Source organism: Shewanella cutis, assembly GCF_022410515.1.
In the GTDB taxonomy this organism is placed as follows: domain Bacteria; phylum Pseudomonadota; class Gammaproteobacteria; order Enterobacterales; family Shewanellaceae; genus Shewanella; species Shewanella cutis.
This window is the reverse complement of record NZ_JACSDI010000011.1, coordinates 1-57,671: the sequence shown is the minus strand read 5'-3', so window position 1 is coordinate 57,671 and position 57,671 is coordinate 1. Positions and strand designations below refer to the sequence as shown.

The following is a 57,671-nucleotide window of genomic DNA, read 5'->3' as shown; positions in this document are numbered from 1 at the left end:
TGAACTGACGCTGGCGCTGCTATCATGGCAACTGGCGCCACTTCAGTCACATCAAATTGATATTCCTGCTTTAAGATTTCAGCGCTACTGTTATTCACTTTGTTAGTTAAGATCAATTGGTTCTCTTGACTTGCCTTACGTGGCACAAGCTCAAAAGTAATATCTTGAGCGGCTGCCGCAGAAGCCATATCAATTGTCCAGCTAATCTTATTCGCCTGATGTACACCTTTATGGCTTATATTGGCCACTTCATGGCCTTCAGGGATCTGTGCTTCAAGGGTGTAAACCCGCGTCTCAGGTGTGCTATTGGCAGCAATCCGAGTCTTTATCACCTTAGGTACACCAGGTGTTAATTCACTGGATATCGTACTTCCCAATGGTGGCAGCACGTCATCTATGGTGCGCTCAAACAACAACGGAATCGCAACTGGTGCCACTTTCTCGTCGCTGCTGGTTAATGTTAATTGAGCCAAACCATCGCTGCCGACTAACATAGCTTGCTTCCAAGCGAGGTTGATACTGAAATCCTTGCTGTCCCCCGAAAGGGCCGCCGTCAAGTTATCACCCACCCCATTGTACAGTGTCACCTGTTTGAGACTAAAAGTATCCTCAGCATTGGCGGCTGAAGCCTCATAGTTTTGCACGATAACAATATATTGTCCCTTGACAGGATTTTTAATGGAGACACGTTCCTTAGACCCATTTAAAGCAGAAGAGCCAACCCGTGACAACTTACTGCCATCTTTCTTGTCTAGAAACACAAACATATCTAAGTCAGGAGATGTAGTCTCCCCGATTGATACATTGAAAAACAAGGCGTTATCTTCAACATTAAAGGTAAAGACCTTGACACCATCTTCCAAATTGTCAAATGCACTGTTGTTATCAGAATCCTGCTTCACACGGGACTCAAGGGTATCGCTTAACGCCAATGCGGTCACTTTTGCTGAAACACCAGGCATATCAATAGCCTTTAGGTGGTTAAAATTGCGTTCATCAGCATCACGAGCGACAAGGATATTCAATGCTGTAGGTAAATCACGCTTGGCAATTTTGGCAGCAATTGGCATCGATGCCGTTGGAAAGGCATCAGATTCAAGCACTAAATTACCAAAGCCCCAATTTTCACCAACCTCAGCCACATTGGCAGTCACGGTAATGACTTGGCTTTGCCCTTTTTTCAGACTAAAGCGCTCTGGCGATGCAGTTACCACCAGTTTATCGGTCACAGCAACCCCTTTAGCTGTCCACGTGCCGTCAGCGGTAGCTGTGACTGTGCGAGTCCAAGTACAATTATCGATACAGCGTGAATCCGCCATACTTGGGATGTTTAACTTACGAGGATCACCGCCCTTCGCAGGATTGGCAATGTCGTAGCTTAGTGCCAATTCATCCATCACCAAGCCTGTTTTGGCGGCTAAATCAACGCGAATACGGCCTGCTCCCACATCGAAAGGATCGGCAATAGTCTTAGCATCGGCTTTTTTCATCGCCTGAGCGGTGGTAGCGGTTAACATTAATGCTGAGCGGATTTGATCCGGTGTCCAATCCTTGTGAAGTGATTTTAATAACGCTCCAGCGCCTGCCACATGGGGACTGGCCATGGAGGTGCCCGACATTAAGGTAAAATCAGCTGGATCAGTGCCGGTTTTGTCATGACCAAACTGTTGATCAGCATAGGCTGCATAAATATCTGTACCAGGTGCCGCGACGAAGGGCACTAATACATCATTTGTAGCATTGGGACCGATAAGTGAGCTGGCGTTTAATACATCAGCTTCCTTCGTTACCACTTTAGGCAAAGGCGAAATTACCAATTCAAGACTCGGATTGGCCGTAATCGCATCAATGAGTGCAAGACCATCGGTGTTACCGATAAATACTGCGGGAATATTTAATTTTTCTAAACCTGACATACTTAAACGTGTGTTGTCTTCGCCTTCTCGGTTAAACACCACAACACCTTTAGCGCCAGCGTTCAATGCAGCTGCAACTTTAACATCAAATGTACAGCCACCGCGCTTTATCACTGCAATTTTGCCTTTGAAGGCATCCGTTGCAAAGGCTTTACAAGCTTCAAAATTCGTCGAATCGAGACTGCCTGCATAAACAGGGATCCCACTCAAGACTTCCGTTAAAGCAGGGCCAGACCCAGCCGTAAAACTATAATTTTTACCATTAAACTCAACTGCGCTCACAATATCTCGATCATGAGTGGAGTTTGCCACCGAGGTATACCAAGGGGCATTTTTCGGTGTCGAGTATGGCGTTTGGGTAATAGCAGCACTGGTTGCAGTAGAAGGACGAGTGTTGCCAGCAGCAACTGCCGTGAAAATCCCCGCATTACGTGCAGCTAAAAAACCTTGCTCTGTAGCACTATTCCATGGATTACCGCCACCACTGATAGAAAAGTTCAGCACATCGACGCCATCTTTAATCGAATCATCAATCGCTTTTAATATCGGTGCAGTTGGGCAACCAGAATAGGTGTCTCCTGCATTACCAGGATTACAAATTTGATAGGCAATAATATTGGCATGGGGTGCCACACCGGATATTTGCGCAAATTTAATGTCGGTTGAAATCCCCTCACCTTCGAGCTTTCCGGCTTCACCTTGTACATAGGGGACATTTAACAGGATATTACCAGCGGCGGTACTCGCAACATGGGAACCATGTCCACCGTAGTCTTCACCATTTTTAGCCGGTGGTTTATCACCAAAGACTTTTGCATCGTCATAATTGTTAGTGATCTCAGAATAGCTGCGAACACCAATCAATTTGTCATTACACATGCTGGTAAAATCAGTTTTACAATCACCGATATAGATACCTTGACCTAGCGGATTCCTATGGTCATAACCATCGCCACCAATATCGGCAAAGGAAGCGTGATCAGAGTTAATGCCAGAATCAATAATCCCGACTATCACCCCTTCGCCCATCGCCTTTGTGCCAGTGGCACTGCCATCCCATATTTTAGGTGAACCAATAAGCGATTGACTTACATCGGTTTCTAACTGTTCAATACGCTCACGCTCAATAAAGACGACTTCTGGCAGCTCAGCCATTTTGATCGCCTGCGCCTGCGTCATGCGAATCGCCATACCATTAAGCGCATACTGATAGGTGGTTAATGCTTCGATGGGACTACCTATCGCTGCACTGGCATTCGTTAAAAATCGATTTTGCTTAACCTTAAGATAACTAACATAATTTTTAACTTCAGGCTTAGCTACATCCAGCTTTACATTACCAGAGAATTGACTCGAAACACGGCTACTAGAGTGTTGCGGGCTCGTTGCTTTAAAGCCAGCAATTTCACCTTGGTAATTTGCTGCAGCACTGTCACGTAAACGCACAATATAAGTGTATTCACTATCATCTAAATCCGCTTCCGGGACAAATTTAACCTCGTTAGCTTCGATGGATAAACTGCCACGAACAGTACTTGCCGCTAATTCAGGACTAATATCAAACTGTACAGTTTCACCGCTGTGAGATAATACGGTTTGAGCATTTGCTGCAGATGACAGCAGTGCCATTGACACTGCTAATGCAATTTTTGTTTTCATTATCGCTTCCTTCGCTATATCGAATTTATTTCTATAAAGTTCAATTTTTAATATTTATTCAGCACAAATATGGATTAAATTTCTGTGACTGATTCGAACTTCAATTCAGCGTTTTAACACAGGGCGATACACATTGAAACACATTATTAACAGAACAATTACCCATAAAATCAATCAATAAGAATGGCGTACTCAATAAAAATACTCATTTTAGGCATATAAAAGAACAGCCCACGGTTTATTTCATTAAAAGGAATTTTAGCAAACTCTTAAAAATCAAGGTAAATTAGAGCTACGTGCCAATATTAATGATGGCTAAGTCATCGATTTAACAGAATAGAATATCGATTATTGCATTAGGAAAAACCAAAAAAATTTAGACGAAATAATTTCAACAAACAAAATTAATAACCAAAAAATTCAATTATGGATATTTTTTAATCTTTAACTTTACAGAATGCCACCCAACAACACCTTCATGAAAATAATAAAATACATGACGGTAAACTAGGACAACAAAGCAAAACGATAAAAACAAAAAAGCCCTTTTAAAAAGGGCTTTTAGTGATAATTAATGCTTTATTGATTAATCATGACCGGCTTCATTAATACCTCGGTGGTATATTTATCATTGTTAATCACAGGGAAACGATCATAGGTTTGAAAAATCACCTGCTCCTGATACTTAATCATGGCAACTACGCCATAATTAATCCGTTTATCAATAGATTGCGCAGGTAGCAGAAACTTAAACGGTACTGGCGCCCGAGCAATGTTAAAGCTTTTTTGGGCAATAACGACACCAGGGGTATTTAAATCAATAATGGCGATGGTAATTTCACTTCCTTGAGGCAGGACAATTTTCTCTAAATAGCCCGCAGCACCATTGACGATAACCGGTGGTTCGGGCTTCACTGTTACGCAGCCACTCATCGCTAATGAGGTTAAGCACATTAGAATAAATAATTTTACTTTCATTAACATATTAACTTCCTTTTACCATACGGATCAGCCCTTCTTGGGTAGTTGATGCCACTAACTCCCCCTGCTGATTGAAAAATTGCCCCCTAACATACCCACGCCCACCGCTGGCATTGGGGCTATCAATACTGTACAGCAGCCATTCTCCCATATTAATCGGCCGATGGAACCACATTGCATGATCTATGGTTGCCATTCGGATCCCTGGTGTTAAAAACGATACCCCATGGGGCTGAGCCGCTGTCACTAAAAAGTTAAAGTCAGAGGCGTAAGCCAGCAAATATTCATGAATATGCGTGTCCGTTGGCATTGCACCATTCGCCCTTAGCCACACATAGCGATAAGGCTCAGTTTCTTTGGGTGCAAAGGGATGCAAAGGATTGACTAAACGCATTTCAATTGGCGCGTCTTCCATAAATTTTTCGAGGATCCTCGCGGGAACTTTATCCCGTAAAGTCATCGCCAGTTCATTTTGATTTAATAACCCCTCAGGGCCGGGAACTTCTGGCATCAGCGCTTGATGTTCAAAACCCGCTTCAGGTTCTTGGAAGGAGCAGGTCATATGAAAAATCGGCCGCCCCTTTTGAATCGCACTAACACGCCGCGCACTAAAACTACCGCCATCGCGCATATTTTCAACTTCATAAACGATGGGGAACTTCTCATCCCCTGCGCGTAAAAAATATGAATGCAGCGAATGCACCTGGCGTTCGACAGGCACGGTTTGCTTGGCGGCACTTAATGCCTGTCCCATCACCTGCCCACCAAACACATGCCCAAATCCTAAGTCTTGGCTTTGACCACGAAACAACCCGATTTCAATTTGCTCAAGGGATAATAATGATAAGAGATCGTCTAATACTTGACTCATAGGATCCTACTGAAAATGTGCAACTCATACCCAAGGGTAACTCAGTTCGACTAGGGCTGACCAGTAGGGATTTTCTCTGTTTTCTATGTTGTTTGTTAACGATTTAACGATCAGTATGACGGACTACTCAATTTTAATGTGATGCTCAAGGGCGCTCTGTTTTGACCAAGCCAACACTTTATCCTCACCACAGGAATGTAAATTAACGGGAAAAGCGTAGTAAAGCTCGGGCCAATACTTGACTAATTTGTCGGGCGTACATTGGCCCTCACTAAAGTAGATAGATTGAAACTCGGCAAATCTGCCATGACTCACACTGCCCGCACCCGCGAGTAGATGCTGGCCATTAGGTGCTTTTGAGCTCACTAAAAACGCCACGGTCGCGGTTAGCGTATCAAAGGAAAATAATGGTTGTATCGCGGGCGCTAAATGCTTACGCGTCATGTCGGTCAACGCCTGCGGACATAGACTATTGACGTGAATATTATACTGCTCGCCCTCTATCGATAGACTGTTAACCATACCGACGAGGGCCATCTTGGCCGCACTGAATGCCACTTGGTGCAAATCACCAAAGAGTGCCGACACACCCGTTGTCATCAAAATGCGGCCATACCCCTGTGCTTTCATCACTGGCCATATTGCTTGAGTCAGATAAAAACTGCCGTTTACATCAACTTCAAACTGCCGCTGCCAGTTTGCAGCTTGAATATGCTCGAAGGGACAAGCACCATAGATACCCGCATTGTTGATTAAAATATCAATGCATTGCCAACGCTGCATCAAGCTATTGAGCATCGTCTTGATATCCGCCTGTTGGCTTACATCGACCTCAAAGCAAAGACAATCAGCCCCAAGTTTCAAAATCGTCTCATAGGTTTGGCACAATTCACTATTGGAAAAATCACCCTCTGAGTACTGTTGCCGTTTAGCGGGCGCATTAGGTTGATCAATCAGCACCACCTTAGCGCCCCGCTCTGCCAACATAATGGCATAGGCTCTCCCTAGCCCGGAGCCAGCTCCTGTGATTAACGCCACTCGGTTATCGAAACGCATCCTATCGAATCCTTATCATTGACATAAACGTGACGTACTCATTCCCCACTAGCACAGCCGATTGATTGACGGATTAAATCCACACAAGATTCCTCGACTTAACCAATAGAACACGGGTAAACGGCATGCTCTATAAAAGCACAGGCGAGGTGGATTTTCTTTGACCTTGGCGACAAATCTTTTTCCTAACCATGGAACATCTGTGCGCCAATTCAAACTCTATTACATGCGTGTATTAGATAGTGCTCACTTTAAGTCAAATTCTTGTTATGCTATGCCGCTGTTTACTACCCATCCTTTTAGATAACGACTGGACATCATGAATCCTTGGATTTTAGCCATTAGGCCCCGCACCTTACCCGCGGCAATCGGTCCCCTATTAATTGGTAATATTCTGGCGTTGCACCTTGAGCGTTTTAGTTGGTTAATTGCCGCGACATCGATGCTATGCGCCATTTTATTGCAAATCGCGGTCAACCTTGCGAACGACTACTTTGATTTTAAGAATGGTATCGATACCGCCGAACGTATCGGTCCGGTTCGCGTGACACAAAGTGGCATGATCCCACCAAACACGGTACGTAATGCCATGGTATTGTGCCTATTACTGGCTTTAGCAGTGGGTTCTTACTTGATTTGGCATGGTGGATGGCCTATCGCAATTTTAGCTGCAGCAGCCATTTTAGGTGCCCTAGGTTACAGTGGCGGTCCCTATCCTTTAGCGTCACACGGACTTGGTGAAGTCGCCGCCTTTGTGTTTTTTGGACTGGTTGCCGTGGTGGGCAGCTATTATCTGCAAGCAGGTGATACCACCATTAATGCTTGGTTGCTGGGATGTGCCATTGGCCTCTTTAATGCCGCGATAATGTTGGTCAATAATACCCGTGATATTCGTACCGACACCCAGGCAGGCAAGCACACTCTAGCGGTCAGGATAGGTGAGGCGCAGGCCAAAGTACTGTATCAAGCCTTAATTTACTTACCCTTCGGTTTAGTGATCGCTGGGTTTTTACTGGGCATTTTGCCAGGGCTCCCCGTGTTACTTGCGGGTTTATCATTGCTTATCGCCCGTAAGCTCAGTAGTGATTTCTATGCCGTATCGGGTGAAGCACTCAATCCACTATTGGGGCGCACCGCAAAACTCACGATGATCTTCAGTACCTTATTTAGCGTAGGACTGGTCTTTACCGCTTAGGCTCGACGATGTTTGCACAAATCGGCGAACGCGGTAACCCTGCACACAGATAAACGAAGGTTAACAATACCCAAGGTTCCTCATGATGCGTTTAATGCGCCAAATGACGAACCTTTTTACTTTTAGCGTTTGATTATAGCCAGAGATAACCGGATATCGCTGTGTTTAATAGCACACCGCTAAACGCTTGTATTGCTTTAGGTGACTCAGAACTTGCCGCACCAAAACACACATGCAAGGGCAGCAAGTGCTCTTCCCTTGGATGACTAAAACGCGCCTCAGGTGCTGACTGCCAATCAATTAACTGCGACTTCGCTTGATGAGGCGCCAATGCCAGCACTTGGGTTAGCCAGTCATCAAACTCTTGGCTGCGGGGTAACACCTTAGGATCACTTGAGAAAAATGCCCGCATATTATGAAACGACATCCCCGACCCAACAATCAACACCCCTTGTTCCCGCAATGATGCGAGTGCTTCACCGATAGCAATATGAGCGCGAGGATCAAGGTGCCGCACTAATGACATTTGCACCACAGGAATATTTGCTTCAGGGTACATCAATTTAAGTGGCACAAAGGTTCCGTGGTCAAATGCTCGCTGATTATCGAGTTTTACTGCAATTCCACTCACCTTTAATAAGCTCGCAATTTTTTCAGCGAGTTCAGGGCTGCCTGGCGCGGGATAACTGAGTTTATAAGCCTCAGGCGGAAATCCATAATAGTCGAATAACATGCCAGGATGGGGATGGCTCGACAGCGTAACCTGCGCCTCCTCCCAATGGGCTGTAATCAATAAAATGGCATTAGGCATTGGGATTTGTCCCCTGACTGAAGACAAAAAATCCCTAAGCTGCTGATGGTTAACATCATTGAGTAGCGGCAAAGGCCCACCGCCATGGGGAACAAATATTACCGGCATGAGACTGACATTTACGTGTGCCATAGTAACCTTCTCTTTTGATGAAACAGTTAGTTGTAACTTGTTAACCTCAGATCTGCAGCCAAGGTTATAAAATCATTTTTGTCTTCTACCTAGGTTGCAAGTGCACAAACCTATCGACGCTTTCAGCTAATTTGATGGTTAAAAACAACAGTGCAGATAAAGACAATGCAGGTAGCGCGCTAAGGGTGGTTTCATAATTGAAGTGGTAATAAATCGCCCCATCATCACCGATAACAATGCCGCTGCCGACAACACTCGAGCTCCATGCCAAAAGGCAAGTAGTGCACTTACATCAAGCCCTCAACTGTCATAGGACGGAATTATGCGCCCACAAAAAATAAATAAATATGGAATAATATCGAATATCTCCTAAAATATTTATTTACTTGTTAGGGGCATTGTCGTGACTTTAGAACAACTGTTAATGTTTAATACCGTTGCCCTCGCTGGCTCACTCAAAGCCGCCAGTGACAAATTACATAAAACACAACCCGCCATCAGCCAAAGCATTAAACAGCTTGAATCTCAATTAGATGTAGTTCTTTTTGACCGCCAAGGTTATCGGTTAGCGCTGACCCAAGAAGGACGAAAGTTACTGCAATACGCCCAACGCGTACTCAATGAAGCCCAAGAGATGCGCCAAGTCGCAAAACATCTCGCCATAGGCAATGAAGCTAGCATCACCTTAGCCTTTGAGGCCTCTTTTAATCTTGCCCGCATTTTGCCGATGTTGGAGCGGACACAACTTGAGTTTCCCCATACACAAATCATTCTTAAACAAGAGTATTTAACGGGGGCACTCGAAGCCTTAAATCAAGGTAAAGCCGATATTGCGATTTCCGCTGGCGGCATTGAATCGATGCGCTCAAATCATTTTGAGCTTGGTTTTTTATTCTCGAGCAGTCTACTGGATGTCGCTTCACCCCGTTTACTAAGCCGTTATCCCAGCCTAAGCCATGTAAAGGAATTGGTGAACGAGTACCAAATTGTGATTCAAGATACAGGCACTGGCACCGCCAATATTGAATTTGGGGTCCAAGCGGGACAACGCCGTTGGTACGTAAATGATTTTTATACAAAGAAAATGCTTATTCAGAGCGGTATGGGGTGGGGAAAACTGCCTTATTATATGGTTGAAGAAGCCCTCGCCAACGGAAGTTTACACCCCCTTGAACTAAAGGAAAGACAAAACCTGATCCAACTCGATTACTATGTGATGCGACGCCCCCAATCACCCTTAGGCCCTGTCGCCCAAGCATTGTGGGAAAACTTAGTTCAATTAGCAACTAAGCAAAGCTGATAATTAATCTCTTTTGGTATAACACAATCTGTATGTGTACATTGGTTAATTAATCACCCACACATTTTTGAAGGCTGTACGCCATGATGGAAGCCAAAAGTTCAGCCCCAAGGAGCACTTGAATGGATGCAAGTGATTCTCTGATTTCTATTTTAATCATGCCTATTCTGTAAACGCCGAGCTTTGTTTTATGCTGTCGCAGTTGCACAACGGGTCCCACATGCAGTTCAGTCATTCCTATCCGACCAAGCCATTAACTCATCGCTGATAATAAATGACTGACCAAAAATCAAACTGCTCACCTTTGGCTGCGCACCAATCTGGAAATGGTTCAACCACACCTAAAGACGAATACTCCTCCCAGCAATTCAGCAAGCCCTGATAATAATCCAGCGATTTTTGCAGCGTTAATTTTATGTCTCCAGCTTGCACTCTATTGTTCAATAATTGCGCTGATGACAACAGGTTTTTAGCGCGAATCATGTCGCCCAGTAAAATCGATTCTGATAAATGATGGGTTTGAAAATCCACACTTTTTAAATACAATATCACCACTTGAGTTAGGCTAATTTCGTCAGTAGGATCGAGTTCAAGAGCCCTTTCATAGGACGTGATATCTTCATTAATGTATCCCAACCATCTGTGGGGTATTGCATTATTGGGTTCCTCTACAACCCACTGTGCTAAAAGCTCTTTTAGAAATGCGATAACAGGGTAAGCCAACAACTGGTGGATTTCGCGATTCCAATAACCTAAGGATAACAACTCAACCGCAATCATCCTTTGCTCCGCCAAGGGTTGATTCTTACAGCGAGTGACAAATTCGTTTACCGTCGCATTCGCTTGTTTTTTAAGTCCTTGCTCTTTTTGAAGACAATATTTTCCAAAAAGTTCATACCCTTCAAGCGCTGAATATTTATCGCCGACAGCCTTTAATCCTTCAAAATTATCACGATTCCAGTAATACATATTTGCACTCAATTTGTCCTAATGCTCAGCAACATAATACTATAACTTGAGCTATAAATGGGGGGAATTAAATAATCCCAAAGCGTAGTTGACTTAACAATGTCGCCATTGAATTGATACCCATCGGCAATATCATCTCTAATCAAATAATTTACCGTTAAGTGTCTCACCAATAATATTGTTAGGGCGTGTTGACGTTTCGAGATTAGATTTTGTTCGTTCTGGCAAACACGTGCTCGCGAAACGAGGAATGATGTGTAGTTTACTCAAATGACGAGCGGCTCTTATGACAGAAAGTAAGAGCAAGTGCTTGCCAGACGACCCCTTCAGGCAGCATTGGGCTGGCGTTTCTGCTGCGTTATCGTCCGTTTATGTAGAATAACTACACTGCACGGACTTTGCCTTGCATAAAAGCCAGCCAAATTGCTGCAAAAATAACCCTGAAACGTCAACACGCCCTAGTCTGGATAACTCAGTTTTTGTTATAAAATTAGACATGAAGCAGTCTAGTCTTCAAATCCGCCAGTAAGACATAAGCAAAAAGGCTCCAATCAGATATTGGAGCCTTTTGAGTTAAAGCAGAATGCTAAGATTGAAATTAGAGCTTAATTAAAACCCTTTCTTGTGCGCTCCAATCTAGATGATATTTCTCACCTGCTGGCTTATCAATTCGCTCAAAAGTATGCGCTCCAAAAAAGTCACGTTGCCCTTGAAGTAAATTGGCAGGCAAGATTTCGCTGCGATAACTGTCGTAATAAGCGAGCGCCGAACTAATACAAGGCACAGGGATCCCTTGCATAATCGCCGCAGCCACGGCAATGCGCCACTCGGTTTGTTTTTCCGATAAAGTGCTGGCAAAAGTATCGGCCATCAATAAACAACTTAAGTTCGCATCCGCTTGATAAGCTTGGGTAATAGATTGCAAGAAGGTGGCACGAATAATACAACCCGCACGCCAGATTTTCGCGATCTCAGCAAAATCGAGTTGCCATTTTTGCTCCTGCGCCGTCATCGCCATTAGTTGGAAACCTTGGGCGTAGCAACAAACTTTAGCGCAATAGAGCGCACTCTCTAGGGCATCGATTAAGTTGGCTTTTTGGTTTTCATCCATCGCTGGAGATAGAGGGCCAGCGAGCTTTTTACTAAGCTCAACACGTAAGGATTTTTGGGTGCTTACCGCGCGAGCATAAACGGCTTCAGCAATGGTGGGAGCCGGACAACCAATTTGCAAACTGCTTACCGCCGTCCAAAGACCCGTACCCTTCTGCCCCGCTTTATCGAGGATCATCTCAACTAACGGTTTGCCTGTTAATGGATCTGCTTGCTTTAATACCTCTGCACTCATGCCCATGAGATAACTGTTTAAACTGCCCTGATTCCAGCGTTCAAACACCTCGCCCACTTCTGCGGCACTCATGCCAAGGCCATCATGCAATAATTGATAAGCTTCGCAAATCAACTGCATATCGCCATATTCAATGCCGTTATGCACCATCTTCACATAGTGCCCAGCACCAGCAGGGCCAATATAAGTGGTACAAGGCTCGCCTTCTGTTACTGGATTGCCCGGTTCAAAACGCTCAATCGGCAACCCAGTTTGAGGGTTGACCTTAGCAGCGATAGCCTTCCAAATCGGCGCGACATGTTGCCATGCGCCAAGATCGCCACTTGGCATTAACGAAGGGCCAAAACGTGCCCCCACTTCCCCACCCGAAACCGCCGAGCTGAAGAAAATAAACTGTCCTTGGTAACGTTGTTCACGCTCAACGGTGTCCGTCCAAAGACTATTACCCGTATCGATAACGATATCGTCCGCTTCGATACCGGCAGAAATTAAAGCACCACATACCCCATCCACAGGCGCACCTGCGGGGACAGAGAGTACCAGAATACGAGGTTTAGTGAGGCTGGCTAACATTTCTGAAAGATTAGCACAGCCTGTTATACGTAGTTCCTGTCCTACACGCTCTTGTTTTTCTTGTTGTAAAACCCCGTTGACTTTAACAGGATCGAGATCGAAGGCACTGACGCGATATTGATTGTCGGCAATATTTAGCGCAAGGTTTTTACCCATTACGCCAAGGCCTATCACGCCAATGTCATTAAGATTGCTGTGGTTTTGCATTATATAATTCCCACGGGTCACAGAGGTTAGAAATAACCAATTTGGAGCAGTAATTATATCGGCCTTTGTAACTTAATTACCAGAGAGAAGAGACGATGCATACGATTGGCAATTTCGATTGATTTAAAGGACACTTTGTTTTATCAGGGAAAAATCCTAAATAACCTGAACTCGGGGTAACGAGTGTCGAAAAAATCTCAATTTAACAAACTAAATCAATGCTATAAATGATTTTTTGAAAAGAAAAATCTTTTTCCTGAATGAATGCGCAGATTTTTGCGCATATCAAGGCGCTCTGTCGTACGCCATAGCGAGCTATGGTTAGACAGAGCAACGCAGAGAGGCCCGAAAAGATGCCTATTCAGCGGCTCTGCTTATCCCGAGCTCAGGTTACATATGACCAAGTCTCGTTCCCATCGTATACATCCATCTCAAGCTAGGTGTGATGTGAAGGCGAATGTTAATGCCTATGTTAGTGAGCCAGCTTTAACCCCAACACACCAAGCAATATTAAAATTAGACTCGCAATTTTCAGCAAGCTTACGCCCTCGCCTAAGAGAATAATGCCCGCAATTGCGGTGCCCATTGCACCAATGCCAACCCAAACTCCATAAGCCGTTCCAATTGGCAATTGTTTAACGGCAAGGCCAAGCAGCAACACACTTAAAGCCATAGAAAGCACGGTGAACACACTCGGCCATAAGCGAGTAAAACCGTCGGTGTATTTAAGCCCAATGGCCCAACCAATTTCAAAAAGTCCAGCAAGTATTAACAGTAACCAGCTCATAGAGAACTCCCATACGGGGTCGTCCCCAAATTGATATCGGCGTGTTTAGGGTCGTCCCTAAGCCGTTGTGAAATGTTTAATGTCTTGAATCTAGAGGTAAAGTCTTAAGACCCAATGCCTAAATCGTGCTTTGTAAAAGCTCGACTATTAAGTATGCGGGCTAGACTAACAAATAGTGATATCTAAGAGCAAGCCTCGGGCCCCAACCCTTTTCCCCAAAATAAAGGCGATAGCCTGATGGTATTGCACTCATCAGACTATCGCTCTAGCACTTATTGTTGTCCGCTCACCACAGCTTAGTCACATTAGCCCACGAGAGCATCGGCATAGCCCATACGAGTTAAAGTAGTACGCACTAAATCGAGCGTCTGCGGATCTTCAATGGTCGCAGGTGCAGTATATTGTTGATTATCAGCAATTTTACGCATTGTCCCTCGCAAAATTTTACCTGAGCGAGTTTTCGGCAGCTTTTGAATCGCGCTCACCAACCTAAAGGAGGCGACGGGACCAATTTCTTGGCGGACAAGCGAAATCAATTGCTTATGTAATTCTTCATCCGTAATGGTCACGCCCTTTTTAAGTACCACTAAGCCTAATGGCACTTGGCCCTTTAATTTGTCATCAACACCAATTACAGCGGCTTCAGCCACATCGGGATGCTGGCACAGTACCTCTTCAAACCGCCCAGTAGAGAGACGATGACCCGCTACGTTAATGATGTCATCAATGCGGCTCATAATGTAAAGATAACCCTCTTCATCCATGTAGCCTGCATCACCAGTGAGGTAGTAGCCGGGATACATAGATAAGTAACTGTCTTGATAGCGTTTATTGTTTTGCCAAAGCGTAGTGAGTGTCCCAGGTGGCAGTGGTAATTTTATCACCACATTGCCTGACACATTCGGCGCCACTTTTGCCCCCATCTCATCGACCACATCAACTTGGTAACCCGGAACAGGTCGCCCCGGTGAGCCAGCTTTAACCGCAATCGGTGCTACACCCATTAAATTGGCGGCCACTGGCCAACCTGTTTCAGTTTGCCACCAATGGTCGATCACCGGTTTATTTAACTTGTCCTCAGCCCAATGCAAGGTGTCGGGATCGCAGCGCTCCCCAGCTAAAAAGACATTCTTCAAGCAGCTTAAATCGACACCATGGATAAATTCACCGTCAGGATCCTCGCGCTTAATAGCGCGGATCGCCGTGGGCGCGGTGAAAAAGCTTTTAACTTGATACTTAGCAATCGTGCGCCAAAAGGCGCCGGGGTCTGGTGTGCCAACGGGTTTGCCTTCATATAGCAGCGTGGTCGCGCCCGCAAGTAACGGACCATAAACAATATAGGAATGGCCCACAACCCAGCCCACATCCGATGCAGCCCAAAACACATCGCCTTGATGAATATCGTAAATATTGGCCATCGACCAAGCCAATGCCACCGCATGACCACCATTGTCACGCACGACCCCTTTAGGTTGGCCCGTAGTCCCAGAGGTATAGAGCACATACAAAGGATCGGTTGCATTTACCGCGACGCAATCAACGCTTTCACATCCCTTTAGTGCGGTTTGCCAATCCTTATCGCGCCCCGCTTGCATCTGCGCCTCATATTGAGGACGGTTTAAAATCAAGCAATGCTCAACTTTGTGCACGGCTTCATTAAGCGCTTTGTCTAATAAGGGTTTATAGGGCACAACACCCGAAGGTTCGATCCCACAGGATGCAGACATCACCAGCTTTGGCTTGGCATCATTGATACGGGTAGCAAGTTCATTGGCCGCAAAGCCACCAAATACCACCGAATGAATGGCGCCAATGCGCGCGCATGCAAGCATCGCATAGGCCGTTTCGGGTACCATCGGCATGTAAATAACTACCCGATCACCCTTTGTCACCCCCATAGTACGTAAATACCCTGCAAGCCTTGCTACTTGAGCCAGCAACTCGTGATAGGTAATACTGTACTCGGTTTCTGTTACTGGGCTAACGTAATGAATCGCAATCTGCTCGCCGCGGCCAGCGAGCACGTGTCGGTCTATCGCGTTATAACACGTGTTTAGCTCACCATCGCTAAACCAGTGATAAAACGGTGCCTCGCTTTCATCTAATATTTGTTTGCTTGGCGTAACCCACTCTAAGGCTTTGGCTGCTTGTTGCCAAAATGCTTGTTTATTCGCAATAGATGTTTGATGTAATTGTTTTCCAACATCTGTCATAAGGCCTCCCATCATGACATTTTCCTGTGTTACCACAGGTGAAACTCTCCCCTTCCTTCCAAAAGTGATTATGACCTGCCACGCATTATTCCCCCATTAGACTAAGGGATAAACAACGGTGAAAATAAAACGGGTTAGATAAACCATCTAAACACTTGCCGTGCAGAATAGTTCCACATAGTCTTATGTCTTTAATGGATTTTTTCACGGAAAGAAATACTCATTATGCAACGCTTCAGCGGATTAAAGCTCGGTTTACTGCTATTCATCAATCTCGTCAGCACGGCTTGTTTGGCTTCGACGCAACAGCTTGAAGCATTACTCGAGCCGCTGTCTATTGGTGAACGAGCTAACGTCGATAACACTCAGATCATTAACGCTAAGTTACTCTCACGGGTCTATCATGTGCGCCAATATCAAGCGCTCTGGGAGGATAAAGGCTATGCAGCCACGCTGCTCGATGTGATTAAAAGTGCTGATGAGGAAGGTCTTACAAAGGAAGATTACCACTATCCCAAGTTGGTCGAACTTTACCAACAGCTGAGTGCATCGAATTGGCAAGATGAGTACCGCAGCAGTGTATTTGAAGTGCTGCTAACCGATGGCATTATTACCTATGCCATCCATTTACTTAATGGCAAAGTCAATCCCAGTATGCTCGGCAAAACCTGGAACTATGATGAAGCCCATCTGGATTTTGATACCACATTAAAACAGCTTGAAGCCCATATTAAAACGCGTACAGTTGCCGAGGCGATTAAGGGATTAGCGCCTAAGATTACTCCTTATCATCAGCTAAAACAGTATCTTGCCCGTTATAAAGACTTGGCAGCACGTTATCCATTTACGCCCATTCCCTATACGGAAGTCATTAAACCCGGCAGCACTTCCCCCTCGGTACAAAGCATTGCCACACGGCTAAAAGAGTTAGGTTACTTAGCAGCAAGCTCGCCAGCGGAGAATAGCGCCGCCGTGAACGCTCCCTTAATCTACGACAACATTCTTGAAGCCGCGATACGTCAATTTCAAGCAGATCATAGCCTTAAGGCCGATGGCGTGATCGGTGCAGGCACTATGGCCGCGTTGAATGTTCCCTATGCACAAAGGGTCGAGCAGATCCGCATTAACCTCGAGCGTGCCCGCTGGCTATCAGCCAACTTGCCGGCAAACTATCTGCTGGTTAATTTGGCTGGCTACGAATTATTACTATTTAAAGACAATAACTTAAACTGGCGTACCGACATTATCATCGGCAAAATCGACGCAAAGACGCCATTGTTTAAATCCAAATTAAAATATGTGGTCGTGAATCCTACTTGGACGGTGCCAAATAGCATCTCCACCGAAATCATTAATCATCTGCGCAAAGATCCCGATTATCTGCACAAAAAGCACTTTAAAGTGGTTGAAAGTTCAGGCACGCCCGTCGATGCCAGCGGTATAGATTGGCACAGTATGACACGCAAAAACTTCCCCTACTGGTTTGTGCAAGAGCCAGGAGCAGATAACTCACTTGGTTTAGTAAAATTTATCTTCCCAAACCAATATTCGATTTATCTGCATGATACTCCGTCTAAAAATCTATTTGATAAAACGGACAGAGCCTTTAGTCACGGCTGTATTCGGGTAAAAGATCCCTTAGTGCTCGCCGATAAACTCCTGAGTGCTAATGCGAATTGGTCGAGCGAAACACTCAATAACAAACTTGCAGAGGGGAAAACAGAAAACCTGTTTTTAGATGAACCCTTAGATATTTTGATCATGTATTGGACGGCAACGATCAAAAATGGAAAAATCAAGTTTTACAATGATGTATATACACGCGATCCGGTCCTTATCGAGGCATTAAACCGCCCAACCTATGAAGGTGTGTTAGCAGACGACGGCTTGCTTAATACGCTGGACTAAACACTTTCAAATATGTCTTGGTTCATCCCCTTGATAAACGCCCTTCACCCGTGTCGCCATATGGGCAACACGGGGACTCCCTCTAAAAAAACGCTTGTATGAAATCTAATTAAAATCATTTTTATCAGAAAGTTAATCAAAGCCCATTCTTCAAGGTGGCAACAAGAATTGACAAAAATACCAGACTAACCACGCCGCAATCTTTACCTTTACGTAAACTTCATATATCTTGCTTAAAAATGATTAACAAAGGTGCATGAATGAGCGCAACCAACACGCCACAAACGACTTATTCGATCAGTGATCTCTCTAAAGAGTTTGATATCACGACCCGAAGTATTCGTTTTTACGAAGACCAAGGCTTACTTAAGCCAAAACGTCGCGGTCAAACCCGTATTTACAGTCTCAAAGACAGGGTTCGACTCAAACTAATCCTGCGCGGCAAGCGCCTTGGGTTCTCCCTCGCGGAAACCCGACGTCTGTTCGAGCTATACGATGCCGACAAGAGCAGCACCACCCAACTCAATACCATGCTTGCCCTGGTGGAAGAAAAGAAATCCGCGCTACAGCAGCAAATGGACGACATTAAAGTGGTTCTGATGGAGCTGAATTCGGCCGAGCAGCAATGCCGCCTCGCCTTAGAAGAAAGCAAGGCTAAAGCCTAATCCTTCGAGGCTTTGCGAGCATAGCATTAACAAGCACCTCAGTTAGCACGACCGCGTGATAGGGATACATCACGCAAAGCAAGACAAATTTAAAGACTCAAGCACCTAATAATCATAAAAATATAAATTAGAACATCTGAAAGGACACAAGCAATGAACTCACTCTACACCAGTCTCAATTTTGGCCTAGGCGAAGATGTCGATATGCTGCGCGATGCGGTGCACGATTTTGCTCAACACGAAATCGCCCCCATTGCCGCCAAAGTCGACCACGACAACGCCTTCCCTAACGAAATTTGGCCCGTGCTGGGTGGGATGGGGCTTTTAGGTGTCACTGTGCCTGAGGAATACGGCGGCGCAAACATGGGCTACCTCGCCCATGTTGTCGCAATGGAAGAAATTTCCCGCGCTTCAGCCTCTATAGGGTTAAGTTACGGTGCCCACTCTAACCTGTGTGTAAACCAAATTAACCGTAACGGTAATGCTGCACAAAAAGCCAAATATTTACCCCAACTGGTGAGCGGTGAGCATATCGGCGCACTGGCAATGAGTGAGCCCAATGCCGGCTCCGATGTGGTTTCGATGAAGCTGCACGCCCGTAAAGAAGGCGACCGTTATATCCTCAATGGCAACAAAATGTGGATCACCAACGGTCCCGATGCCAATACCTATGTAATTTATGCCAAAACCGACTTAACTAAGGGCGCTCACGGCATCACTGCCTTTATCGTTGAGCGCGGTTTTAAAGGTTTCAGCCAAGCGCAAAAACTCGACAAACTGGGGATGCGCGGTTCAAACACCTGTGAACTGGTGTTTGAAGATGTCGAAGTGCCAGAGGAAAACATTCTCGGCGGCCTAAACAATGGCGTCAAAGTGCTGATGAGTGGCTTAGATTACGAGCGCGTCGTGCTCTCAGGCGGCCCGCTTGGGATTATGAATGCCTGTATGGATATCGTCGTGCCTTATATCCACGAGCGGGAGCAATTTGGTAAATCCATCGGTGAATTCCAATTAGTTCAAGGCAAATTAGCCGACATGTACACAGGTATGAACGCCGCTAAAGCCTATGTGTATAGCGTGGCGAAATCCTGCGATCGCGGTGAAACCACCCGTAAAGACGCGGCGGGTGCCATTCTCTACAGTGCGGAGCTGGCCACCAAAATGGCACTGGATGCCATTCAATTGCTCGGCGGTAACGGTTACGTCAATGAATATGCGACAGGCCGCTTACTGCGCGATGCCAAACTCTATGAGATCGGTGCTGGCACCTCAGAAATTCGCCGTATGCTGATTGGCCGCGAGCTCTATAACGAATCGAAATAAGCAACCTAGGGCGAACGGCGCATGATGAGCTTAAGCCCTTCATGCTCCCTCGCCTCACCGAGCCAACTGATACTGAGTTACCGCTTTATAAGGACAATCAACGTGACGCAATTAAGCAGTCGTATCAACGCCCGTAGCGATGAATTTAAAGCCAAATCCGACGATATGGCCGCCCTCGTGGCCGATCTCAAAACCAAACTCGCCAAAATCGAACTCGGCGGCGGCCCCGTTGCCCTTGAGCGTCATTTATCCCGCGGTAAACTCCTGCCCCGTCAACGGGTTGAGAAACTGCTAGACGCAGGTTCGCCCTTTTTAGAATTGTCGCAATTTGCGGCATTTGAAGTCTATGACGAAGAAGTGCCCGCCGCAGGCATCATTGCAGGCATTGGCCGCGTGAGTGGCGTCGAGTGCATGATTATCGCTAACGATGCCACGGTTAAAGGTGGCACTTATTACCCGATTACCGTTAAAAAACATCTACGCGCCCAAGAAATTGCCAGCCGCTGCCATCTGCCCTGTATCTATTTAGTCGACTCGGGCGGCGCCAACTTGCCTCGTCAGGATGAAGTGTTCCCAGACCGCGATCATTTCGGCCGGATTTTCTACAACCAAGCGCAAATGTCCGCTAAAGGTATCCCCCAAATTGCGGTGGTAATGGGTCTGTGTACCGCGGGCGGCGCCTATGTGCCAGCGATGGCCGATGAATCGATTATCGTTAAAGAACAAGGCACTATCTTCTTAGCGGGGCCGCCGTTAGTGAAAGCAGCGACCGGTGAAGAAGTCAGCGCCGAAGAACTTGGCGGTGCCGATGTACACACTAAAATTTCAGGTGTGGCGGACCACTTAGCCCAAAACGATGAGCATGCCTTAGAGCTTGCCCGCCGCGCGGTATCGCGCCTAAATCATCAAAAACAAATCAGCAGCCTACTGAGCCCAGTTAAGCCACCGAAGTTTGATATCAACGAACTCTACGGCATCGTCGGCACCGACTTGAAAAAGCCTTTCGATGTCAAAGAAGTCATCGCCCGCATCGTCGATGATTCGGATTTTGATGAGTTTAAAGCCAACTATGGTGCGACCTTAGTCTGTGGTTTTGCCCGTATTCACGGCTATCCGGTAGGGATTGTCGCCAACAACGGCATTTTATTCTCCGAATCGGCGCAAAAAGGTGCGCACTTTATCGAGCTGTGCTGCCAGCGCAAAATTCCGCTATTGTTCCTGCAAAACATCACCGGCTTTATGGTGGGTAAAAAGTACGAACACGAAGGTATAGCCAAGCACGGCGCCAAGATGGTAACCGCAGTATCCTGCGCCAATGTGCCTAAATTCACTGTGATTATCGGTGGCAGCTACGGTGCGGGTAACTACGGCATGTGTGGCCGCGCCTTCGAGCCGACCATGATGTGGATGTGGCCCAATGCGCGCATCTCTGTAATGGGTGGCGAGCAAGCCGCTGGCGTATTAGCCACAGTGCGTCGCGACGGTTTAGCTCGTAAAGGCGAAGCATGGTCTGCTGAGGATGAAAAGGCCTTCAAGGCACCGATTATTGCCCAGTACGATAAAGAGGGTCATCCCTACCATGCCAGTGCCCGCCTGTGGGATGACGGTATTATCGACCCAGCGCAAACCCGTGATGTAGTGGGCCTTGCCCTGTCAGCCGCATTAAATGCCCCTATCGAAGACACCCGCTTCGGCGTCTTCCGTATGTAACGCATCTTGCGATGCCTTACGTATCACTCATAGAGGGAATAACGATGACGGGAATAATAATGACTGACACACAACACCAGAACACTAGCACTCAATCCTTAGGCCATTTGCAACATGTAAGCTACGCGCTGAATAACGGCGTGGGCGAGTTAATTCTTAACAGAGCCGAAGTGCACAACGCCTTCGATGAGGTGATGATCAGCAAAATGATCGCTGTGCTTAGCTATTTTGCTGAGCACCAAGACTGCAAACTGCTGGTATTAAAAGCCAATGGCAAAAACTTCAGCGCTGGTGCCGACTTAAATTGGATGCGCAAACAAGCCAAGATGGATTTTGATCAAAACCTGAATGACGCCAAGGCGCTGGCCAAGCTGATGCAGGATCTAGATACCTTTCCAAAACCTACTATCGCCTTAGTCCAAGGGGCGGCCTTTGGCGGCGCGCTTGGGTTAATCTGCGCCAGTGATATTGCCATCGCCACCGAGCGCGCAAGCTTCTGCTTAAGCGAAGTCAAACTTGGGCTGATCCCTGCGGTAATTAGCCCCTACGTTGCTCGCGCCATGGGTAATCGCGCCTCACGCCGCTATATGCTGACTGCGGAGCGTTTTGATGCGCAAACGGCACTTAAACTCAATGTTATCCATGAGATAAACGACGATTTGGCGGCCGCAGTGCAGCCGATTATCACCGCGCTGCTCGCCAACAGTCCGCAGGGAATGGCGTGGGTGAAGACACTACTCGCCCGCCTCGAAGACGGCGTAATAGACCAAGATACGATTGATTACACCAGCGAGCGCATCGCCCGCATTCGGGTATCTGATGAAGGCCAAGAAGGTTTAAACGCCTTTTTTGAGAAACGTCAGCCGAACTGGCACACGCCAACCGATACCCAAGGAGCACTTTAATGTTGACCAAGCAGATGTTGACTAACAGCATGTTCACTAAGCTTTTAATTGCTAACCGTGGTGAAATTGCCTGCCGCATTATCAAAACCGCGCAGGCCATGGGCGTTCGCACCGTAGCCTTATATTCCGATGCCGATAAAAATGCCCGCCATGTTGCCATGGCCGACGAATCGTTTTACTTAGGTGGCAGCGCCCCGGCGGATTCTTACCTGAAGGGCGACTTGATTATTGAAATCGCCAAAAAAGCTCATGCACAAGCCATTCACCCAGGTTATGGTTTTTTATCTGAAAACGCCGACTTTGCCCGCAAATGTGAGGCGGCCGGAATCGTATTTGTTGGCCCTGGCAGCGATGCTATCGATGCCATGGGCAGCAAGAGTGCGGCCAAAGCGATTATGACGGCAGCGCAAGTGCCTTTAGTGCCCGGTTACCATGGTGACGATCAAACCGATGCCACCCTCAAGGCCGAAGCCTTAAAAATCGGCTTCCCCATGCTGATAAAAGCCGCCTACGGTGGCGGTGGCAAAGGTATGCGTATAGTTGAAAATGAAGGCGAAATCATGGACGCCATCAACTCGGCGCGCCGTGAAGCAGCCTCCTCCTTCGGTAACGATAAATTATTGCTGGAGCGTTACTTGCGCCAGCCTCGCCATGTCGAAGTGCAAGTATTTGCCGATACCTTTGGCAATGCGATTTACCTATCGGATCGCGACTGTTCGATTCAGCGCCGCCATCAAAAAGTGGTAGAAGAAGCGCCAGCCCCAGGTTTAAGTGATGAACTGCGCGCCCAAATGGGTGAAGCTGCCGTGGCCGCCGCCAAGGCTATCGATTATGTCGGTGCGGGAACCGTTGAATTCCTGTTAGATACCGACAATCGCTTCTACTTTATGGAGATGAATACCCGTCTGCAGGTAGAACACCCAGTAACCGAAATGGTGACGGGCCAAGACTTAGTCAAATGGCAGTTAATGGTCGCCAGTGGTCAACCTTTACCGCTCAAACAGGACGAAGTGCGTATCCATGGGCACGCCTTTGAGGTACGTATTTACGCCGAAGATCCGCAAAATGAGTTTTTACCCGCCAGCGGTAAGCTCAATTTCCTGCGCGAACCCGAGCAAAGCAAATACGTGCGTATCGATTCCGGCATTCGTGAAAACGATGTGATCAGTAACTTTTATGATCCGATGATCGCCAAACTGATTGTGTGGGATGAGTCGCGTCCGCGCGCGCTGCAACGCCTAGTGCATGCCCTCGAGTCCTACCAAATCAGCGGGCTTAAGCACAATATTGAATTTTTGGCCAATATTGCCGAGCATCCCGCCTTTGCCAAGGCCGACTTTAGCACCGACTTTATCAACCGTTACGGCGATGCGCTGATTGGCAGTGCTTCGAGCGAAGCCGACACTGCACTTGCCTTTGCCGCGCTGTATCAAGTACTTGCCCGTAAAGAAGCCGCCAAGGCACAGGCGATTAATAGTGCCGATCCTTACTCGCCTTGGGGCCAAGTCAGTGGCTTTAGACTCAACAGTGTCAGCCAACATTCTATTGCCCTGCTCGACGATGCCCACGAGTTACAACAATTGGTGCTATTAGACTTTGGTGATCACTACCAATTATCCCAATCCGCAGCCGATGGCCAAGTGAGTAAATCCCTTAGTGGTGAGCTTAAGCAGGATTTACTGTTAGCCGAAATCAACGGCCATAAGAGTAAAGTGCCAGTCAGTGCTCAGGGCGATGATTTTACGCTGTTTTTACCCTCGGGCAGTTATCACTTCAGGGCGGTCAAAACCCAAGTGGTTGAGGCAGAATCGAGCAACGAAGATAAGCTCAAAGCCCCAATGAACGGCACAGTCGTCACCCACTTAGTGGAAGTCGGTGCAGAGGTTAAGGCAGGACAAGGGCTACTGGTGATGGAAGCGATGAAGATGGAATACACCATCGAAGCGCCCTTCGACGGTATCGTCACTGAGTTCTACTTTAAGGCAGGTGAGCTAGTGAGCGATGGCGCAGTGCTGCTCCATGTCGAGCCCAAAGCCCAGAGCGAGGAAGCTTAAATGTCTGCGCTGGATCTTGCGAACTTAGGCTCTACCTCGTTAAACGCGACCTCGGATAGGGTTAGCCTGTTCGAGATGGGGCCCCGTGATGGCTTGCAGAATGAAGCTGCCGTCCCAACACAGGCCAAAGTCGCCTTGATTGAATCCCTCGCCGATGCGGGCGTGAAGCGAATTGAAGCAGGCAGTTTTGTGTCACCCAAATGGGTGCCACAAATGGCCGATAGCGGCGAAGTATTGCGCCAAATTCGCCGCCAAGCGGACGTGGTTTACAGCGCCCTCACCCCTAATGTCAAAGGCTTAGAGCTGGCGCTGGATGCAAAAGCTTCCGAAGTCGCTATCTTTGGTGCGGCATCACAAAGCTTTAGTCAACGCAATATCAACTGTTCGATTGAAGAGTCGATTGAACGCTTTATCCCGTTGATGGATATGGCAAAAGCCGCCAATATCCCCGTGCGTGGCTATGTGTCCTGCGTTTTAGGTTGCCCCTATGAAGGGGAAATCACGGCGAGTGAAGTGGCAAGAGTGTCTGAAATCCTTTACAAAATGGGCTGTTACGAAATTTCACTCGGCGACACTATCGGTGTAGGCACGCCGTTAAAAGCCCGTAAAATGCTGCAAGCCGTGATGGAGCGCGTGCCGGTTGAAAAGCTTGCCCTGCACTTCCACGACACCTATGGCCAAGCATTAGCCAATATTACCGCCTGTCTCGATTTAGGCGTGCGTAGCTTTGACGCCTCAGTGGCAGGCCTAGGTGGTTGCCCGTATGCAAAAGGCGCCTCAGGCAATCTGGCGAGTGAAGACTTAGTCTACATGCTCCACGGTCTGGGCTTAAACACGGGTATCGATTTAGAAAAACTGGCATTAGCGGGTTTTGGGATCAGCAAACAATTAAATCGTCTTAATGGCTCTAAAGTCGCCAATGCAATCTTGCAGGGCGCCAAAGCCTAGGTGCTTGGTGCTAGGTGCTAGGTGCTAGGTGCTAGGTGCTAGAAATGATTGGACACGAATAACAATTTAAAGGACATCAAAATGGCAGGACTCAATAAAGTCGTCAGCAGCTATGAAGAAGCGTTAACAGGTTTATCCGATCATATGACCATTATGGTTGGCGGTTTTGGCCTGTGCGGTATTCCTGAAGGCTTAATCAATCAAATGGTTAAGATGGGCGTTAAGGGCTTAACCGCCATTTCAAACAACGCTGGTGTGGATGATTTCGGTCTGGGCTTATTGTTAAAACACCGCCAGATTTCGACCATGATCGCCTCCTACGTGGGTGAAAATGCTACCTTCGAGCAGCAAATGCTCTCGGGCGAACTGAATGTGATTTTAACGCCGCAGGGCACGCTGGCGGAAAAAATCCGCGCGGGCGGTGCAGGCATTCCGGCATTCTTTACCGCCACAGGCTACGGCACCCCCGTGGCTGATGGCAAAGAAACCCGTGAAATCAAAGGCCGTCACTATGTGTTAGAAGAATCACTGACCGCCGATTTTGCCCTCGTTCGCGCTTGGAAGGCCGATACTATGGGTAACTTAGTGTTCCGCAAAACCGCCGCTAACTTTAACCCTATGATGGCAACCGCGGGCAAAATCACGGTAGTGGAAGCCGAGTTTATTGTAGAACCGGGCGAGCTCGATCCTGATCATATCCATACTCCCGGCATTTATGTTGATCGCGTTATCCAAGGCAAGTTCGAGAAACGTATCGAGCAGCGCACGGTAAAAGCGGCGAAATAAGAAGCGCGAACGATTAACAACGCAAGCTAAAGCGACAGAGTCTTGGCTCAAACTAGAGCCCAAAGTAAAAGCCCAAAAATTGAGGCCAATAGCGACTCTAGGTAAAGGAAGGATAAAGATCATGGCATTATCAAGAGAACAACTGGCACAGCGCGTTGCCAAAGAATTACAAGACGGCTACTACGTCAACCTCGGTATTGGTATTCCCACGCTCGTGGCTAACTATATTCCCGAAGGTATGGAAGTGATGCTGCAATCGGAAAACGGCCTGCTCGGCATGGGGGAATTTCCGACGGAAGAAACCATAGATCCAGATTTAATTAACGCCGGTAAACAAACCGTCACTGCGGTAAAAGGTGCCTCGTTTTTCTCCTCCGCCGAAAGCTTTGCCATGATCCGTGGCGGCCATGTGGACTTAACCGTACTCGGCGCCTTTGAGGTCGATGTGAATGGTTCTATCGCCTCATGGATGATCCCAGGCAAGCTTATCAAGGGCATGGGCGGCGCAATGGATTTAGTGGCGGGTGCCGAAAATATTATCGTCACTATGATGCACGCCGATAAGTACGGTAACTCCAAGCTGTTACCCGTGTGCGAATTACCCCTCACAGGTTACGGCTGCATCAAACGTGTTGTCACCGATTTAGCCTTTATCGAGATTAAAGATGGCGCCTTCCATCTGTTAGAGCGCGCCCCCGGTGTCAGCGTTGAAGAAATTGTTAGCAAAACCGCTGGCAAATTAATCGTGCCAGACCATGTACCAGAAATGGTGTTTTAAGCGTTCTTTAAAATGCGCAAATAACCTATAGCAATAAGGCTTGAAACTTACGTTAGATTGAAGCTTTAGCCTAAAAAGTGTTGAGTGTTAACCGATTTTTTTAGTTTTAAAAAGCCCAGAAGATGATTCTGGGCTTTTTATTGCTCTGCTTAACCCATTGAACCTGTCAAGTGCGACAGCACTTATGCTCTGGCGACACGCCGTAAACCCATCCTTGGGGGCTCAACGAAAAAGTCCCTTTTTTCGATGGTCGCCAACGCATCAGTGCAGTTTGCTGCAATGCTCTGCATATTCCCCCCTGCTTTACAAATCGTGTGCATTGGTGACTTGTATAGCCGTTTTACTTCACAGTTAGCCACCTTGTATGCCGTTACGGTAAACTCGCCGCAGCCAAAATAGTAAGGATACTCAAGTTGTTAGCTAAATATCTTAATGTTGGTGAGAAATAAAGTTTCATACTAAACTGTCAATTAACTCGGTTCGAACCGTTTAAGATTAAACGTGGCCAAAAATACAGATTCATACTAGTTGCTACTACCAAGTCCAAACCAAGCTACAACTGAGTATTAAAGTATCATACTCGTTGTAACTCTCTTCGGGACAAAACCTTGCTAAATTTTTTACTCTACTTCGTTGGTTTCGGATTAATATTTCTATGGGATAACGCCGCCATATGGGGCACAAAAGGCTTCGCTAAAATTAGGAACAAAGGGACACAAACCAGCTTTATGTGTCCCTTCATAATGACTTTTTTATACCCTTATAATTCCAGTTCCTGGAGTTCTCAAGGCTTTTAGCCATTCAGAAACCTTATCCCCATTCACCTCTTTAATTGGATATTTGCGAGCTGAAATAGTAGTTCTAGCACCTGGGCTAAACTCCGATGTAGTAACTAGTAAACCTGTTTGAGCTTGCGCGTCGAGGACGTCAGTATATAACCCCTTAATAGTAACTTTATCAATCTTTGTTTTATAGCGTTTACACTGAATAATGAATTCTGGATGTGTTTGTACTGTGTCTTTCCAAACACGAATATCAACACCATCATCATTTGTACCAGGACCAAGCTCTACTTTATAGCCCGATTTACTGAAACACTCACTAATTAACTCTTCGAATTTACGCCAGTGAATATCACCAAGTTTAGCGTGATTGTTAGACAAGAAATTAAGAAACCTTTGATCTAAAAAACTCCCATGCGATACTACTGGCTGATATTTATCAAACAGGTCATTCAGATCAATTATATCTTTCCATTCTTCCCACCTTCCAGATGTATGAGGACTATTCTGAAAATGGGTATCATACATTTGTATCAATTCAAGAAGATCTTTAGCTCCGGACTTATCATATTTGTCCATTACTTCGGCAATCATAGGTCTAGGATCAATGGAACTCTGACCATTTTTTATCGCTATCTCGACTCCTAATTCATAGTGCTTACTGTAAATACTCTGAATATCAGCAATGTAATCGAAACCTTTTTCTTTCAACCTATTTGTGAAAAACAGTGATTGAGTAAACAACGGAGGTCTCGGTGTATTCGTAACACCAATTTTATATAAAAGTTGATAGTATAAATCTTCGTAATCCTCAGATCGTATTGCAATACCATCGATTTCAGATTTCAATATTGAATCAGCGTACGAAGTACCTGAAAGTAAATCACACATTTGTTCAATTGATGTTGCCAAGCCAGCTTTATAACCGATAATCTCATGAAGATGATCAGATAAGTTACCAGGAGAAAAAGAAATCCTTGCCATAATCACACTCCATCAATGAGGGATATATTTTACACACGGGGCTGCGCATCAGCCCAAACATATGTTTTTACTATCTTTTTATTATCGCGGCACCTTTGGTGTTGTGAGGCCCAAACGTCAAAATTTTGACCTGCAATGGGGATTGAGAAATAGTTCTCCATAACAGTTCGGTAAAATCACTCATCGTAGATATCGCATAAGTTAAAATATCAACAGATGATGATTCATCATTCGAAAGATCAAAAAATGAGTCGGTTTGCTTTTTAAAATCACTAAAATATTTAAAATTATTTCTATCGATCTTAATAAATTCTGGTGATTTGGGTATTGGCGCAACTACTAATGGTAAAAACTGGTCGTTAGGAAGTAGTAGTGTAGTCGTGCGAATATAATTTCGCTTATTCGATATGGCGATTGGGCATGCGTGCATTACTAAATCTCGATATATTCCGAGCTTGTTAACCCAACCATTTTTGTTACAAATTTCTTTATAAAATAACTCATATTCTGTCAAATTGGTTCTTTCTTTAAAAAATTTATTAAATATTTTTGATGTTGTATTCATATTTAAAATACCCCCTTTTAAATGAGAGGGGACTACATAATGAAAAACAAACTCAGAGATATAATCTCTTAATACACACGCATCGTATAAAAAATGTTGGAATTTGGCATATATATCATCGGAAAAACCATTGATGAACTTATTATCTGGTTTAAAACTCTCAACAATAGAAAACAATTGATTCCTATATGCTAAAGATAGTTCTCTAAGGGTTTGATTTAGTAGTGTTGCCTGATGCGATATTCTCTTTGATAAGTCCCACAAATGCCCGTTTTGTTGAGTATAAGCCTCATTACCGATATTGCTCCATGTCCAGCATGCTTCAATGTTTGCCCAGGACATGTTGTTATAAGTATTACAAAATCTCCATTCGATAGGCATTTTACCCTCTATTTGGTGAGCATGATGAATAAAATCAACACCAACAATTTTGCCAAGATTACACTTATCGACTACACGATATAGTTTTTTAAAATCATCTATTTTGAAGACAGCTTGTTTTTTATCGAGCGTATGCGGATATAGTATTACAGACTTTGGGTCTTCTGGAGCATTAACTAAAAAAGCACCACCCAATAGATGTATTTCTCTATATACGATTGGCCAATCATTGGTTTTAGGTTCTATCATAAATTATTCTTAAAAAGCTAACGCCCCTCTTGATTGACTTATGAGCATTACGATTCATAGGAATAGTGCTTGTTTTCAAGTTCGCTCATAGAAGACAGTGTGATTTCAAAACGCTTAAACAGAGCAAAGAAATCATTGATGCTCATATCCTTGCTCACACGTCTTAGTGCAATAGGGCTGTCTTCTGCTCCTGAAACATCATTAAGGTTACGGGTTGTAGAATCAATTAGAAACTCTACAAAAACAGGCTCATTGTGTTCACAATGGTTTTCACCAATATACACTTTTATACCTACTAAGTTTTCCTGCTCATCGATAAAACCGTTTTCACTTAGCCATTTTGTGGCATCACCAAAATCTGCGTTATCTGCAGCAGATGAACCTTGCAAATCATTGTATTGAACTGATGCTTTAAATTTTTCTGTTGTCATTACTCTGGACTCGAATTAGTGGTGCTAACGTCTTAGTACTTATGCGCTGCGCTGTTTGCTGGGCATAAATCGTTTGTTGGACTTGGCCGTTGCCACATCCATGTCAATTGGTATAAATGATGCTATAGGAATTTGCTTTTTTGCGGTAGCGGTTTTTTATACAGTTTGATGGGTAATCACTTGATATTGTTTTAGCTTTCTCATTCTTTTACGCTTATTTTTTGCTGATGAATCGCTATCTAACGACTCAAAACTCCAAGGAATACACCTCCCCTCGGAGTTGCCGCGGGGCGAATAGACAAATTGCGTGAGTCTCGCCATGGATGGCGAGCTAGCTTTCGCAGGTGCAGGGACGCATCCTTCGGAAGCGATAGCAAATTTGTCAATGAGCACAAGGAGCTTTCAACTCCGTTGGGGCGTCTTGGAGCATCCAAGGAGGATAGGACGAGCAGTCCTCCTTGGTCAGGTGTGGGGTGAAGCCCCACGACTTTGATTTTGATTAAAAAATTCAAACTACGAAAAAGATGGGATACATCACTTCTAAGTCAAACCATCAACTTTTCTATAAGCAAAGCTTTACTTGGCCTATTCCTTTTTTGAACTGCGAAACACACTTTGGGGCATAATGGGTTTAGAAATGGCAGCGTACCTATGAGCTAGCTGCCATTTTAGTATGATACTTTAATACTCAGTATGAGACTTTATTACTCTCCCACACTTAATAAACGCAGCCGCAAACATATGCGCAATTATGCTGCAACGACAGGGATCGGCGGATTGAAGATGCGGCCGATGACGTGTTAACCCACACATTAACCAGAATACAAACGAGAGGACAACGGATGTACCAGATTGCGATTGTGATATTTGATGAATTTACCGATATCGATTTCTTTTTAATGCGCGATATTCTCGGCCGCACAACAACCGACTGGACAGTCAAAGTACTCGGGACCAAACCTAGCCACAGGTCGAGTTTGGGGATGACGGTAGAAACCGATGGTCATGTCGCGCAAGTCGCCGATGCTGACGTGGTATTATTCAGCAGTGGCTACAAAGGCGTACCTGCCGCGCTTGCGGATCCTGAGTTTATGTCGGCCCTTAAATTAGATCCCACACGGCAATTGCTTGGCAGTATTTGTGCGGGGTCATTTTTCTTTGCCAAGTTAGGCTTACTCGACAATATCTCGGCAACGACTCACCCCGATGCCAAACCCGCATTGGTAGCCATGGGCGTGGAGGTGGAAGACTCTGCTCTGGTGATCAATGGCAATATTGCCACCGCGGGAGGTTGTCTGTCCTCACTCTATTTAACGGGTTGGGTTGCGGAGCGCTTGTTCGACAGTGCGAAACGCCGCGAAATTCATCGGCAACTGATCCCCGCAGGCCAAGCCGATGTTTTTGAAGCTTTAATCGAATCCTCCATTACCTCGGCCATTCGCTAATATGGTGTGCAATCCACTGGATAAAGGGCGCTATTATGACACTCAAAGCACTACTTAATCAGTTAAAAACTGAGCACAAGATCACCAGCGCAGCTGAACTTGCGGCGCTATTGGCGCAAGATAAGGCGCTACTTCAGCAGATCAAGCAAGCGGATGCGCAGTATTGGGTCAACTTTAGCAAGCAGACATTTGATGGTTGGTACTGCGTCGCCACGCCATCGAATGCCAGCTACCATGTGTACTATCAAGAGCGTGGGCAACATTGCTGGGGAGAAGAAGTGTTTAGCGATCAATATTTGGCAATCGCTACGGTGATTTTTGAGTCAGGACTGTTTCACGCTGAATAAAGGCATCATAAGTCTGAATAACTTTCGATGAGTTAGGCTGAGCACTTAATGCCAAGGCTTTATACCTAAACTCGATTCTGCAGGCTAGGGCGTGTTGACGTTTCGAGATTAGATTTTGTTCGTTCTGGCAAGCACGTGCTCGCGAAACGAGGAATGATGTGTAGTTATTCTACTCAAATGACGAGCGGCTCTTATGACAGAAAGTAAGAGCAAGGGCTTGCCAGACGAACCCCTCGGGCAGCATTTGGCTGGCTTTTCTGCCGCGTTATCGTCCGTTTATGTAGAATAACTACACTGCACGGACTTTGCCTTGCATAAAAGCCAGCCAAATTGCTGCAAAAATAACCCTGAAACGTCAACACGCCCTAATAACAAAGCCATTAATCTGCTCGTCACTTAACAGTATTGATGGCTTTTCATCTGAATGACTTACTGTTAAGGTGATGTTTTTATAAGCAATTGACGTTCTACTTCAACGCGACAATGGCAGCGGAGCATTCACTATGGATTGGTTACTGATCGCCCTCGCAGGCTTACTCGGCGGCATGTTAAATGCGGTAGCGGGCGGCGGCAGTTTTATCACCTTATTTGCCCTTGTGTTTGTGGGCGTACCACCACTGATAGCCAATGCTACGGGTACGGCGGCCCTGCTCCCCGGTTACCTTGCCAGTGCCTGGCGTTTTCGAAAAGAGATTGAATATCCAGCAAATCTTAACCTAAAAACCCTGTGCTTGATTGCGATTGCGGGCGGATGTTTAGGCGCGGCGATTTTGCTTAGCACCAGCGAGCAGGTATTTGCTGATATTGTCCCTTGGTTAATTTTGCTGACCACCCTCGCCTTTATCGCCGGACCTTGGCTACTGAAAAAACGCTTAAATCCTGCCAGTCTCACCCGTGTGAATACCGTCAAGCCACTGACGGCAATGATTATTCTCAGTCTCGTCTGTATTTACGGCGGCTATTTTAACGGGGGATTAGGGATTATTTTACTCGCAACCTTTGGGTTACTCGGCCAAACCCAATTACAGGGGATGAACGGGCTTAAAAATTTACTCTCCGCCCTACTCACCAGCATCGCAGTGGTCATTTACGCCCTCGGTGATCTGATTGAAGGGCAATATCTGTTACTGCTTGCCATTATGGCCATAGTTGGCGGCTATCTGGGTGCCGCGCTGGCTTATCGTATTTCCCAATCCCTATTACGGGGCTTTATTGTGCTTGTCGGTTTCGCCATGAGCATCGGATTTTTTATACGTTAAACCAAATATCGTGACTGAAAGAGTGTTCAACACGTCCTAGTTTTTAGCTCAAAAAATGACAAAACCATCAAAGAGATATTAACGCTTTCTGATGGCATAAATAGGATTAATCTCCGTAGAAGGCATCTATGTACATTCCTAAAAATATGGCACTTGACGATAAACAAGCGATAGCCGAGTTAATTGCTGACTTTGGCTTTGGATTGCTCATCTCTCCCACCTTAGAAGCCACGCACTTACCACTGCTTTACGAGCCAGCTGAGGATGGACAAGGCTATCTCTATGGACACATGGCAAAAGCCAATGAACATTGGAAACAACTCGATGGCCAGCAAGTACTTGTGGTGTTCTCTGGACCACATGCCTATATTTCACCCACTTGGTACGCCAATGGCCCCGCGGTCCCGACTTGGAACTATGCAGCGGTTCACTGTACTGGCAGAGTCGAAATATTAGAGGATAACGGCACAGCCACAGCCATTCAAAAACTGATGAAAAAATATGAACCTAACCTATTGGCAGATAAAGCATTAATGCCAGAGGAATATATAGACAAACTCTCGCAGGCGATTGTGGGGTTTCGAGTGGTGATAAGCTCGATTCAAGCGAAGGAAAAACTCGGGCAACACCGAAAAGTCGCTGACCAAATAGGCGTCTATCATGCCTTGGCCCAAAATGTTTCAACCGATAGTCGCGCCTTGGCAAAATACATGCTGAAAAGAAATCTAGGGACAGGACGTAACAAGGAAGAATAATGGACGCTATTCAGATTCGACCTGCACAACTGACCGACCTTAACCCCATAGCAAGCTTACTGTTGCAGCTGGGTTATAGTGCCACCGAGGCGCAGTTACAGCAGTATCTTAATAACCCTAACAGAACCGATGAAATCTATCTCGCCGAGTCTAATGGAGTCGTGGTTGGGTTGATAAGTTTGATCTTTTTTGATTATTTTCCCTCGCAGCAGCAAATCTGCCGCATTACTGCTTTAGTGGTGACTGAGGCCAGTAGAGGATTAGGTGTGGGGACGCAACTGATTGACTTTGCCAAAGACAGAGCAAGTAAGCGAGGTTGTTGCCAGCTTGAGGTCACCACCTCTATGCGCCGCGATAAAACCCAAGCCTACTACGAGTCCATCGGCTTTGAGAAAACCTCCTTTCGCTATATTCAAGCTATCGAAGGTAAATGAGTAGAGTGCTCACAAATAAAATAGGCGCTTAAGTGTACTTAAGCGCCTATTTTGGCTAAGCGTTAGCGTGGGATTAATCCTGTGCCAACTCCTTTTCTAATTGCTGGGCAATGGCTTCTGGCGAGCCGCTGTTACGGGCAAAGAGACCGTAGGCAGTTGGGATCACATAAATGGTAAACAGGGTCGCGAGCATTATGCCCGCAAGCACCACCACACCAATCACAAAGCGGGTTTCTGCACCTGCACCCGTTGCCAAAACCAGAGGGACAGCGCCCGCGGCAGTGGTAATCCCCGTCATCAGGATGGGGCGTAAACGCTGACAAGAGGCTTGAATAATGGCGCGATCAAAATCAACACCTTTATCCCGCAACTGGTTGGCAAATTCGACGATCAGAATACCGTTTTTCGCCGCCAAACCGACCAACATAATAATGCCAATCTGGCTGTAGATATTGAGACTCTGCCCCGTAAACCACAGCCCAATTAAGGCGCCAACTGTGGCAAGCGGTACCGTCAGCATGATCACCATAGGGTGAATATAGCTTTCAAACTGCGCTGCTAATACCAGGAACACAATCCCCAGCGCCAGCAGGAACACAAAGTACATTGAGCTGCCAGACTCTTGATAATCAAGGGATTGTCCCTTATAGCTGATCACCGCTTCCGCTGGAAGATAAGCACGCGCCACTTGATTGAGGTAATCCAGCGCTTCACCTAGGCTATAACCATCCGCCAAGCTGGCTTCGATAGTGATCGCCCGCATACGGTTGTAGCGGTTAAGGGAACTGGCATCGGCAAACTCTTCTACCGTGACTAGGTTCGACAGTGGGATCAGCTCCTTCGTCCGTTCGGAGCGAACATAGATATTTTGCAGATCGGCCGCGGTATTTTGGTTACTGCGCTCCCCTTCCACAATCACATCGTACTCTTCGCCATCACGCATAAAGGTGGTGACTAAACGGGAGCCTAGCATCGACTCCAAAGTACGGCCGATATGGGAAATCGACACCCCAAGGCTGGCCGCCCTGTCCCTGTCAATCACCACTCTTAGCTGCGGTTTAGTCTCTTTATAATCATGGTCTAGGCCAAGCAGTTTAGGATTTTCCGCCACTTTTTCCATCATGATATCTCGCCAAGCAGCCAGCTCCTCATAGCTTGGCCCACCAATCACAAATTGCACAGGTTTACCTACGCCACGGCCAAAGGCTTGACGCATCACAGGGAAAGCTTGCACGCCGGCTAAATCGGCAAGACGTTTATTAATATCGCCAATCACTTCTTTCATTGGACGACGTTGCCCCCAATCCTCGAGCACAATAATCGCCATCCCGTTAGAGAAGTCAGCCGCGCGGCCAAAGCCTCTGGGTGCACGAATAAGCAGGCGCTTAATATCACCTGAATCCACCAGCGGCATTAAACGGCTTTCCACCTCGGTCATATAGGATTCAATATACTCATAACTCGCGCCCTGCGGCCCGTTAACCATTAAAAATAAGGAGCCGCGGTCCTCCTGCGGTGCAAATTCCTGCGGTACTTTTTGGGCAAGAAACACGCTGCTACCGAGTGCAATCAACACGATAACCGACATCAGCACCGGTTTTGTCATCGCACCCTCTAGCGAACTTTGATAGCAACGGGAAATACCGGCCATAATGCTATCAACCTTACGCACTAACCATGAGTCCTGCTCCGCGGGTTTGAGCAGCTTAGCGCACATCATCGGGCTTAAGGTTAACGCCACAATACTGGAGAAAATCACCGCCGCACTCATTGCCACCGCAAACTCTTTAAAGAGTTTCCCTAGGTCCCCTTCAAGGAAGGTGATCGGCATAAATACTGCCACCAGCACTAGAGTCGTGGCAATGACCGCAAAGGCTACTTCACGGGCGCCTAGGAAGGCGGCTTTTAAGGGCGAATCCCCTTCTTCGATACGGCGGTGAATGTTCTCTAACATCACAATCGCATCGTCAACCACCATGCCGATGGCGAGGATCATCGCCAGCAGTGTCAATAGGTTAATCGTATAGCCCAAGGCATAAAGCACGATAAACGTGCCGAGCAACGACACGGGCACCGTAACCGCGGGGATTAACATGGCCCGCACGCTGCCGAGGAATAGATAAATCACAATAATCACTAAGATCATTGCGGTGAACAGCGTTTGATAAACCTCTTTGATCGAGGCCTCGATAAACACCGAGCTATCGTAGCTGCGCTTAATCGACATTCCCGCTGGTAAGGTAGGATTGATCTTATCAACTAACGCATTGACGCCGCGGGCCACTTCTAAGGTGTTAGCAGTCGACTGTTTCGAGACCCCAAGACCAATCATGGCTTCCCTGTTACCGCGGAACATAATGCGATCTTCATCAGAGCCCACTTCCACCTTTGCCACATCGCCAAGTTTGACCAAATAGCCATCTTCGCCTTGGACTATCACCAAATTGGCAAAGTCCTCCGCGCTGCGATAGCTCCGCTCTAACCGCACGGTAAAATGGCGCTCCTTGGACTCAAGCGAACCAGCTGGTAACTCGACGTTTTCCGCCCTGAGTGCGGCTTCCACATCGGCAACCGTCAAACTGCGCGATGCTAACGCTTGTCTATCGAGCCAAACGCGCATGGCGTACACTTTTCCACCGCCTATTCGGATCATCGATACCCCATCGACCACCGACAGACGGTCGGCTAAATAGCGACGAGTGTAATCAGTCAGCTCTAATGTCGTCATCTGATCCGACTCGAGATTTAACCACATGATGACTTCATCGCCACCGTTGGCTTTTTGCACCTCTGGGGGATCGGCTTCTTCAGGTAAGTTATCTAATAGACCCGAAATTCTGTCACGCACATCGTTGGCCGCATCCTCAATATTACGACTAATATCAAACTCTAAGGTCACTTGTGAGCGGCCATCGCTGCTCGATGAACTCACATGGCGAATGCCTTCAACGCCGCTGATCCTGTCCTCAATCAGTTGGGTGATGCGACTCTCGACCACCGCGGCACTGGCACCACGATAGTTGGTTTCAATCGAGACAATAGGCGGATCGATATTGGGGTATTCCCGCAGCGGTAATTTACCGAATGCGACCAGACCAAAGGCCACCAGCAATAAACTAATGACCGAGGCAAACACCGGCCGTTTAACGGAAAGATCGGTCAGGATCATACACTTGGCTCCGCAGTAGCATCGGAAAGATAGCTAAACTTTTCAGCCAGTTGGGTTTTCACCACATCGCCAGGGTGCACCTTAAGCAGGCCGCGGATCACCACGTTTTCGCCAATCGCTAGGCCATCGGTAATTTCAACCCAACCTCGAGTACGAATACCAATGGTGACTTGCTTACGCTCAATGACATTGTCTTTATTCACGCTATAAACAAAGTGTGATTTCTGAAGCGGAATAATCGCCGATTCAGGCAACATCAGCGCCTCGCGGCTGCGTTTGATGAGTTTGACCTTCATCAGCATGCCGGGAAGTAAGCGTAAATCAGGATTTGGGATTTCGGCGCGAACGATCACGGCGCGAGTGGTTGGATTAACACGGCTATCGATAGAAATCACCTTGCCTTTAAAGATTTCATCGGCAAAGGCCACGGCTTTGGCTTCAACAAGCTTGCCGGGCTGCAAGTCTTGAATAAAACGCTCAGGCACTGAAAAGTCTAATTTGATCTTAGAGATATCATCAAGCGTGGTGATCTCAGTGCCCGGTGTGACTAAGCTACCGACACTCACTTGGCGTAGCCCTAAACGGCCATTAAAAGGGGCGATGATACTGCGATCATTAAGGGAGGATTGTGCCTGCTCTAATTCAGCACGAGTGGTATCAATTAAGGTTTGCAGGCGGTCACGTTCTAATTCCGCAACGGTGCGGCTGGTAACGAGCGAACTAATCCGCGCTAATTCGCGCTGGTTATCACTCACTTTAACCTGCGCCACTTTCACTTTGGCCAATTGCTCTGCATTTTGCAGTTGCACCAATAAATCACCTTTTTTAACGATATCGCCATCATCAAACTTTAATGAGGTCACAACGTCGGTAACTTTAGGTGTAATCGTAACGGATTCGTAAGCCTTATTTGTGCCGATAGCTTCAACCTCGTCACGCACTTGCGCCATGGCAGCGGTGGCAATAACAACATTAGGGGTGAGCTTAACTTGCGCTTTCGCCTGTTCTTGAGGCTGCATAGCTTGATATCCAAACCATGCCGCTGCCAAAATGGCGATGATAATTATGATTTTTTTCATCCGGCTTCCAAATGATGACTCGCATTAGTGACGGCTAGTTTACCCACTCGCATCATTGCATCAATACGTTTTACTTTTTCTTACAAATTACGCCGAGCCAGTAAAACTTGTATTAAATTGATGCTTAAGTTGAAAAGTGCCACTAACGTTCAGAATGCAGTACGATACTTTTAGATTTAAGCAGATTGTGTTGACCGAGCTAACAATTAAAGCCGTTTTAGCTAAAACCACTTTATAACTAAGGTATACCCTAGAAATATTCTGATACATCATGCGGTATCGAGAATGGGCAATAGGCCAAATTACAGACACAAAAAAGGGCGATAAATCGCCCTTTTTGCTTTGAGGTAGAATTAACGCAGCTTGCGTTCTTCTTTCATCAGGCTTGACAATGACTCGTATACCTTGCTCACAACGTCATTCGATAATGGCTGATCTTCAGCATCACGAAGGAAAATCTTTGTCTCATCAGGGGTCTCACCGTCCTCTAGGAGTAAACGGTAGCTACCTTCTTTTAAGGACAATTGATTGTCGTTCCACAACGAGCTCCAGAAACCAGAGTTATCGGTAAATTTAATAAAGTACAGGCCTTTGGCGCTGTCCATATCTGAAATTTCGAAGCCCATTTCTGGTAACACGATACGCAGACGATCCCACACTTGCTTATAGGATGCCTTAGCCGACCAATATGCAGCACCTTCTTCTGGCGTGACCAAATCAACATTGATCCCTAAGGTCTGCTTCAAGCGATTTGCTTGAATGGTTTGCTCACGCTTAACGCTCATATAAGCAATGGCACTGTTAAGCATATCGATGGTGTAACGCTGCTTATCCTCACCGCTGAGCATTACATCTTGCTCTTTACCATCGTAAAACTCTTCGTGTTCTACCAAATGGATGACGATATTGGCAGTACGGCCATGTGGACGAGTTTCCACATCGAAGCGATAACGCTGTCGCAGCAGATATTCTTTATCTGAGCCCCATAAACTTGACTCCAACACCTCACGGCTTTCAATCCAATCGGTTTCGATGCTGCCTTTGTCAAAGTCGCGGCTACGGATAGGAATTGCTTGTTTGGCTAAGAAGTCATCTAGGTTCGTGAAAATCTCTTGCTTAAGGTCGACATTGTTATCGATAGATTCAACCACGATCTTAATGTTATCACTGCCCTCTTCCACATGCGTGCCTTCTGCCATCGGCAAAACTTGCAGTGGTGGGCGGATATCAAGGTTTTTACCAACAAGCGCAGGGTTTGCTTTAGGACCTAACGCGGGCACGTCGTATTCTTTATTGTAAGGCGGCGTTTTCAATCCCTCAGGGATCTTTAGCATTGGCGCTTGCTCAGCCTGTACATAGTCTTCACCACCGTTGGCTTGGCGACGCTCTAATGGCGAACTACAAGCTGCAACGGCAGCAACTAGGAACAGTGGGGTGACTTTCTTTAACATTAATTATTTAACCTCTATCTGGGCACGAGTCATTGCATCTAACAACAGACCATGACATTGCTCAGAAAGTTCAGTCAAAGGTAAACGAATATGACCACATTCAATCAGCCCCATACGATGGGCCGCCCATTTTACTGGGATAGGGTTTGCTTCGCAAAACAGTGTGCTATATAGGCCACGTAGTGGCTCATCGATGCTTGCGGCTAATTCGGCATTGCCCGCAAGCGCAGCGTCGCACATGGCTTTAAAGGCTTTTGGCACTATGTTGTTGGCAACAGAAATAACCCCATTACCACCCAATAGTAAAAACTCGCTTGCTGTCGCGTCATCACCGCTATACAACATAAAGTCATTACCACAAAGCTCACGGAGGCGCTTAACGCGAGATACATCGCCCGTTGCTTCTTTTACGCCAATAATATTGCTCACACTTACTAATTCAGCCACCGTTTCGGGCTTCATATCAACAGCGGTGCGTCCGGGAACGTTATACAGAATTTGTGGAATATCAGTGCTTGCTGCAACAGCTTTATAGTGTGCAACTAAGCCCTTTGGGGTGGGTTTATTGTAGTAAGGTGTTACGCCTAACATGGCCGCAACCCCGACTTTAGATAAGGACTTGGTCAGTTCGATAGCTTCTGCTGTCGCATTAGCACCATTGCCACCAATCACTGGAATACGGCCTGCCGCAAACTTAACCGTTTGCGCGACCACGGTAACGTGCTCATTCATTGGCAGAGTCGCTGACTCGCCGGTGGTACCCACGGCAACAATGGCGTCTGTGCCTTGGTCAATATGGAATTCGACTAACCTTTCAAGACTTGCAAAATCTACTGAGCCATCACTGTTCATTGGCGTGATTAAGGCTACGATGCTTCCGTTTATCATCTGACTTCCCCAAAATTTCAGGATTCGCTATGGTACTGATGCCAACCATTAATGACAAGCACTAACAGGGCTCTCAAATTGATTTAGTTATGGTAGCATTACATCCCGCACAAAAACTCGGCGCTCGGTCTCGAGTTTTCGCTCTATGGTATCGAAAAAGTGAGGACAATTCATGACCAATTTCCTGGTCGTAACCGCAATGGGCGTAGATCGTCCTGGACTCGTAAGTAAACTAGCTCGGCTTGCTAGCGACTGTGACTGCGATATCGTCGACAGCCGTATGGCATTATTTGGTAACGAATTTACCTTAATTATGATGTTGTCAGGTTCGTGGGCATCCATAACGAAAATTGAAAGCTTGCTCCCCAGTCTCAGTGTTGAATTAGAACTGATGACCGTGATGAAGCGCACCTCGAAACACACGCCGCAAAATTACCTTTCACGCCTTGAAGTGCGCTTTACCGGTAAAGATCAACGCGGCACCATGAAACGCATCACCCAGTTCCTTGCCGACCGTTCCTTAGACTTGGCGGCAGTTCGCTCCTTCTCTGAAGAACTCGACAATGGCGAGCAAACGCAAACCATTTCATTAACCATCAATATTCCTGAAAAAGTTGAACTGGAAAAGCTCGAAAAGAGTATCTATCAACTCTCCGAGGAAATGGCACTGGATTGCACCATTAGACGCATGGAAGGCACGACCTCAAGAAACGACAGAGGATAATTGATGAACACCTTAACCCCTGGCGCCAAAGCGCCACTTTTTACCTTACAAGATCAACAGGGTAATGCTGTTTCCCTACAAGAATGCTTAACGCGTGGCCCGGTGTTAGTCTACTTTTACCCTAAGGCTTCAACCCCTGGCTGCACAGTACAAGCCTGCGGTTTACGCGACAGCAAAGCCGAACTCGATAGCCATAACGTCACTGTTCTTGGCATTAGCCCTGATCCTGTGGCTAAATTAGCCAAGTTTGCAGAAAAACAATCACTTAACTTTACCCTACTCAGCGATGAAGACCACAGTGTGGCCGATGCGTTTGGGGTATGGGGTGAGAAAAAGTTTATGGGCAAAATCTATGATGGTATCCATAGATTAAGCTTCCTCATCAACACCGATGGCACTATTGCCCATGTGTTTGATAAGTTTAAAACCAGCGATCATCATCAAGTAGTGCTTGCGCAAATCGCAGGGCAATAATCATCCCCCGATGCGTTAGCGAGTGATTGACTGAATATCCAAAACAGCATCGACATTCGCGTTTTGGTTAAACACATCAACACAACGTGAGCAAATAACGCTCAATCAATTGTTAAAGGGCCCAAATCAGGGCCCTTTTTGATGAAAAGTTTTCAGCTTGTGCTGAATAAATCGGCTAACTTTGTGATGCTCTTTCACTCTGTTCGATGTGACACACAACAAACTAAGACAAATAATACCAATCGTATTAAATATCTGTTCATTCAGCGGGAGTTAAACGGGCTTTAGACAAGGCGAAGGCTTGAAGGCGTACTGGTGCTCTGTCGAAAGCCTTAAACGCAGTATAAAGCCCGTTCAACCCCGCCCTTCGGGAGCCTCACAGGCATCTCACTCCCGTGTTACATTGACTTAAAAGGGAATAACCATTTCTTCGTCAATGCGCCTTGGATTGAGATGCCTGTGAGGCTCTGAACTGATTAGATATTTAATGTGATTGGTATAAACACGAGTTCAATTTTCGAAAAGCACGACACCAAGCATTACATCCCTAAACGCATGCAAGCTCAGGCCCATTGGTATATTTTTCAACTAAACCCAACTTGACACAAAGACTACATAAATTCAGGAAACAATTCTTCGGTTTGACGCTGCTGATAGTGATTGAAATCAATGTAATTTCCTTGCTCTGTGGTGACTGAGCAATGCCCTACACATAAATGCTCAGACAATCCTGCAGTACTGATTAGCTGATTAACACTAACGAGATCCCAACTTGAAGGAGCAAATAAGCTAATTAATTGTGCAACTACCGGATAAGGATACGCCGCTAAATTCAGATTGGTCTCAAAGCTGACATAGGAGTGATCCCCTTGCCCAGCCGAGGGAGTAATATGCAAAGTGAAATAATGGCGACCTTGAATGGCATTCAGCGAAAAACCCGTCGGCTTAAAACAATGCATATCCAGCTGAAACTCAGGAAAGAGTTGTGTCAGTTTTAGCCTGTGGACAATCCCCTGTTCGGTTTGCACGGGATCATTGAGGTACTCCGCTAATTCCCCCCGAATATGATACATCATCAGCTCAAGGCGAGTCCCAACTTGGGTTATTGGAACACCTGCGGCACAAAACACGTAGTGGTGGTGCGCATCTAAATGACCGACTCGAAAGGCTTGCCCCGATATCAACGTCCGTAATTGGGCAATGTCTTCAGCAAAGGTGGTGCTTTGTAACTGCGCTTGGTATTCATTTTTGCGCTGATAACAGAGCGCAGCGATATGCTCGCCGCCTAGGCTATTGATAAAATAGCAGGCCGCTTCGATAAGCGTGCTGTTGCCGCAGGTGAGGATCAGGATTTTATTGTCCCAAACGAACAAACTCGATTCACTTAAAAGATAAGCATCGCAGTCTTTATTACTGATTTTTGATAGGATTTCGGCATTAGCACAGGCCACCAACGTCGTCCAAAAAGTCAACTCACGCTGACGCAGCGGCACAGCCTTTGGCGTCAGGCTGATCTCAAGCTTTTTTTCCGCACCTTCAAAAAACATCAAGCCGTTGACCTCATTTTATCCATTTGTTTTGGCGTCTTTTGGTTATCTCAGCCAACGATTTTGCTCGGCTCATTGTACACGACTGAGACCTCAATAAAACCGCGACCCTTTGGTTTAAAAACCGGAGAAGAAAATGCTAAACGCAGAAAAATAAAAAATCAGCCTAAGTCACCCTAGGCTGATTTATTCAACACATTCAATATTAAGAAAAATCTTCTAAATAGGTGTAACCTTTCAGGCCCACTTGCAATTCTTCTAAAATTTGTGCGCGTTCATCTTCAACAATATGCTGGTTGACTAACTCTTCATAGGTACGCATAAAGTCAACGGCATCTAAGTTAACATAGCGCAGCACGTCAGCCACAGTATCACCGGCAAGTACCGATTCAATATTGGTCATACCGTTTTCTTCAATGCTGACAACGGCTGAGTTAGTGTCGCCAAACAGGTTGTGCATATCCCCTAGAATCTCTTGATATGCCCCCACCATAAAGAAGCCGATTAGATACGGGCTTTCAGCGCTCCAAGCTGGCACTGGCAGCGTGGTTTCAATCCCTTGACCGTCTACGTATTGGTCAACAATACCGTCAGAGTCACAGGTGATGTCCAGCATCACAGCGCGGCGCTCTGGCGCCTTGTCTAATCCAGACAGCGGCAGCACAGGGAACACCTGATCGATACCCCAAGCATCCGGTAACGATTGGAACAACGAGAAGTTAACGAAGAACTTATCCGCTAATTTTTCGTTTAACTCATCGATAATCGGTCTGTGATAACGGTTTTTAGTACTTAACAACCCTTGGACTTCGTGACATACACGCAGGTTTGCTTGCTCGGCCCACGCACGTTCTGCCAAGCTTAATTGACCTAAGGCAAACAGCGATTGCGCTTCTTGCAAGTCACTTTGGCTATCGTGGTAAATCTCAATCAATGCACGTTGATCGGCGCGGCCGCTGATCTCGGTCCAAGATTGCCACATGTTGTGCAGCAGCTGTGGTGACTCTTCCGCAGGCGGCTGGATATCTTCAACCTGATAGGCTTCAGTGCCAATCACATCGGTGATCAGTACCGCATGGTGCGCCGTTAAGTGACGGCCCGATTCTGAAATAATACGTGGCATAGGTTGCTCGTATTCATTACAGATATCGGTTAGCACGTTAACGATGTTGTTCGCGTATTCGCTTAAGCCATAGTTCATCGAGTTGTTACTTTGGCTTCGGGTGCCGTCGTAATCCACCGCTAAACCACCGCCAACGTCGAAGCAGTTAATGCTGGCGCCTAACTCACGTAATTCACAGTAGAAACGCGCCGCTTCGCTCACACCTTGACGAATATCGCGGATGTTGGCGATTTGCGAGCCTAAGTGGAAGTGCAGTAATTGCAGAGAATCTAACATATCCTCTTGTTTTAACTGTTCAACTACAGTCAAAATTTGCGCGGCAGATAAACCAAACTTAGACTTTTCGCCGCCGCTGGCTTGCCACTTGCCTTTCCCTTGGAAGGCAAGACGGGCACGTAGACCTAAGCGAGGTTTTACCCCTAAACGCTTAGACTCGGCCAGTACCATCTTCAGCTCAGACAGTTTTTCTAAAACGATGTAGACCTTATGGCCTAACTTTTCACCGATTAAGGCTAAACGAATGTATTCGTTATCTTTGTAACCGTTACATACGATCACTGAACTGGCTTTTTGCGCCATGGCCAATACGGCCATTAATTCTGGCTTACTGCCGGCTTCTAGGCCTAATTGTGGAACTTCTTTTGATGCTTGGCTCGCAAGGATCTCTTCTACCACAGTTTTTTGTTGGTTTACTTTAATGGGGTAAACCAGCAAATAGTCCGCCTGATACTCATATTTTTGTATCGCTTGGTCGAATGCTTGGCACAAACTGTTCACTCTGTGGTGCAGAATTTGCGGGAAACGAACTAATACAGGTAAAGCGACCCCGGCTTTAACCATGTCTTTTGCTAGCTCATTTAAGCCAATCTTGTGATCAGGATTCTTAGGATCCGGCGACACTGTCACCTCACCTTGGTCGCTGATCCCATAAAACCCTTGGCTCCAGTGGGTAACGTTGTACCCAGCACGAGCAGCATCAATAGACCAATCATTCATTTTTATTTAGCCCGTCTATAAAAAAATGGGTTAAACGGCCAATGCATTCTTGCACGACCGCCCGTTCGACAAACCCAGGTAAACATACGGTTACCTGACATACAATTAGGATGTATTCACCCTGTTTAAAGCAGCAAAATCCCCCCATAGTAGGTGACATTGATGCGTTTTTCCTTAACGCAGCCGGGGTAGACCCCAGATTCTTATTACTTTGGCGATGGTAGGAAATGGCATTTATATTCCCCTTTATCGCCTTGGTATCTCACCAATGGCATTAACCTTAGTGCGCTTTGAGGTCAAAAAACACTCAAAACCCTTATATTAGGCGTCACATTACCGCTCAAGACCCCAAATATCCAAAGAGGGTTTCAAGCATGTCGACAACTATAGGTAACACTAAAGGAACAACATTACATATTAAGCGGCTAAGCAAGCGATTGCGCACTTAATAACAGGCAAGATTATTGTAACAGGGGACTGTTGGCTTCTTCGCGGCCAGAATTGATACGGATTAACGTGAGATGTTTAAGGCTGGTATCGTCATAGGGCACAACGATTGAGCGCTGGCATTGAGATGCTTTTAGGCAAAGAGCAAAAAATGGATGCTTGTGCATTAGCTAAACAATTCCTCTTAACCCCATGTAACCATTATAAATTGTACGTTACACGGTTAATGACCTGTGAACCATAAAATCATTACAACTCACGTAATATTTGTCATGTCTGTAACGAGCGAAGTCGTTAAACGGCGCAATTAAACCGCGCAATGTCACAGAATGCAAGCAAGAATCTCATTTAATATTTTTGATTAAAATATAATAAACACCGCATTAACAGGCTGGTGAACAAATCTCAGACTTATCCATTTGAAATCAATAAACTAAATATCAACCCCACTCTAAGTGCGTTCAATATTTTTTAATAGCCAATCAAGATAATTCGATAACATTTGCTCACATCAACAATATTGTTTTATCTCAGCGCGGCAGTTCATTTTCGACTATCGCCGCAAAAGCCAATCTGGAAGCTGCCGTTTACAGATAAAGCGGTTATAATCACCGCCGAATGACATCCTTAGATAGAGAGCTCCATGGTACAGATAGGAAAAACCTGCAAACTTGAGGTAGTGAAACAAGTCAGTTTTGGTGTGTATTTAAATGCCCACGAATTTGGCCAAGTGTTACTCCCCAACAAGGCCACCCCAAAAGACTGCCAAGTCGGTGACTGGCTAGAGGTATTTTTATATCTGGACTCTGAAGATATCGTCATTGCCACAACTCGTAAGCCTTTAGCGCAAGTAGGAGAATTTGCCTACTTAAAAGCCGTGGCCACTGGGCCTTTTGGCGCATTTTTAGATTGGGGATTAGATAAAGATCTGTTGCTGCCCTTTGGTGAACAGCATAAACCCATTGAAGAAGGTCGCTCGTACCTTGTTTATGTGCACGTTAATCGTGCGGATGAGCGTATTGTGGCGTCATCAAAAATCGATAAGTTCCTCGATAAAACCCCAGCCCAGTATGAAGTGGGTCAACAGGTTGACTTATTTATCGGTGGCACCACAGATTTAGGCTACAAAGCCATTATTAACCATGCCCATTGGGGCGTGATTTACCAAAATGAAGTGTTCCAAAAACTGCGTTTTGGCCAAAGAGTGAAAGGTTTTATTAAACAAGTGCGCCGCGATGGCAAAATTGATTTGGTATTGCAGCAAGGCAGTAAGCAAGAGCTCGATAAGCACGCACACATTATCTTAGTAAAACTCAAGCAAGCGAGTGGCTTCTTACCGCTGACCGATAAAACCGATGCCGAGGTGATTTACGAACAACTTGGTATGAGTAAGAAAGCCTTCAAGAAGAGCATCGGCGGCCTGTTTAAAGCGGGCAAGTTAAGTATCGATGACGATGGTTTACGCCTAACTGAAGCTGACTGATTGGGCTAAATAGTCAACCGAATACGGGCCTTAGCACTCTTTTGCCCCAATGTTCGTGGTTTATTTGTCCAAATAGTTTGCCTTAAACCTCAGTTTACCGACAAGCGCTAGGATATTAAGCATGGCTCTGTTATAACAAAGCCATGCTTTTTTCTTTGGAGCTTATATGGAACTTACGTTACACGAAGCCAGAGTTATCGGTTGCCTACTTGAAAAAGAAGTCACCACCCCCGAGCAATATCCGCTGTCACTCAATGCATTAACCCTCGCCTGTAATCAAAAAACCAGCCGCGAACCTGTATTAGAACTCGCAGAAGCACAAGTACAAGACGCCCTTGATTCATTAAATAAAAAACGCTTAATCAGCGAACAATCGGGTTTTGGTAGCCGGGTCGTCAAATATAAGCACAGATTCTGCAACACCGAATTTAGCGAGTTACAACTTTCCAGCGCGGCGGTAGCCATTGTCTGTTTACTGCTACTTCGCGGCCCACAAACGCCGGGCGAGTTGCGTACCCGCAGCAACAGACTACATGACTTTAAAGATGTGCTCGAAGTGGAAGCCTGCATTAAGCAACTGATGGAGCGAGATAAACCCGTGCTAGCTCAGCTACCACGGGAGCCGGGTAAGCGTGAATGCCGTTATACTGAGCTGTTTTCCCAAGGTGCTGAGCAAATTAACGCCGCGTCATCCACCAATACAGATGCACACCCGCTAAACGAACAGGATAGACAACAACTGGAAGCAAGAGTCACGCAGCTTGAAGAACAAGTAGCTGAACTTAAAGATAAGTTAGACTCGCTTATCGCTTCTTTATCCTAACCGCGCTGCGGACGACTTTCGCGATTGAGCATTCTTAAAGATAACTAACGTGAGAGTTTGTCCGCTCACACACCAACGAGGCAGCGAATGACACCAAACGCACCCAGTACATTCAACAATATGCTTTTGATCGCTGGCTTTGAATGTCGCAAATTTCTGTTTAACCTTCGCGGGGTAATTGCCCTTATCGCCTTTGCATTAGTGTGGGGCATGCTATTACTCTACCCCATCCAAGGCGCTTCGACTTTATTGATGCAGCCTAATATCAAAGATCTGATCGACGGCCTCTTAGGCAGCCAAGCTCTCAACGTGCTGTTTGACTGGCCCGTGCAGGAAATGGCCATCTTCTGGTGCTTTGCGCTGTATTTGTTTCCAATGTTCAGTATTTTAATTGCCGCCGATCAGTTCTCCTCAGACAAAACCCGTGGCACATTGCGCTTCTATACCATAAGAACCAGCAAAGACAGCCTACTCTTCGGCCGCTTTTTAGGGCAAATTCTAATCCAAGGCCTACTGATTTTATTGACAATCCTTGCCACCATAGCACTAGCATTAACGCGCGATATTGGTTTGTTATTACCCGCATTAACGTCGGGCGCCTTAGTCGGCATAAACTTGCTTATCGTCATTTTGCCCTTTACCGCAGTGATGACTCTGTTGTCCCTGTATGCCAGTACAGCAAGGCAAGCCATGGTGCTCGCCACCATCTTGTGGACGGTCGTCTCGATTGCACTGCTGATTTTGGGTAATCAATCCAGCTTATTTGAAGGGTTACAATGGATATTGCCGGGCGCTCAACTGTCGAACATGGTCAACACCAATGGACTCAATAGCTTTTTCTACGCGCCTATTCCCCTATTACAAACTGCATTCGCCCTTTTCCTTGGCCGCGTTTATATCCAAAGGAGTCAACTATGATCCTCATTCAATGCCAAGGTCTTTCCAAACACTATGGCAGCAAAAAAGCGCTCAATAACGTTAACTTAACCCTCGAATCAGGAGCGCCTATCGCTTTGGTTGGCCCTAACGGTGCAGGTAAAACCACACTGTTTAGCCTGCTCTGCGGTTACCTCACCCCAAGCACGGGCACGGTTCGTATTTTGGGAGAAGCGCCCAATAGTCCAACATTATTAGGCCAAATTGCCGCCCTTCCACAGGATGCAACGCTCGATCCCAATTTAACCATTATCAGCCAGTTAAGCTTCTTTGCGCGTCTTCAAGGAATGGCTAGCAAACAGGCAAATCAAGAAGCCCTGCGGGTGCTCAAGTTAGTGGACTTAGCCGAGGTGGCGCAGCAAAAGCCACCGAGCCTCAGCCATGGGATGAGTAAACGTGTGGCGATTGCCCAAGCCTTAATCGGCTCGCCTAAGCTGGTACTGTTAGATGAACCCACAGCAGGACTCGATCCTGCCAATGCGAAGAAAATCCGTGAACTTGTCAGAAGTCTTTCACCCACCACGACCTTTGTGATTAGCTCACATAATTTGGATGAACTAGAAAAGCTCTGTGACCAAGTGCTGTATCTAGATAAAGGTGAGCTGGGCCAATCGATTTCGATGCGCTCATCCAATAGCGGCAGTGATTATCTCACCCTCACCATGCAAAGCTGCGACAATGAAGCGCTGATCCAAGCTGTAGGTCAAATAGCCGGTGTAGTGAATATCACCTCAAAACAAGCCCATGTGTTTGTTATTCAGTTGGATGAAATGGCAAATCGCCATTACGAATTTGAAACCGCCCTGCTCGCGCTATTTAAGCAACAGCATTGGCAATATAAGATGCTGCTGAAAGGACGAACATTAGAAGAAACGTTATTTTCTTAAGCCCGCGATAAGTCCCTTATTACTCCTACGTTTAGCCCCAACTCTGACAGCGCCCGCAAGGGCGCTCAGTAGATACAGTGTTGTTTATACACAACGAAAGCAACGCCATTTCTTATACCGTATCAAAGATCGAATAGCCGTAACTATCAGGGTTAAAACGCTTTATCCTTTAATCTCCACTTTAGCGCTAAACGCCACTAAGCTAACTTTTACCTTAACGCTGCTTATATTGGGAATATTTTTGTTTCACAAGAAAAGCTTGCCATCGCTAATCAATAAAGCAGCAGTTAAGCCGCTTTGACAAACCTTGGCTTTCAATCTGCGCTTGGGCTTGTTATAACGCCCTCTTTTATGCTCTTTCGCTGAATTCAGAGGTTTCAATGAACAAAGCACAACTTATTCAACGTATCGCCACTTCGCTTGAACAGTCCCAGGCCAGCACTAAACCTGTTGTCGAACAGATCCTACAACAAATCCATATTGCCTTAAGCGAAGGTGAGAAAGTCTTCCTGCCACAATTTGGCACCTTCGAGTTACGTTACCATTTACCTAAATCGGGTCGGAACCCACAAACTGGCGAGACGATGGAGATTGCAGGCTTTAACCAGCCAAGTTTTAAAGCAGCGACAGCGCTTAAACAAGCGGTAAATGAATAGGATATGAATTAAGCATCGTTAAACTAGGGCGCTTTGTGGGTAAAGGTTAACAATTTAAGTTTGATGATTGGATTTGTTAGGCGCCAACTAAATCTACCATCCATTGTACATGTCGTAAGGCCAAACGTACCTTACCCTGCGGCTACAGCCATAGCTGCCATCAAGCAATCCATTTTAAGGGCGTTTATATGAGTTCTCGTGCTTTAATCACATAAAAATGCAAGCAGCAAAAGGTGCCTATAATAATGATAATAGAGACTAATTTTAAAGCGAAACTCCAAGACTTATCTGAGTCCTGTGAGGGCAAGGCATATAAACCTTCGTTTTTAATGCTCAACCAAAGCATCGTCGGAAGTTAGCAACCACTTTATTGACAATATTTACTTTTTCTGATTTTGCAATTTCCTTATTTGAACCTCACAGACAGTTGTGCCGTTTTGAAGGTATTCGTATATAGCTCTGGCTCTTTCAGCCATCCGATGATCAGATGTCAACAAGGCTGAGCAGCTTGCGGCCATGGCAATATGTCGGGCGTCGCTTTGAACATTCGCGATAGATCCAAGTTTTCGGGACTTTTGCTCTGCGTGAAAACCTAACAGATCGAACATTGCGCAACATGCGATGATGCCATACTTCACCTCAGTGTTTGCTGGCACGAATACGTTGTTGGGCTTGAACCCAAAAAACTCGTCTATTGTTGGCTGAGAAACGTTTGTTGAGACTATTTCCCATATCTTTTTAAGCTGGTCGGGGCCTTCTATGTTTGTTAATCCGGATCTCGGAACACCAAACGCCGCACGAGTTTGCATTATATGATTATCATTCTCCGATATGTCTTTTATAGCTTTTTCAAAGCTATCTTGAACCGCATCCACATCCCCTAGTCGATGTCGATACTCATCAGGCAGTATAGCTAGGAGCTCGGACAACTGCTCCTTCATAACTACAGGCATTTGAACAAGGTTATCTAACACCGCCCCTCCATTGACCCACGCAATTAAAGGATAAATGACTTCTTCATTGTATGAAGTGTCCTTGATAGCTTCGAGATATTGGTTGAAATGGTGCTGAGGACTGCTTCCTTGTATTAGCAACGTCCGCCCAGTCTCCTTGAATGACGCGTCTAACTCTGAATCGACTAATTGCGCGTCAAAGCTTTCGAGCACATCAAGGTACTTATCTGGATCGGCAGATCTTCGTATCTCTGAAAAGTGCTCTTTCGAATAGACTAACACTGCATCATTAGGCTTCTGAATTGTAAGCTTGCCGTTTGCCTGAGCACTTACGATATTCAGATCGAGATATATAAGGGGTTTGTGCATAAAAAATATCACACGCTAAATAAATATGGCCATCCATTCTAAATCAACAACATGTCAAAACAAACCTAGAAAAAATCGCGTGCTTTAAATGCAAAAAAGCCCCGACTAATGTCGAGGCTTATTTACTATTCACTAAGAATAATGGTACCCGAGGCCAGACTTGAACTGGCACGCTGTTACCAGCGAGGGATTTTAAATCCCTTGTGTCTACCGATTCCACCACTCGGGCAAACTCTGAATATCACAAGCACTGCTGTTGATATTGTTAACTCATTGCTTCGACCTGTTGATTATATTTCAAATGCTTAGGTTACGAAGTTTAACGCTTAAGCTCTGTTTGAGCTTTCACCATTATAAAAATGGTACCCGAGGCCAGACTTGAACTGGCACGCTGTTACCAGCGAGGGATTTTAAATCCCTTGTGTCTACCGATTCCACCACTCGGGCAAACTCTTTATATTAACGACGGGAATCGTGTCATTAATATTTAATTATGGAGGCGCGACCCGGAGTCGAACCGAGATCGACGGATTTGCAATCCGCAGCATAGCCATTCTGCCATCGCGCCATCTTTCCAATCATTTTAGATTGGAGCGACATATCGGGTTCGAACCGATGACCTATACCTTGGCAAGGTATCGCTCTACCAACTGAGCTAATGTCGCATCACGCAGAGTTAAGATTTTGTTTTCACTTCGTCTCTCGTCTACGGGGAGGCATTCTACCTATTTACGATGCAGTGTCAACCGCTGTTTTATCGATAACTTACTGCTTGCGCACTAAATAATCTCTTTGATTTTTTATTGTGCTATTCGGCCGTTAAATCTTTCCAAGCGGCTAAAATGTAGCTCATCATTGACCAGAACGTTAATACCGCAGCGATATATAACAGTACAAATGCCGCTTGGATCATTAATGGGTTGTATTGCCAAATCAGGCCAATAATCGCCACCATTTGAGCAGCGGTTTTATATTTACCAATCCAAGAGACAGCAACCGTTCCACGCTTACCTAATTCGGCCATCCACTCCCGCAGGGCTGAAATCACAATTTCACGGCCAATCATAAACAGTGCTGGCAGTGTGAGCCAAATATCAGCGTATTGGTCAACTAATAATACGAGTGCGGTGATCACCATCAGTTTATCAGCGACGGGATCGAGGAAGGCGCCAAAACGGGTCAGTTGCTTGAGTTTACGGGCCGCATAACCGTCTAATGCATCCGTTAACGCCGCCAGCCAAAACACAAATGCAGCAACAAAAGGCGTCCAGCTGTAAGGTAAATAAAACAACACCACGAAAATGGGTAGTAAAAAAAGCCTAAAAAGAGTTAATGCTATGGGTAAGTTAAGCGGCATGATCAAACCAGTTAGTCAAAAGCAGCGCCAATCTTGCCTTAAATTTTTCACCCTCGCAATGCATCATGAATGGTTTGTGCCATTTCTATACTAATACCGGGTACTTTCGCTAACTCGGCAACACTCGCCCCCTTCACTTCCTGTAAACCACCCAGATGCTGGAGTAACGCTTTACGGCGTTTAGGGCCAATACCGGGGATAGATTCCAGCGTAGAGGTGTTACGGGTTTTCTGGCGGCGATTTCGATGCCCAGTAATGGCAAAACGGTGCGATTCATCGCGAATATGTTGAATAAGGTGCAATGCGGGCGAGTCATCCTCGAGGGAAAAGCTAGTTTCCGTGTCACCAAAGATTAAGGTTTCAAGCCCGGGTTTACGGCTCTCCCCCTTTGCCACCCCAATCAGTTGCGGCGCTTTATCTAAATTGACGAACTTCTCATCCACTATTTGCTGCGCGATACGTAGCTGCCCTAGGCCACCGTCGATAAATAAAATGTCAGGGATTTTGCCGCTGGCATCGATTTTATCAAATCGACGACTGATGGCTTGTTTCATCGCGGCATAATCATCGCCTGGTGTAATGCCTTCAATATTGTAACGACGATATTCGGCTTTATGCGGCCCTTCACGATTAAACACCACGCAGGAGGCGACCGTGCTCTCCCCCATGGTATGACTGATATCGAAACATTCCATCCGCTGAATCCGCGTATTGAGTTCAAGGATTTCCTCCAATAACACAAAACGCTGTTCAACGGTGTTTTTATGGGACAGACGCGTCATCACCGCATTGGTGGCGTTGGTGATCGCGAGGCGTAAAAAACTCGCCCTGTCAGCACGCACATTGGTTTTAATGCTGAATTTTTTATTCAACGCCTCAGAGACGGCCGCTTCTAACTCATGCAATTCTTCAAAGTGATGACTTATCACCACTTCCTTAGGAATAGTGCGTTGAATATCGGCATTTAAGTAAAACTGTAACAGGAAGGAACGCAACACTTCCTCAATATCCGTTTGCGCGGGCACCGTTGGATAATAGCTACGGCTACCAAAAATCTTACCTTCGCGAATAAAGAGTAAATGGAAACAGGCGATACCCGAGGCGTAGTGTACGCCGATAACATCCATATCGCCGGTGTTTCCCGAGACTTCTTGCTGCTCAGCTACCCGGCGCAGTGCCATAATTTGATCGCGAAAGCGCGCAGCTTGCTCATAGGCTTGCTGCTCGGCGGCCTCTTCCATCTTCGCCACGAGTTCACTGATAACTTGTTTATCTTTTCCCTTTAAAAACAAGCTCGCAAGTTTGACCTGCTCGTCATATTCAGTATTGCTGACTTTACCGACGCAGGGTGCGCTGCAACGGGACAACTGGTATTGCAAACAAGGACGAGTGCGCGATTTGTAATAGAGATCATCGCATTGGCGGATAGGAAACAATTTTTGCATCAAGTGCAGACTTTCACGCACCGCGCCGCCATTAGGATAAGGCCCAAAATAATGGCCCTTTTCACGCTGCGGGCCACGATGGTAAGCAAGTCGTGGATGCTCGTGCTGACTCAATAAAATATAAGGGTATGATTTATCGTCCCGCAGTAACACATTGTATTTGGGCATGTACTGCTTGATATAGTCATTTTCAAGCAGCAGCGCATCGGTCTCACTGTGGGTCAGTGTCACATCGATATGATGAATATGCGACACCAGCGCCTGAGTTTTCACATTGCCAAGGTTTTTACGGAAATAGGAAGATAAGCGCTTTTTAAGGTCTTTGGCTTTACCCACATAAATGACGTCACCTTTGACGTCATACATGCGATAAACACCCGCCGAAGAGGTGACTGTACGTAAAAAACTCTGGGCGTTAAAACCTGTCGACATCGTTATACACCCACTTTTTTACTTACTATCTTCAAAACAGCTTGATAAATCGTTTTCAAACTCACGCCTAACACACTATATAAGCAGGATTAATTAATGCTATAGATTAAAAATGGCCAGCATCTAACATTTTATAGCGGATCGCTAAACGGGTCAGCTCCACATCGCCACTGATCCCCAGTTTGGCAAATAAGCGGTAACGGTAACTGTTAACGGTTTTTGGGCTTAGGTTGAGCTGCTCCGAAATATCATTGACCTTTTCACCGTTGGTGATCATCAACATAATTTGCAGCTCGCGCTCAGATAAGGCTTTAAACGGATTCTCATCGGCAGGATTAAATTGGCTCAATGCCATTTGTTGGGCTATTTCAGGGGATAAATAGCGCTGACCACGGGAAACCTGACGTATCGCTTGCAACACCTCTGGTGGCGTCGCACCTTTGGTTAAATAACCGGACGCGCCCGCCTGCATCACTTTGCTGGGGAAAGGATCTTCGGTATGCACAGTCAACACAATAATCTTGGCATGGGGTTGATAACGCAGAATTTTACGGGTGGCTTCGAGTCCGCCCATACCTGGCATATTCATGTCCATTAAGATGACGTCGGCTTCATTTTGTCTTGCCCATTGCACAGCAGTCTCGCCATCGGGCGCTTCACCGACGACTTTGATCCCCCGCTCATCTTCTAAGATACGGCGGATCCCTGTTCTTACTAGCTCATGATCGTCAACTAAATATATCGATATCAACTTTATCCACCTTTAACCAATGCTGGCTAAGAGAGTTTAGCCAAATCAGAGTATTGCAACCGAAATATAGGTTATCAGGGTAATTTAGCCCAACAATGGCATTTCGCAAAGCATAAAATGAATATTGTTAACTAGATGAAATGTAAAGGAACAACGCGCTAATTACCGCCGTTTGAAATTAGATACTGGTATCACGCCAGCTTTGAGTGTGGCTCAGGGTTGGCAAATTGATGATGTGACGCAAGGTATAGTCAGTTTAAAACGCCCATCAAAAATGAAGTACTATCGATGCAAAAAGCCGCTAAATGCTTAGCGCTTTTGACTGAATATGGCGCAGGAGCAGCGCTTAGCATGAGAAACCCTAGGTTAAAATTCGGTAAACAAAAAAGCCATCATCGCTGATGGCTTTCCATGAAATATGGCGCAGGAGCTGCGCTTAGAATGAGGAACCCTAGGTTCAAATTCTGCAGCGAGATAATATACATCTCGCCCAAGGCTGTAAACCTAAATTTATTATCAATTGAATTGATTGGCTATTTGATATCCAATCGTTGATAAAACAATCGCTTGCAGAGTAATTTTTGCTCTAAGCCTATTTTAGCCCACTAAAAACTGCATAACGACAGTGCTATCCAAAATGACCCTTGAATAGATTAAAGTATCGCGACCACTTTTTAGGCTAGCGGCTTACGATGAAAAAGATGAAGTATAAATAGGAATCGCAGGAGAAGGTTAATCCTAACCTTTAAAAATCAAATTCTTCATATCAGAACATAATGATTATCAAGACAATCGCAGATACGCCTTTTGGCAATTCAATCAAACGTCTCATACCATGGAGCCAGATGCAAAAAAGCCATCATCGCTGATGGCTTTCCATGAAATATGGCGCAGGAGCTGCGCTTAGCATAAGGAACCCTAGGTTCAAATTCGGTAAACAAAAAGGCCATCATCGCT

47 protein-coding genes and 4 tRNA genes (1 of these 51 running past the window's edge) are annotated in these 57,671 nt (G+C 46.0%); 23 read left to right on the top strand and 28 right to left on the bottom strand.

The genetic code is table 11. The features are described 5' to 3' along the window. From H9J30_RS14490 to H9J30_RS14475, 4 genes are all read right to left on the bottom strand, one after another. On the bottom strand, window positions 1-3,575 hold the 5' portion of the coding sequence (locus H9J30_RS14490) for a S8 family serine peptidase (protein WP_240131631.1). The gene continues 328 nt to the left of window position 1, outside the view; only the first 3,575 of its 3,903 coding nucleotides appear in the window; it begins with the start codon at window positions 3,573-3,575; its stop codon lies beyond the left edge, outside the window. Between the two features lie 579 nt (window positions 3,576-4,154). After that, on the bottom strand, window positions 4,155-4,559 hold the full coding sequence (locus H9J30_RS14485; RefSeq protein ID WP_240131630.1) for a YbaY family lipoprotein: 405 nt from the start codon (window positions 4,557-4,559) through the stop codon (window positions 4,155-4,157). 1 nt (window position 4,560) lies between these two features. Next, complete coding sequence (gene tesB, locus H9J30_RS14480) at window positions 4,561-5,427, bottom strand: acyl-CoA thioesterase II (RefSeq protein WP_240131629.1); 867 nt, start codon at window positions 5,425-5,427, stop codon at window positions 4,561-4,563. A gap of 123 nt (window positions 5,428-5,550) precedes the next feature. Then, window positions 5,551-6,483, bottom strand: coding sequence for an SDR family NAD(P)-dependent oxidoreductase (locus H9J30_RS14475; protein WP_240131628.1), 933 nt, complete (start codon window positions 6,481-6,483; stop codon window positions 5,551-5,553). A gap of 319 nt (window positions 6,484-6,802) precedes the next feature. Here H9J30_RS14475 and H9J30_RS14470 point away from each other — a divergent pair, with 319 nt between their 5' ends. Further along, window positions 6,803-7,678 (top strand): 1,4-dihydroxy-2-naphthoate polyprenyltransferase, encoded by an 876-nt coding sequence (locus H9J30_RS14470; RefSeq protein WP_011072012.1) that lies wholly within the window; start codon window positions 6,803-6,805, stop codon window positions 7,676-7,678. A gap of 133 nt (window positions 7,679-7,811) precedes the next feature. Here the strand turns inward: H9J30_RS14470 and H9J30_RS14465 are convergent, their stop codons facing one another. Continuing rightward, a complete protein-coding gene (locus H9J30_RS14465) occupies window positions 7,812-8,621 on the bottom strand; it encodes a DODA-type extradiol aromatic ring-opening family dioxygenase (protein WP_240131627.1) in 810 nt (269 codons plus the stop codon). A gap of 403 nt (window positions 8,622-9,024) precedes the next feature. Between H9J30_RS14465 and H9J30_RS14460 the strand changes: the two genes are divergently transcribed. Beyond that, window positions 9,025-9,921: a LysR family transcriptional regulator gene (locus tag H9J30_RS14460; RefSeq protein WP_240131626.1), complete on the top strand. Its 897-nt coding sequence runs from the start codon at window positions 9,025-9,027 to the stop codon at window positions 9,919-9,921. Between the two features lie 49 nt (window positions 9,922-9,970). Here the strand turns inward: H9J30_RS14460 and H9J30_RS14455 are convergent, their stop codons facing one another. The 5 genes from H9J30_RS14455 to H9J30_RS14435 all read right to left on the bottom strand — a co-directional run bounded on the left by H9J30_RS14455 (window position 9,971) and on the right by H9J30_RS14435 (window position 16,015). After that, window positions 9,971-10,156 carry a hypothetical protein gene (locus H9J30_RS14455; protein ID WP_240131625.1) on the bottom strand — a complete coding sequence of 62 codons (186 nt, stop codon included), beginning with the start codon at window positions 10,154-10,156 and terminating at the stop codon, window positions 9,971-9,973. 23 nt (window positions 10,157-10,179) lie between these two features. After that, the gene (locus H9J30_RS14450; protein WP_240131624.1) at window positions 10,180-10,890 is read right to left on the bottom strand and encodes a hypothetical protein; all 711 of its coding nucleotides are present in this window, start codon (window positions 10,888-10,890) and stop codon (window positions 10,180-10,182) included. A gap of 598 nt (window positions 10,891-11,488) precedes the next feature. Continuing rightward, on the bottom strand, window positions 11,489-13,015 hold the full coding sequence (gene gndA / locus H9J30_RS14445; protein ID WP_240131623.1) for an NADP-dependent phosphogluconate dehydrogenase: 1,527 nt from the start codon (window positions 13,013-13,015) through the stop codon (window positions 11,489-11,491). 472 nt (window positions 13,016-13,487) lie between these two features. Continuing rightward, a complete protein-coding gene (gene sugE, locus H9J30_RS14440; protein WP_011072008.1) occupies window positions 13,488-13,802 on the bottom strand; it encodes a quaternary ammonium compound efflux SMR transporter SugE in 315 nt (104 codons plus the stop codon). Between the two features lie 305 nt (window positions 13,803-14,107). Then, window positions 14,108-16,015 (bottom strand): propionyl-CoA synthetase, encoded by a 1,908-nt coding sequence (locus H9J30_RS14435; protein ID WP_240131622.1) that lies wholly within the window; start codon window positions 16,013-16,015, stop codon window positions 14,108-14,110. 225 nt (window positions 16,016-16,240) lie between these two features. Here H9J30_RS14435 and H9J30_RS14430 point away from each other — a divergent pair, with 225 nt between their 5' ends. From H9J30_RS14430 to H9J30_RS14390, 9 genes are all read left to right on the top strand, one after another. Then, window positions 16,241-17,923, top strand: a complete 1,683-nt coding sequence (locus tag H9J30_RS14430; RefSeq protein WP_240131621.1) for a L,D-transpeptidase family protein — start codon at window positions 16,241-16,243, stop codon at window positions 17,921-17,923. A 260-nt stretch (window positions 17,924-18,183) separates the two neighbouring features. Continuing rightward, window positions 18,184-18,588 (top strand): MerR family transcriptional regulator, encoded by a 405-nt coding sequence (locus H9J30_RS14425; RefSeq protein WP_011623082.1) that lies wholly within the window; start codon window positions 18,184-18,186, stop codon window positions 18,586-18,588. Window positions 18,589-18,741: 153 nt separating this feature from the next. Continuing rightward, complete coding sequence (locus tag H9J30_RS14420) at window positions 18,742-19,911, top strand: isovaleryl-CoA dehydrogenase (RefSeq protein ID WP_240131620.1); 1,170 nt, start codon at window positions 18,742-18,744, stop codon at window positions 19,909-19,911. Between the two features lie 102 nt (window positions 19,912-20,013). Further along, the gene (locus H9J30_RS14415; protein WP_240131619.1) at window positions 20,014-21,621 is read left to right on the top strand and encodes a carboxyl transferase domain-containing protein; all 1,608 of its coding nucleotides are present in this window, start codon (window positions 20,014-20,016) and stop codon (window positions 21,619-21,621) included. A gap of 59 nt (window positions 21,622-21,680) precedes the next feature. Next, window positions 21,681-22,526, top strand: a complete 846-nt coding sequence (locus H9J30_RS14410; protein ID WP_240131618.1) for an enoyl-CoA hydratase-related protein — start codon at window positions 21,681-21,683, stop codon at window positions 22,524-22,526. 14 nt (window positions 22,527-22,540) lie between these two features. Next, window positions 22,541-24,580, top strand: a complete 2,040-nt coding sequence (locus H9J30_RS14405; protein WP_240131694.1) for an acetyl/propionyl/methylcrotonyl-CoA carboxylase subunit alpha — start codon at window positions 22,541-22,543, stop codon at window positions 24,578-24,580. Continuing rightward, complete coding sequence (locus tag H9J30_RS14400; protein ID WP_240131617.1) at window positions 24,581-25,528, top strand: hydroxymethylglutaryl-CoA lyase; 948 nt, start codon at window positions 24,581-24,583, stop codon at window positions 25,526-25,528. Between the two features lie 81 nt (window positions 25,529-25,609). After that, entirely contained in the window at window positions 25,610-26,314 is a 705-nt protein-coding gene (locus tag H9J30_RS14395) for a CoA transferase subunit A (RefSeq protein ID WP_240131616.1), read from the top strand. A gap of 121 nt (window positions 26,315-26,435) precedes the next feature. Further along, the gene (locus H9J30_RS14390; protein ID WP_011071998.1) at window positions 26,436-27,092 is read left to right on the top strand and encodes a 3-oxoacid CoA-transferase subunit B; all 657 of its coding nucleotides are present in this window, start codon (window positions 26,436-26,438) and stop codon (window positions 27,090-27,092) included. Between the two features lie 752 nt (window positions 27,093-27,844). Here the strand turns inward: H9J30_RS14390 and H9J30_RS14385 are convergent. The 3 genes from H9J30_RS14385 to H9J30_RS14375 all read right to left on the bottom strand — a co-directional run bounded on the left by H9J30_RS14385 (window position 27,845) and on the right by H9J30_RS14375 (window position 30,484). Continuing rightward, a complete protein-coding gene (locus H9J30_RS14385; RefSeq protein ID WP_240131615.1) occupies window positions 27,845-28,858 on the bottom strand; it encodes a restriction endonuclease in 1,014 nt (337 codons plus the stop codon). A gap of 70 nt (window positions 28,859-28,928) precedes the next feature. After that, on the bottom strand, window positions 28,929-30,053 hold the full coding sequence (locus H9J30_RS14380) for a hypothetical protein (protein ID WP_240131614.1): 1,125 nt from the start codon (window positions 30,051-30,053) through the stop codon (window positions 28,929-28,931). A gap of 47 nt (window positions 30,054-30,100) precedes the next feature. Next, a complete protein-coding gene (locus H9J30_RS14375) occupies window positions 30,101-30,484 on the bottom strand; it encodes a hypothetical protein (RefSeq protein ID WP_240131613.1) in 384 nt (127 codons plus the stop codon). 842 nt (window positions 30,485-31,326) lie between these two features. Here H9J30_RS14375 and H9J30_RS14370 point away from each other — a divergent pair. The 5 genes from H9J30_RS14370 (at window position 31,327) to H9J30_RS14350 (ending at window position 34,724) form a co-directional block, all read left to right on the top strand. Continuing rightward, the gene (locus H9J30_RS14370; RefSeq protein ID WP_240131612.1) at window positions 31,327-31,929 is read left to right on the top strand and encodes a DJ-1/PfpI family protein; all 603 of its coding nucleotides are present in this window, start codon (window positions 31,327-31,329) and stop codon (window positions 31,927-31,929) included. Between the two features lie 35 nt (window positions 31,930-31,964). Beyond that, complete coding sequence (locus H9J30_RS14365) at window positions 31,965-32,276, top strand: cytoplasmic protein (protein ID WP_240131611.1); 312 nt, start codon at window positions 31,965-31,967, stop codon at window positions 32,274-32,276. Between the two features lie 503 nt (window positions 32,277-32,779). Then, window positions 32,780-33,535 carry a sulfite exporter TauE/SafE family protein gene (locus H9J30_RS14360; protein WP_240131610.1) on the top strand — a complete coding sequence of 252 codons (756 nt, stop codon included), beginning with the start codon at window positions 32,780-32,782 and terminating at the stop codon, window positions 33,533-33,535. Between the two features lie 128 nt (window positions 33,536-33,663). After that, window positions 33,664-34,290: an FMN-binding negative transcriptional regulator gene (locus tag H9J30_RS14355; protein WP_240131609.1), complete on the top strand. Its 627-nt coding sequence runs from the start codon at window positions 33,664-33,666 to the stop codon at window positions 34,288-34,290. Next, on the top strand, window positions 34,290-34,724 hold the full coding sequence (locus tag H9J30_RS14350) for a GNAT family N-acetyltransferase (protein WP_240131608.1): 435 nt from the start codon (window positions 34,290-34,292) through the stop codon (window positions 34,722-34,724). The genes H9J30_RS14355 and H9J30_RS14350 overlap by 1 nt, the downstream gene beginning before the upstream one ends. Window positions 34,725-34,797: 73 nt before the next feature. Here the strand turns inward: H9J30_RS14350 and H9J30_RS14345 are convergent, their stop codons facing one another. The 4 genes from H9J30_RS14345 to dapA form a co-directional block, all read right to left on the bottom strand. Then, window positions 34,798-37,893, bottom strand: a complete 3,096-nt coding sequence (locus H9J30_RS14345; RefSeq protein ID WP_240131607.1) for an efflux RND transporter permease subunit — start codon at window positions 37,891-37,893, stop codon at window positions 34,798-34,800. Then, the gene (locus tag H9J30_RS14340; protein ID WP_240131606.1) at window positions 37,890-38,972 is read right to left on the bottom strand and encodes an efflux RND transporter periplasmic adaptor subunit; all 1,083 of its coding nucleotides are present in this window, start codon (window positions 38,970-38,972) and stop codon (window positions 37,890-37,892) included. The genes H9J30_RS14345 and H9J30_RS14340 overlap by 4 nt, the downstream gene beginning before the upstream one ends. Window positions 38,973-39,325: 353 nt before the next feature. Next, window positions 39,326-40,423 carry an NlpB/DapX family lipoprotein gene (gene bamC / locus H9J30_RS14335; protein ID WP_240131605.1) on the bottom strand — a complete coding sequence of 366 codons (1,098 nt, stop codon included), beginning with the start codon at window positions 40,421-40,423 and terminating at the stop codon, window positions 39,326-39,328. Between the two features lie 3 nt (window positions 40,424-40,426). Then, a complete protein-coding gene (gene dapA / locus H9J30_RS14330) occupies window positions 40,427-41,311 on the bottom strand; it encodes a 4-hydroxy-tetrahydrodipicolinate synthase (RefSeq protein WP_240131604.1) in 885 nt (294 codons plus the stop codon). 172 nt (window positions 41,312-41,483) lie between these two features. On the opposite strand from dapA, the gene H9J30_RS14325 reads away from it, so the two are divergent. Continuing rightward, window positions 41,484-42,035, top strand: a complete 552-nt coding sequence (locus H9J30_RS14325) for a glycine cleavage system transcriptional repressor (protein WP_023265816.1) — start codon at window positions 41,484-41,486, stop codon at window positions 42,033-42,035. A 3-nt stretch (window positions 42,036-42,038) separates the two neighbouring features. Further along, complete coding sequence (bcp, locus tag H9J30_RS14320) at window positions 42,039-42,509, top strand: thioredoxin-dependent thiol peroxidase (protein ID WP_240131603.1); 471 nt, start codon at window positions 42,039-42,041, stop codon at window positions 42,507-42,509. Between the two features lie 611 nt (window positions 42,510-43,120). Here the strand turns inward: bcp and H9J30_RS14315 are convergent. From H9J30_RS14315 to H9J30_RS14305, 3 genes are all read right to left on the bottom strand, one after another. Continuing rightward, complete coding sequence (locus H9J30_RS14315) at window positions 43,121-44,056, bottom strand: S-adenosylmethionine decarboxylase proenzyme (RefSeq protein WP_240131693.1); 936 nt, start codon at window positions 44,054-44,056, stop codon at window positions 43,121-43,123. Between the two features lie 205 nt (window positions 44,057-44,261). Further along, window positions 44,262-46,175, bottom strand: coding sequence for a biosynthetic arginine decarboxylase (gene speA, locus H9J30_RS14310; protein WP_240131602.1), 1,914 nt, complete (start codon window positions 46,173-46,175; stop codon window positions 44,262-44,264). Between the two features lie 461 nt (window positions 46,176-46,636). After that, complete coding sequence (locus tag H9J30_RS14305) at window positions 46,637-46,789, bottom strand: hypothetical protein (RefSeq protein WP_011071981.1); 153 nt, start codon at window positions 46,787-46,789, stop codon at window positions 46,637-46,639. 476 nt (window positions 46,790-47,265) lie between these two features. On the opposite strand from H9J30_RS14305, the gene H9J30_RS14300 reads away from it, so the two are divergent. The 5 genes from H9J30_RS14300 (at window position 47,266) to H9J30_RS14280 (ending at window position 51,407) form a co-directional block, all read left to right on the top strand. Beyond that, window positions 47,266-48,105, top strand: a complete 840-nt coding sequence (locus H9J30_RS14300; protein WP_240131601.1) for a CvfB family protein — start codon at window positions 47,266-47,268, stop codon at window positions 48,103-48,105. 166 nt (window positions 48,106-48,271) lie between these two features. Further along, the gene (locus H9J30_RS14295) at window positions 48,272-48,928 is read left to right on the top strand and encodes a YceH family protein (protein ID WP_240131600.1); all 657 of its coding nucleotides are present in this window, start codon (window positions 48,272-48,274) and stop codon (window positions 48,926-48,928) included. Between the two features lie 87 nt (window positions 48,929-49,015). Beyond that, on the top strand, window positions 49,016-49,846 hold the full coding sequence (locus H9J30_RS14290) for an ABC transporter permease subunit (protein ID WP_240131599.1): 831 nt from the start codon (window positions 49,016-49,018) through the stop codon (window positions 49,844-49,846). Further along, window positions 49,843-50,751, top strand: a complete 909-nt coding sequence (locus tag H9J30_RS14285; RefSeq protein WP_240131598.1) for an ABC transporter ATP-binding protein — start codon at window positions 49,843-49,845, stop codon at window positions 50,749-50,751. The genes H9J30_RS14290 and H9J30_RS14285 overlap by 4 nt, the downstream gene beginning before the upstream one ends. 380 nt (window positions 50,752-51,131) lie before the next feature. Next, a complete protein-coding gene (locus H9J30_RS14280) occupies window positions 51,132-51,407 on the top strand; it encodes an HU family DNA-binding protein (protein ID WP_240131597.1) in 276 nt (91 codons plus the stop codon). Between the two features lie 380 nt (window positions 51,408-51,787). On the opposite strand, the gene H9J30_RS14275 is transcribed toward H9J30_RS14280, so the two are convergent. From H9J30_RS14275 to uvrY, 8 genes are all read right to left on the bottom strand, one after another. Then, a complete protein-coding gene (locus H9J30_RS14275) occupies window positions 51,788-52,729 on the bottom strand; it encodes a hypothetical protein (protein ID WP_133180431.1) in 942 nt (313 codons plus the stop codon). 142 nt (window positions 52,730-52,871) lie between these two features. Further along, window positions 52,872-52,958, bottom strand: a tRNA-Leu gene (locus H9J30_RS14270). Between the two features lie 131 nt (window positions 52,959-53,089). After that, a tRNA-Leu gene (locus tag H9J30_RS14265) sits at window positions 53,090-53,176 on the bottom strand. A 47-nt stretch (window positions 53,177-53,223) separates the two neighbouring features. Then, window positions 53,224-53,297 (bottom strand) — tRNA-Cys (locus tag H9J30_RS14260). A gap of 21 nt (window positions 53,298-53,318) precedes the next feature. Further along, window positions 53,319-53,394, bottom strand: a tRNA-Gly gene (locus H9J30_RS14255). Between the two features lie 143 nt (window positions 53,395-53,537). Next, window positions 53,538-54,086 carry a CDP-diacylglycerol--glycerol-3-phosphate 3-phosphatidyltransferase gene (gene pgsA / locus H9J30_RS14250; RefSeq protein WP_240131596.1) on the bottom strand — a complete coding sequence of 183 codons (549 nt, stop codon included), beginning with the start codon at window positions 54,084-54,086 and terminating at the stop codon, window positions 53,538-53,540. A gap of 47 nt (window positions 54,087-54,133) precedes the next feature. Beyond that, window positions 54,134-55,963: an excinuclease ABC subunit UvrC gene (gene uvrC, locus H9J30_RS14245; protein WP_240131595.1), complete on the bottom strand. Its 1,830-nt coding sequence runs from the start codon at window positions 55,961-55,963 to the stop codon at window positions 54,134-54,136. Between the two features lie 106 nt (window positions 55,964-56,069). Next, a complete protein-coding gene (gene uvrY / locus H9J30_RS14240; RefSeq protein ID WP_011622328.1) occupies window positions 56,070-56,714 on the bottom strand; it encodes a UvrY/SirA/GacA family response regulator transcription factor in 645 nt (214 codons plus the stop codon). Window positions 56,715-57,671: the final 957 nt, after the last annotated feature.

What these genes read in the sequence shown, in the direction of transcription:
- H9J30_RS14485 (WP_240131630.1), bottom strand. Translation starts at nt 4,559, where the DNA reads ATGTTAATGAAAGTAAAATTATTTATTCTAATGTGCTTAACCTCATTA.
- tesB (WP_240131629.1), bottom strand. Translation starts at nt 5,427, where the DNA reads ATGAGTCAAGTATTAGACGATCTCTTATCATTATTATCCCTTGAGCAA.
- H9J30_RS14475 (WP_240131628.1), bottom strand. Translation starts at nt 6,483, where the DNA reads ATGCGTTTCGATAACCGAGTGGCGTTAATCACAGGAGCTGGCTCCGGG.
- H9J30_RS14470 (WP_011072012.1), top strand. Translation starts at nt 6,803, where the DNA reads ATGAATCCTTGGATTTTAGCCATTAGGCCCCGCACCTTACCCGCGGCA.
- H9J30_RS14465 (WP_240131627.1), bottom strand. Translation starts at nt 8,621, where the DNA reads ATGGCACACGTAAATGTCAGTCTCATGCCGGTAATATTTGTTCCCCAT.
- H9J30_RS14455 (WP_240131625.1), bottom strand. Translation starts at nt 10,156, where the DNA reads ATGACTGAACTGCATGTGGGACCCGTTGTGCAACTGCGACAGCATAAA.
- H9J30_RS14450 (WP_240131624.1), bottom strand. Translation starts at nt 10,890, where the DNA reads ATGTATTACTGGAATCGTGATAATTTTGAAGGATTAAAGGCTGTCGGC.
- gndA (WP_240131623.1), bottom strand. Translation starts at nt 13,015, where the DNA reads ATGCAAAACCACAGCAATCTTAATGACATTGGCGTGATAGGCCTTGGC.
- sugE (WP_011072008.1), bottom strand. Translation starts at nt 13,802, where the DNA reads ATGAGCTGGTTACTGTTAATACTTGCTGGACTTTTTGAAATTGGTTGG.
- H9J30_RS14435 (WP_240131622.1), bottom strand. Translation starts at nt 16,015, where the DNA reads ATGACAGATGTTGGAAAACAATTACATCAAACATCTATTGCGAATAAA.
- H9J30_RS14430 (WP_240131621.1), top strand. Translation starts at nt 16,241, where the DNA reads ATGCAACGCTTCAGCGGATTAAAGCTCGGTTTACTGCTATTCATCAAT.
- H9J30_RS14425 (WP_011623082.1), top strand. Translation starts at nt 18,184, where the DNA reads ATGAGCGCAACCAACACGCCACAAACGACTTATTCGATCAGTGATCTC.
- H9J30_RS14420 (WP_240131620.1), top strand. Translation starts at nt 18,742, where the DNA reads ATGAACTCACTCTACACCAGTCTCAATTTTGGCCTAGGCGAAGATGTC.
- H9J30_RS14410 (WP_240131618.1), top strand. Translation starts at nt 21,681, where the DNA reads ATGACTGACACACAACACCAGAACACTAGCACTCAATCCTTAGGCCAT.
- H9J30_RS14405 (WP_240131694.1), top strand. Translation starts at nt 22,541, where the DNA reads ATGTTGACTAACAGCATGTTCACTAAGCTTTTAATTGCTAACCGTGGT.
- H9J30_RS14400 (WP_240131617.1), top strand. Translation starts at nt 24,581, where the DNA reads ATGTCTGCGCTGGATCTTGCGAACTTAGGCTCTACCTCGTTAAACGCG.
- H9J30_RS14395 (WP_240131616.1), top strand. Translation starts at nt 25,610, where the DNA reads ATGGCAGGACTCAATAAAGTCGTCAGCAGCTATGAAGAAGCGTTAACA.
- H9J30_RS14390 (WP_011071998.1), top strand. Translation starts at nt 26,436, where the DNA reads ATGGCATTATCAAGAGAACAACTGGCACAGCGCGTTGCCAAAGAATTA.
- H9J30_RS14385 (WP_240131615.1), bottom strand. Translation starts at nt 28,858, where the DNA reads ATGGCAAGGATTTCTTTTTCTCCTGGTAACTTATCTGATCATCTTCAT.
- H9J30_RS14380 (WP_240131614.1), bottom strand. Translation starts at nt 30,053, where the DNA reads ATGATAGAACCTAAAACCAATGATTGGCCAATCGTATATAGAGAAATA.
- H9J30_RS14375 (WP_240131613.1), bottom strand. Translation starts at nt 30,484, where the DNA reads ATGACAACAGAAAAATTTAAAGCATCAGTTCAATACAATGATTTGCAA.
- H9J30_RS14370 (WP_240131612.1), top strand. Translation starts at nt 31,327, where the DNA reads ATGTACCAGATTGCGATTGTGATATTTGATGAATTTACCGATATCGAT.
- H9J30_RS14365 (WP_240131611.1), top strand. Translation starts at nt 31,965, where the DNA reads ATGACACTCAAAGCACTACTTAATCAGTTAAAAACTGAGCACAAGATC.
- H9J30_RS14360 (WP_240131610.1), top strand. Translation starts at nt 32,780, where the DNA reads ATGGATTGGTTACTGATCGCCCTCGCAGGCTTACTCGGCGGCATGTTA.
- H9J30_RS14355 (WP_240131609.1), top strand. Translation starts at nt 33,664, where the DNA reads ATGTACATTCCTAAAAATATGGCACTTGACGATAAACAAGCGATAGCC.
- H9J30_RS14350 (WP_240131608.1), top strand. Translation starts at nt 34,290, where the DNA reads ATGGACGCTATTCAGATTCGACCTGCACAACTGACCGACCTTAACCCC.
- H9J30_RS14345 (WP_240131607.1), bottom strand. Translation starts at nt 37,893, where the DNA reads ATGATCCTGACCGATCTTTCCGTTAAACGGCCGGTGTTTGCCTCGGTC.
- H9J30_RS14340 (WP_240131606.1), bottom strand. Translation starts at nt 38,972, where the DNA reads ATGAAAAAAATCATAATTATCATCGCCATTTTGGCAGCGGCATGGTTT.
- bamC (WP_240131605.1), bottom strand. Translation starts at nt 40,423, where the DNA reads ATGTTAAAGAAAGTCACCCCACTGTTCCTAGTTGCTGCCGTTGCAGCT.
- dapA (WP_240131604.1), bottom strand. Translation starts at nt 41,311, where the DNA reads ATGATAAACGGAAGCATCGTAGCCTTAATCACGCCAATGAACAGTGAT.
- H9J30_RS14325 (WP_023265816.1), top strand. Translation starts at nt 41,484, where the DNA reads ATGACCAATTTCCTGGTCGTAACCGCAATGGGCGTAGATCGTCCTGGA.
- bcp (WP_240131603.1), top strand. Translation starts at nt 42,039, where the DNA reads ATGAACACCTTAACCCCTGGCGCCAAAGCGCCACTTTTTACCTTACAA.
- H9J30_RS14315 (WP_240131693.1), bottom strand. Translation starts at nt 44,056, where the DNA reads ATGTTTTTTGAAGGTGCGGAAAAAAAGCTTGAGATCAGCCTGACGCCA.
- speA (WP_240131602.1), bottom strand. Translation starts at nt 46,175, where the DNA reads ATGAATGATTGGTCTATTGATGCTGCTCGTGCTGGGTACAACGTTACC.
- H9J30_RS14305 (WP_011071981.1), bottom strand. Translation starts at nt 46,789, where the DNA reads ATGCACAAGCATCCATTTTTTGCTCTTTGCCTAAAAGCATCTCAATGC.
- H9J30_RS14300 (WP_240131601.1), top strand. Translation starts at nt 47,266, where the DNA reads ATGGTACAGATAGGAAAAACCTGCAAACTTGAGGTAGTGAAACAAGTC.
- H9J30_RS14295 (WP_240131600.1), top strand. Translation starts at nt 48,272, where the DNA reads ATGGAACTTACGTTACACGAAGCCAGAGTTATCGGTTGCCTACTTGAA.
- H9J30_RS14290 (WP_240131599.1), top strand. Translation starts at nt 49,016, where the DNA reads ATGACACCAAACGCACCCAGTACATTCAACAATATGCTTTTGATCGCT.
- H9J30_RS14285 (WP_240131598.1), top strand. Translation starts at nt 49,843, where the DNA reads ATGATCCTCATTCAATGCCAAGGTCTTTCCAAACACTATGGCAGCAAA.
- H9J30_RS14280 (WP_240131597.1), top strand. Translation starts at nt 51,132, where the DNA reads ATGAACAAAGCACAACTTATTCAACGTATCGCCACTTCGCTTGAACAG.
- H9J30_RS14275 (WP_133180431.1), bottom strand. Translation starts at nt 52,729, where the DNA reads ATGCACAAACCCCTTATATATCTCGATCTGAATATCGTAAGTGCTCAG.
- pgsA (WP_240131596.1), bottom strand. Translation starts at nt 54,086, where the DNA reads ATGCCGCTTAACTTACCCATAGCATTAACTCTTTTTAGGCTTTTTTTA.
- uvrC (WP_240131595.1), bottom strand. Translation starts at nt 55,963, where the DNA reads ATGTCGACAGGTTTTAACGCCCAGAGTTTTTTACGTACAGTCACCTCT.